The sequence below is a fragment of the Novosphingobium sp. BL-52-GroH genome (genome assembly GCF_044813085.1).
Taxonomy (GTDB): Bacteria; Pseudomonadota; Alphaproteobacteria; order Sphingomonadales; family Sphingomonadaceae; genus Novosphingobium.
In genome coordinates this window covers 2864199-2921869 of record NZ_CP171152.1, presented here as the reverse complement: position 1 = coordinate 2921869, position 57671 = coordinate 2864199, and the positions used below count along the sequence as shown (strand labels likewise).

Genomic DNA, 57671 nt, shown 5'->3' with positions numbered 1-57671 from the left:
CGCTCCCATCCTGCCCGCCGCTACCGTCGATGTCGGCCGGGTTGGCAAGGATCGCGCGCACGATGCGCACCATGGTCTCGGCGCGCTCGTTGTAGCGGCCGAACCAGAACAGGTTGTCCGCCGCCTGGCTGGCAAGGATGCCGCCCCCGCGCGAGATCGGCGGGTCTCCCGCGACCCGGCTGCCCAGGTGATGGCTGGTCGGCTTCTCGTCGACGATCCACAAGTCTGCCGAAAGGTCGCCCGCGCCCATCAGCGAGGTCGGCAGGGCATTGGTGGACGACAGGCGCGCGAAGCCGCCGGGCATCACGGTCCAGCCGCCGTCCCCCGTGCGCGCGACGAAGGCGCGCACGGTGAAGGGACGCGGCACGATCTTGCCGTCGATGATCGCCGGCGTGGTCGACAGGCGCACGATCTCCTGCCCGCAATAGTCCATCGGGCGGCGCCACAAGGCATCGATCAGCGCATTGCGCGCCTTGATGCCGAGCCCCGCGCCGGCCACCGGATCGCGGCTGTCCAGCCCGTCGATCGGCTGGCCGAAGGCGGGGAGCAGCGCCAGTTCGTCGAGCCGGGCGGCCACGGTCGAGCTTTCCACCGCCTGCCCGCACCACCAGGTCGCGACGTTGGGCAGGATCGGCGCCTCGCCCAGCAGGACCCGGCACAGGCGCGGCATGAAGGCGGCGAAGGCGGCGGATTCGAGCACTTCGACGCCCGGCCAGTTCATCATCTCCACCCCGCCGCCGGCCCAGGCGTCGAACAGGTTGGCGACGCCCAGCCGCGACTTGGCGTCGAACGAGAGCGGGTCGAGCGCGGTGGTGTCGATCCAGCGCCACACCGCGTCGACGCGCTTGGGCCCGGCGATGGTGCCGACGTAGAGCCGGTCGTCGAGCACGGTGAGGTCGCGCCCCTCGACCAGCGGCAGGCCGAGGTAGCGCGCGAGGTGCGCCTGCTCGGCATAGGTCTGGTTGAAGCGGCCCGGCGTCAGCAGGGCGATGCGCGGGTTCTCGCGGCGGCAGGCGGCGGCCATGCCCGCCTGCATCTGCGCGAAGAAGTCCGACAGCCGCCGCGCATGGGCATCGGCCAGCAGGTTGCCCACCGCGCGCGACATGGCGAGGCGGTTCTCCAGCGCATAGCCGACGCCGCCCGCCACGCGCACGCGGTCCTGCAGCACCCGCCACTGCCCGCCCGGCCCGCGCGCGAGGTCGGCGGCATAGACGTGCACGAAGCGCCCGCCGGGCGGCGTGCGACCGACCATCCGGCGCGCGAAGAACGGGCTGCCGGCGACCACCGCGGCCGGCAGGTGGCCGTCCTTCACCAGCGTCTGCGGGCCATAGATGTCGGCGGCGAGCTTCTCCAGCAGCCCCGCGCGCTGGATCAGCCCCCGCTCGACCTGAGCCCATTCGTCGGCGCCGACGATCAGCGGCATGGCGTTGAGCGGCCAGGAGCGTTCGTCCTCGTCGCCGGTGAGGCGGAACGCGAGGCCGAGGTCGGCGGCATGACGCGCGGTCGCGTCCTGCAGGGCCGAAGGGTCCGCGTCGGTCAGCCCGGCAAGGCCCCTGGCGACATTGCGCCAGCACTCGGCGACCGGGCGCGAGGCATCGCCGAACAGGTCGCCGCTGGAGGCGGAATAGCCGTCGAGCCAGTTGGGCGTCGGGGCGAGGTCGGGCTTCGTGCTCATCGCCCGGCGCCTCGGTCCGCGCTTGCACGTGACACGTCACCACCCCGCCTACGCCTCTCCCCCGCGCTGGGAACGAGAGCGTCTCCTGGGATGATGGGACATGCGAACATCCCTTATGTTAGCCGGGCGGGCCGCCTGAGGTCGAGAGTATAGGGAAATTCGCCGGCAAATTCCTCCACCGGACGCGGCAGGGGCCCCGGCGAATGGCCGTGCTCCTGGAAGCGCGCCTTGCGCCGGGCCTCGGCCTCGTAGCCGTTGACCGGCATCGTATCGTAGTTGCGCCCGCCCGGATGCGCGACGTGATAGACGCACCCGCCCAGCGAGCGGCCGTTCCACAAGTCGAAGATGTCGAACGTGAGCGGCGGATGCGCGGGGACCATCGGATGCAGGCACTCTGCCGGGAACCACGCCTTGTAGCGCACCCCGCCGACGCCTTCTCCCGGCGCGATGGCGGTGAGCGGCACGCGGCGGCCGTTGCAGGTGATGACGTGGCGCCCTTCGACGAGGCCGGTCGCCTTGACCTGCAACCGCTCGGTCGAACTGTCGACGTACCGTACGGTGCCACCGATCGCGCCGGTCTCGCCCAGCACGTTCCACGGTTCGAGCGCGTGGCTGATCTCGAGGCTCACGCCGCCGCCCTCAACCTCGCCGTGCACCGGGAAGCGGAACATGCGCTGCGCCTCGAACCACCGGGGGTCGAAATCGTAGCCCGCCCGGCGCAGGTCATCGAGAACGTCGAGGAAGTCGGCCCAGACGAACTGGCCGAGCATGAAGCGGTCGTGCAATTGCGTGCCCCAGCGCACCAGCGGCCCTTCGACCGGCTCGCGCCAGAACCACGCGGCCAGCGCGCGGATCAGCAGTTGCTGGGCACAGGACATGCGCGGTTCGGGCGGCATCTCGAAGCCGCGGAACTCGACGAGGCCGAGGCGGCCGGTGGGACCGTCGGGGCTGAACATCTTGTCTATGCAGATTTCGGTGCGGTGGGTGTTGCCCGTCACGTCGACCAGCAGGTTGCGGAACAGGCGATCGACCACCCACGGCGCGGGCTGCGGCTCATGGGGGCCGGGCACCTGCGCGAGCGCGATCTCCAGTTCGTAGAGCGAATCGTGACGCGCCTCGTCGATGCGCGGGGCCTGGCTGGTCGGGCCGATGAACAGGCCGGAGAACAAGTAGCTGAGCGAGGGATGCCGCTGCCAGTACGTGACGAAGCTCTTGAGCATGTCCGGGCGGCGGATGAACGGGCTGTCGAGCAGCGTCGGCCCGCCCAGCACGATGTGATTGCCGCCGCCGGTGCCGATCGAGCGGCCGTCGACCATGAACTTGTCGGCAGTGAGGCCGATCTCGCGCGCGCAGTCGTAGAGCGTCTCGGTGATCTCCACCGTCTCGCGCCAGGTGGCCGAGGGGTGGATGTTGACCTCGATGACGCCCGGATCGGGGGTGATCTTGAGCACCATCAGGCGCGGGTCGGGCGGCGGGCCGTAGCCTTCGACGCGCACCGGCAGCCCCAGTTCCTCGGCCACGACCTCGATCGAGGCGACAAGTTCGAGATAGTCCTCCAGCGCCTCGGTCGGCGGGATGAACACCGCGATGTAGTCGCCGCGCGGCTCGACGGTGACGGCAGTGCGCACCGCGCCCTGGATGATGTCGGCCTCGACCGCCGGTTCGGCGAAGGACTTGGGCTCGGGCACCGCACGGAAACGCTGGGGGCCGCGCTCCTGCGTCTGGTTTGCCTGCTCCGTCACCTGCACGCGGTAATCGGCCAAAGGCTCGCGCGCCTCGGCGGTGTCGCGCGGGTGGATATAGGGGAAGTCCTTCGGCGCCACGTAGGGCAGCGAGCCCAGGGGCAGGCGATAGCCGATCGCGCTGTCGCCCGGCACCGCCGTCAGCAGCCCCTTGCGCACGCGCCAGTATTCCGAGCGCCAGCGCGGCAGCGACTTGTCCTTGGCGTTCCAGCGCTGCACCGGCAGCACGAAGCCCACCGGCTTGTCGAGCCCGCGCCGGTAGGTGCGGCGGAAGCGGCGCGCCAGTTCTTCGTCCTCGATGCTGGGATCGAGCGGAGTGACGTTCACCGCCAGTTCGTCCTCGCGCAGCATCCACACGCCGCGATCCTCGTAGACCGGCTGGACGAAATCGGCGTCGATCCCGAGCCCTTCGGCGGCGGCGGCAAGCAGGTTGGCGGCCGAGAGGATGTCGATGGTGGGCACCGGATCGGGGTCGCCGCCCTTCTCCAGCGGCTTTTCGCCGGCGATCAGGCTGTCGTCCTGCCAGATCGGCACGCCGTCCTTGCGCCAGTAGATCGAATAGCCCCAGCGCGGCAGCGTCTCGCCCGGATACCACTTGCCCTGCCCGTGGTGGAGCAGTGATCCGGGCGCGAACTTGGTGCGCAGCAGGCGGATCAGCTTGTCGGCATAGGCGGCCTTGGTCGGGCCGACGGCGCCCGAGTTCCACTCGTCCGCCTCGAAGTCGGTCGCGGCGATGAAGGTCGGCTCGCCACCCATCGTCAGGTTGACGCCGCCCGCCACCAGGTCCTCGTCCACCTTGTCGCCCAGCGCCAGCAGCGCTTCCCAGCGATCGTCGGTGAAGGGCTTGGTGATGCGCACCGCCTCGGCGATGCGGCTGACTTTCATGGAGAAGTCGAAATCGACTTCGGCCGGTTCGGCCATGCCCTCGATCGGGGTGGCGGAGCGGTAGTGCGGAGTAGCGCAGAGCGGAATGTGCCCCTCGCCCGCGAACATGCCGGACGTCGCGTCGAGCGCGATCCAGCCGGCGCCGGGCACATAGGCCTCGGCCCAGGCATGGAGGTCGGTCACGTCCTCCAGCACGCCGACGGGGCCTTCCTTGGGCAGCACGTCGGCGACGAGCTGGATCGAATAGCCCGACACGAACCGCGCGGCGAAACCGAGGCGACGCAGGAGCTGCACCAGCAGCCAGGCCGAATCGCGGCACGAGCCGATGCCGACGCCAAGGGTCTCCTCGGGCTCCATCACGCCCGATTCCATCCGGATGACGTAGCCGATGCGCTGTTGCAGCCTGGAGTTGATGTCGACGAGGAAGTCGACGGTGCGGCCTTCGTAGCCGGCATGTTCGGCGACCAGCGCCTCGAACAGCGGGCCTTGTTCCTCGACCTCGAAATAGGCGGAGAGGTCGCCCTTCAGCGTCTCGTCATACGTGAAGGGATATTCCTCCGCTTCGGGTTCCACGAAGAAATCGAAGGGGTTGATGACCGCCAGCTCGGCCAGGAGGTCCACCTCGATCGAGAAGTGGTCGACCGGCTCGGGGAAAACCACCCGCGCCAGCCAGTTGCCGTGCGGGTCCTGCTGCCAGTTCAGGAAATGCTCGGGCGGGCTGATCGTGAGCGAGTAGTTGGGCACCTCGGTCCGGCTGTGCGGCGCCGGGCGAAGCCGGATCACCTGGGGGCCGAGACGGATGCGCCGCGAATAGCGGTAGCGGGTGAGGTGGTGCAGGGCGGCCTTGATCATCGCCGGGGAGTGTGCGGCAAAGAATGTTGCACTGCAACGATGTTCACTTGTGCCGGTTGCTTAATTTGCACGGAGCGCCGTCCCGGACCTGATCCGGCACCGTGGGGCAGCTTGAGGCGATGGCTTTTTCCATGGGCCCCTGCTGCGTCGCGCGCACTCAAGCTCGCGTGGCCTTGCCCGCGGTCCCGGATGGAGCCCGAAACGACGACGGCAACAATTCGTCGCAGCTTCCCATGATTGCCGCAAATGTGTCATCGTGCCATGCAAGAGCCGTCACGTGAAAATGAGAGACATGCTGGACGTTCGCGACGAATCGGAAGCAGCCGGCGAAAGCGCCGAGACTGCCGAACTGGGCACTTCGCCCGCGCGCTACTTCAACCGCGAACTGAGCTGGCTCGCCTTCAACGAGCGGGTGCTGGCCGAAGCCTGCAACCCGAACTACCCGGTGATCGAGCGGCTGCGCTTCCTGTCGATCTCGGGGAGCAACATCGACGAGTTCCTGATGGTGCGCGTCGCCGGCCTCGCCGGGCAGGTGCGCCGCCAGATCGAGGAACTCTCGATCGACGGGCTCACCCCCTCGCAGGCGCTGGCCGTCACCCACGAGAAGGTGCTGGAACTCGAGGACATCCAGCAGAAGGTCTGGACCACGCTCAAGGTCCAGCTCGCCGATGCCGGGATCGCCGTGGTCGGCGACGAGAAGCTCGACCGCGAGCGCGAGCGCTGGCTGCGCGAATATTTCATCACCCACGTCATGCCGGTCATCACCCCGCAGGCGATCGACCCGGCGCACCCCTTCCCCTTCGTCGCCAACCAGGGCATCGGCGTGCTGTTCTCGCTGACCCGCACCGCCGACGAGGCGCCGGTGATGGAGATGGTGCTGATCCCCGCCCCGCTCCCGCGCTTCGTGCGCATCCCGGGCGAGCAGGCGGCGTGGATCTCGATCGAGGACCTGATCTGCCGGAACACCGCCGAGCTGTTCCCCGGCTTCCGCCTCAACGGCCACGGCGTCTTCCGCATCCTGCGCGACAGCGACATCGAGATCGAGGAGGACGCCGAGGATCTGGTGCGCTACTACCGCACCGCGATCCAGCGCCGCCGCCGCGGCCTCGTCATCGTGCTCCAGTTGCAGGGCAAGTTCGACCCGGCGGCAGAGGAGCTGCTGCGCACCCAGCTCGGCCTCGACAAGGCGCTCATCATGAAGACCGAGGGGATCATCGGCTTCTCGGGCCTCTCGGCGATCTGCGAGGAGGACCGCCCCGAACTGAAGTTCGAGCCCTATTCGCCCCGCTATCCCGAGCGCATCCTCGAGCACGACGGCGACATCTTCGCGGCGATCCGCGAGAAGGACATCGTCGTCCAGCACCCCTACGAGAGCTTCGAGGTGGTGATCGACTTCCTGCGCCAGGCCGCGCGCGACCCCGACGTGGTGGCGATCAAGCAGACTCTCTACCGCGCCGGCAAGCAGTCCTCGATCATCTCCGCGCTGATCTACGCCGCCGAGCAGGGCAAGTCCGTCACCGCCGTCGTCGAGCTGAAGGCCCGCTTCGACGAGGAGCAGAACCTGCTGTGGGCCAGCCAGCTCGAACGCGCCGGGGTCCAGGTGATCTACGGCTTCGTCGACTGGAAGACCCACGCCAAGGTTTCGATGGTGGTCCGCCGCGAGGGCGAGAACTATCGCACCTACTGCCACTTCGGCACCGGCAACTACCACCCGCTGACCGCGCGCATCTATACCGACGTGTCCTACTTCACCGCGGACCCTGCGGCGGGGCGCGACGTCGGCCGGCTGTTCAACTTCATCACCGGCTACGTCGAGCCCAAGAGCACGGAAATGCTCTCGATCTCGCCGATCTCGCTGCGCTCCACGCTCAACGAGTGCATCGATGCGGAAATCGCCAATGCCGAGGCCGGCAAGCCCGCGGCGATCTGGGCCAAGCTCAATTCGCTGACCGATCCCGGCATCATCGACCGGCTCTATGCCGCCAGCCGCGCGGGCGTCGACATCGATCTCGTGGTCCGCGGCATCTGCTGCCTGCGCCCCGGCATTCCCGGCCTGTCCGAGAACATCATGGTCAAGTCGATCATCGGACGCTTCCTCGAGCACGCGCGGATCTGGGCCTTCGCCAACGGCGCCCACCTGCCCAACCGCCGCGCCAAGCTGTTCATCACCTCGGCCGACGGCATGAGCCGCAACCTCGACCGCCGCGTCGAGGTGATGCTGCCGATCCGCAACAAGACGGTGCACGACCAGGTGCTCGACCAGGTCATGCTGGCGAACCTGATCGACACCGAACAAAGCTGGGTCTGCGCCCCCGACGGCACCTACGACCGCGTCGGGGAGGTGGAGAACCCGTTCAACCTGCACCGCTATTTCATGACCAATCCGTCGCTGTCCGGACGCGGCGCGTCACTCGACAGTGGACGAAAAGTGCCCAAGCTCTCGCTAAGGCGGGGCACTATCTGACATGAGCATTTTCAAGTCAGACCCCGTGGTCTGATGACTCGGAAAAATGCGGCAGCCATCGATGCTCGCCGGAACCTTCGGCGCTTGTGGTAAGTATTGACCAGAATGATCGGCATCAGCCAGTCCAGCGAAAAGCGTGCCATCATCGACATCGGGTCGAACACGGTACGCCTAGTCGTCTACAACGGGCCGCCGCGGGCGCCCGTCGTCGTGCTCAACGAAAAGGTCAACGCCAAGCTGGGCAAGGACCTCGGCCGGACCGGGGCGATTTCCGACAAGGCGATGCGCACCGCCCTGGCCGCGCTCGCCCGTTTCGCGGCGCTGCTGCGGCTGCTCGGGGTGGACGACGTCGATTGCGTGGCCACCGCCGCGGCGCGTGACGCCGCCAACGGACCGCAGTTCCTGGAGGCCGTGCGCGGCTTCGGCCTCTCGCCCCGCCTGCTCTCGGGCGAGGAGGAGGCCCGCGCCAGCGCCACCGGCGTGATCGCTGCCTTCCCCGGCGCGCGCGGCATCGCGGCGGACCTGGGCGGCGGCAGCCTCGAACTGGTCGAAATCGACGACGGAGCCATCTGCCCCGGCGGCATCACCCTGCCCTTCGGCACCCTGCGCCTGCCCGACATGCGCTCGCTCGGTCCCCAGCGGTTCGGCGCCGCCATCCGCTCGGGCCTCGATTCGCGTGGCTGGGACAAGGGCCGCGGCCTGCCGCTCTACATCGTCGGCGGATCCTGGCGCGCGCTCGCGCTGCAGGCGATGCGCGTGCTCGACTGGCCGGTGGACGATCCGCACGGCTTCGAACTCTCCTCCTCGGAGGCCATGCGACTGGCGCGCATCGTCGCCAAGGGCAAGGTCGAGAACCCGGACCCGCGCATCTCCTCCTCGCGCCTCGCCACCCTGCCCGATGCCGCCGCGCTGATGGCGCAACTGGTGGGCACGCTGCATCCCTCCCGGCTCATCTTCTCCTCGTGGGGCCTGCGCGAAGGGCTGCTGCACATGCAGCTTGCGCCCGAGATCCAGGCCGAAAGTCCGATGCTCGCCAGCGTAGCCGCCTTCGCGCAGAGCGCACGGGTCAGCGCCGACGACGCGGTGCGCGTGGGCGAATGGACCGCGCCGGCCTGCCGCGACGCGCAAGGCGAGGGAGACTTGCGCAAGGCCGCCAGCCTGCTCGCGCTCGCCGCCATGCGCACCGAGCCGAACATGCGCACCGAGGAAGCGCTTACCTGGGCCTTGCGCAAGCGCTGGATCGGCCTCGACATGCGCGGCCGCGGGATGATGGCGATGACCGTCTTCGCCAATTCCGGCCTGACCCAGGCCCCGCCCGCCTTCACCCGCCTGGCCGACAAAGCCGACCTCGACCGCGCCGTCGGCTGGGGTCTCGCGGTCCGCCTGTGCCGCCGCCTGACCGGCGGCACCGCACGCGGCATGGCGGCCTCCGGGCTGTCGGTGGCGAACGGCGTGCTGGTGCTGACGCTCCAGGAGCCGGCACTGCCCCTCTACGGCGCCGGCAACGGCAAGGACGTCAAGGCCCTGGCCGACTGGCTCGGGCTGGGTTGGCGCGTGGAAACCGGCGAAGGCGTGCTGATCGAGGACGCGTCGACCAAGGCCTGACCCATGCGCCGTCCCGGCTCGCCCGGGCCGACGATCGCTCTCAAACCAGCATCGCGCTTTGTGCGATCGCGGAGATGCCCCGCTTGCCGCCGCTACGGTCGAGCTGCACCACGATGTCGATCACCGAGGCGGCATATTCGAGCGTCTCGGCCCGGGTCAGGCCGATGCCGGTCTGCATCGACATCAGCGCGATCTGCTCGAGCGCACCGCGCGGGGAATTGGCGTGGACGGTCGAGAACGAGCCGGGATGGCCGGTGTTGATCGCGCGCAGGAAGCTGACCGTCTCGGTGCCGCGCAGCTCGCCCAGCACGATGCGGTCGGGGCGCAGGCGCAGCGCCGCCTGCAGCAGGTCGTTGGCCGAGACCTTGGCCTCGCCCAGTTCGCCCTTCACCGCGATCAGGCCGACGCCGTTGGCGCCCGGCAGGCGCAGTTCGGCAGTATCCTCCACCAGCACCACGCGCTCGTGCTGCGGGATCTCGGAGAGCATCGCGTTGAGGAACGTGGTCTTGCCGGTCGAGGTGCCGCCCGAGATCAGGATCGTGCGGCGACGGCGGATCGCATCGCGCAGGAAGGCGATCGGCTCGGCCATGGGATCGGGCGTCGGCGCTTCCACCGGCGGCACGATCGGCCCGCGATCGTAGGCGTCGAGCGGCAGGTCGAGCAGGCGATGGCGCCGGATCGCCAGCGCCCAGTGGCTGCGCGTCGCCGGCGGGCCGACGAGCTGGATACGCGCACCGCTCTGGCCACCATAGGCCGGCAGCGTGGCCGACAGCAGCGGATGCTCGCGGTTGATGCCCTGGTGGCTGATCCGCGCGACCTGCTCGGCAAGGCGCTGGAGCAGGCGGTCGTCCATCTGCGGAAGCTCGACGCGGGTCATGCCGGCATGGTCGGCGTCTTCCACCCAGATCTCGCCGGGGCGATTGACGAGGATTTCCGTCACCGTCTCGCGCTCGAGCCAGGGCCGCAGCGGCGCCAGGTACGCATCGAGGTAGACGCTGCGCGCGGCGCCGGGCTCCACGGGCACGTCAGCCATGGAAGCGTGTGCCGCATGGGGCTGCAGGGTGAGAACGTCCGCCATCTCGCGTCACTGGACCTTGCTGAAGTCCAGGTCCTTGGCGGTGAACACGCGGATCGGCTCGCCCTGGCGCACGCGGATGGTCGGGCCGATCTGCGAGCCGTTCTGCACCGCCTGCGAGGCCGCCGAGCTGCCGCCCGCGACGACCACGCTGGACCCGCTCGAGGCGAGCGTCGTCAGCCCGCCGACCACCGAGAGCAGCATGGCCGAGCCGAAGCGCTCGAAGAAGTGGCTGTTGACCTTGCCCGGAAGGCCGGTCTCGCCGCCGAAGGAGACGGCCGGCGAGCCCAGGTTCACCGAGACGCCGTCCGGGCGGATCAGGCGCGACCAGATCACGTAGGCGCGCTTCTGGCCCGCCGTCAGCCCGCTCTTGTACTGGCCGATCAGGCGCGAGGAGCGCGGGACCAGCACGCGCTTGCCGTCGAAGCTGCGCACGTCGGTCGAGACGATCGCGCGCACGTAGCCGGGGACGTCGGTGTCGATCGCGGTTTCCAGCACGGCGGGGATCAGCGTGCCCTGGGTGACGGTGGTGGCCGGGTCGAACGAATGGGTGGCCGAGGCGGTGCCGCCGGTGCCGCCGACGCGTGCGGCGAAATCGTCGTTGGGGGTGCCGCCCTTGGCCGCTTCGCCGGCCGGGCCGGTGAGCGGGACGGCGGCGCCGGTGCCGACGTCGAACACGACGGTCGGGCTGGCGTAGCGGCTGGCCTGCGGGCCGGCGGCGGGATTGGTCACGGGCGGCGCGGCGAGGACCGGGGCGGGCGCGGGAGCCGGCAGCGGCGCCGGCGCGGCGGCCGGGACGACGGCGGGCGCGGGAACGACGGCGGCGGGCACGGCGGGCTGCGGCACGGGCGCCGAGGGCTTGGCGCCGGCCGGGCCATTGCGCGCCGTATCCATCGACCACAGCGTCAACCCGCCGAGCGCGGCGACGATCAGCACGCCTGCGGCCAGGCCCAGGCCGTCGGCCTTCTTGCGCTGCGAGACGCGAGGCAGGACGTTGCGGGTGGCAAGGTCGATGATCTGCGCGCCTTCGCCGTCACGCGGATCGGTGGCGGCTTCCGGAGCGAGGCGTTCGCGCAGCGAGGAGTTGGGCGCCATGGATCAGTTCCCCGAGGAGTTTGGTGCCGCGACCGCGACGGAGGTGGCGGGAGACGGTGCGGTTTCGGCGGCCACGACCACCGGCTTCGCGGCCGGGGTCTGGGTCTGGGTCTCGGCCCGGGCCTGCCGGGCCGGCGCGACGGGCGCAGCGCGCGCGGCGAGCGGGCGCTCGTTGACGAGTTCGGCCTTCGACTTGCCCGAGCGCAGGACGATCGTGCCCGGCACGTCCTCCAGCACGATCGTGGCGCCGCGCACGGCATAGTTGACCGGGCCTTCGTCGCCCTTCTCGTTGGTGACGAGGATCGCCGGCACCGGCGTCTTGTCGGGCCAGAGCAGGTAGGTGGACACGCCGTCGTCGTAGATGCGCGCAGGCATCAGCTTCTCCACGCCGACGCGCTTCCAGGCGAAGTTCAGCGCGGCGGGATCGGCGGGGATCGCGGCCGGGTCGCCCGCGGCCAGTGCCAGTTCCGCCGGGTCGAGCGAGGCGACCGCAGCGCCGCCGCCCGTGCCCGTTCCCGTGCCCACCGGACCCTGCTTGGGCTCGTCCTTGTAGGTGAAGCGCAGCATGTAGAGCGGCCGCGCCTTGGCGGAGGCGACGAGGTCGAAGAAATAGGTGTGGCGGTTGGTCACCACCGTCATGTTGGTGCGGGCCGTGGCCTCCAGCGGCTTTACGAAGAGCAGGTCGGCGCGCTTGTTGGGCGTGATCTGCCAGGCCTGCGAATCCCCGACCGCGACGTTCTCGATCGCCTCGTTCTGTCCGAAGGCGATGGTCGCCTGGACGCCGGCCTTGCCGTCGATGCGCACGACCTCGTTGTCGCTGAAGGCATGGGCGACGAGGCGCGGGTCGGACGGGACGCTGGCCCGGGCCTGGGCGGCCAGCGCCAGGGTGGCAAGGCTCGCCGTCAGAGCGAGGGTGCGCAGGGGTGCGCGGATCATCGTGTCTTCTCCTTCGCCGGCAGTCTGCCGGAGTCGTTCGAGGCGCGGAAGCGGCTGCCGATGCCCCGGGCGCGCGGGACCGATTCGCCCTGCCGGAGCGGTTCGAGCCCCCCGCCCGCGACTTGCGTGATGACGGTCCGGCGTTCACCGGAACGGGTCGTGCCGGCGCCGCCCTGCGATGGCGGCTCGCCCATCGCGGCGGCACCTGCGGTCGAGATCACCGAGGCGCGACCCTGGTAGGCCGACGCGGCGGGCGGCGCGGCGCTTGCCGGAGCCGGCGCGGCGCCTTGCGACGAGTCCGCCCGGCCCTGCCCGCGCTCGCTGGCGCCGAGGCCGAAGACCTGCCAGCCCGCGACCATCGTGCTCGCGACCTTGACCACCATGACCATCAGCGCGACGTGGACCGCGGCGACGAGGAAGAACGCCATCGCCCCGCGCCCGTCGATCTCTCCCGCATTGGCGCCCTGCACCAGTCCCGAGATGATCGGCACCAGCAGTTCGAGCGTGATCCCGCCGCCCAGCACCACGAACAGCGGCGTCACGGCGGTCAGCACGACCCCGCGCAGCCAGCCGGCGGTGAGGCCGCGGGTGCCGCCGAACAGCGCCATGATGACGAAGATCGGGCCGAGCGCGAGCAGCACGGCCAGCGCGATGCGCGCGGTCAGCAGCACGCCCACGGTGCCCAGCAACAGCAGCAGCGCGCCCATCCACATGACGCTGTCGGGCGTGAACAGCCCGCCCGCGCCCTTGGCGGCGATCGCGGCGCCGGCGGCGGTCGCGCCGCCTTCGGGCGCGGCGGCGCCGGCTTGCGAGGTGGCTTCAGAAATGTCGTTGATGGCACCGAAGACGATGTCGATCCGATCGCCGAAGAGCTGGGTCGCCGAGCCCTTGGCGCCCATCAGCACGCCCGCGATCCAGTCCGGCCCGCCCACCGCGAGGTTCCAGACGACGCCCTGGTAGGCGATCCAGCTCGTCGCGAAAGTCAGCACCACGCCCAGCCGCAGCATGCGCGGGGTCAGCGCCGAGACGCCCAGGCTGGACCGCCCGGTCAGCAGCGAGAAGGCGAAGAAGGCGATGTAGAGCGTGAGCAGGATGGTGAGCACCGGAGCCATCGCCCCGCCCGCCCCGAACAGCCGCCCGAAGGCGGAAGCCGCCATCTCGTTGGCCACGCAATCGACCGCGCGCAGCGCCGGAGCGACACCGGCGGAGGCGACTTCGGTGAGCTGATCGCAGGCCACGCTCATGGCCTTACTCGGCCGCCTCGGTCCAGAGCGCGTCGTCGTCGGCCTCGCCCGGCCAGGGCATGCCGGTGAGCACCGGATACCAGTCCTGCGGCGCGTCGCCGTAGCGTTCGCGCAGGCCGTCGAGCTTGCGCACCGTGCTCTCGCGGCCCGAAAGGACCGTCAGCACCTCGGGCATGCCCGACAAGTCGAGGCGCACCACCACCGAGGCGTCCGACTGGCGGATCAGGAAGCAGCGCGAGTGCGCGGGCAGCGTGCGGATGACGTCGAGTTCGTGGTGGGACAGGCCGAAGCCCTCGCAGTAGTCCTCTGCCCGTGCGCGCGAGTTGGGCATGAACACCATCGTCGCGGTCTGCTCGACCAGCGCGGTGGCGATCTTGGAGTCGAGCGCGTCGCGCGCCGACTGCGTCGCGAAACCGACCAGCGCGTTGCGCTTGCGCAGGGTCTTGAGCCAGTCGCGGATGCGGGCGGCGAAGACCTCGTCGTCGAGCGCCTTCCAGCCCTCGTCGATCAGGATCATCGTCGGCTCGCCGTCGAGGCGTTCCTCGATGCGATGGAACAGGTACATCATGACCGGCGTGCGCAGGCGCGGGCTTTCCAGCAGCGCGGTCATGTCGAAGCCGAGCACGCGCTGGCTCAGGTCGAGCCGGTCGTGCTGGTTGTCGAACAGCCAGCCGTTCTCGCCGCCCTGCAGCCATGCATCGAGGCGCGAGGCGAGGTCTCCGGGCTGCGGCCGACGCGCGCCGGCCAGCAGTTCGCGAAAGTGCGACAGGCGGCGCAGCGACGGGTCGTTGTGATAGGCCGCATCCACCGCGCCGGCGATCGTCGACAGCTCCTCGGGCCCCTTGGCGGCGAGCAGGACACCCAGCCAGTCGCGCAGGAAAGCGCGGTTGCCGGCAGTGTCGGGAAGCGAAAGCGGGTTGAACCCGGTCGGATGGCCGGCGGCGATGCGGCTGTAGGTGCCGCCGATGCCGCGCAGGAACACTTCGGCGCCGCGGTCCTTGTCGAACAGAATGGTGCGGGGCGCGAACTTCTGCGCCTGGGCGGCGAGGAAGTTCATGACCACGGTCTTACCCGAACCCGACGGACCGATGACGGTGAAGTTGCCGAGATCGCCCTGATGGAAGTTGAAGAAGAACGGAGTGGAGCTGGTGGTCGACAGCAGCGTCACCGCATCGCCCCAGTGATTGCCGCTCGCCTGGCCCATCGCGAAGCCGTGCAAGCTGCCGAAGCAGGCCATGTTGGCACTGGAGATCAGCGCGCGGCGCACGATGAAGCTCTCGTTGCCGGGAAGCTGGCCCCAGAACGCGGGCTCCAGGTTGACGTCCTCGCGCACCGCGACGGCGCCGGCATCGGCCAGCGCCGCGGCGCAGGCGGCCGTGACGTCGTCGAGCTGGTCCAGCGAATCGGCGCGCACGAGGACCGTGAGGTGGTGGTCGCCGAAACCGACCGAGCCGGTGCCCAGCGCATCGCGCGCGGCGGACATCTCGCGGCGCTCGGCCACGGCTTCCTCGTCGGCGCTGCGCAGGCGGCGGATCGACAGGTCGATGCGTTCGCGGGCGATCTGGCGGTCGGCCGGGGCATACGTCTCGGTCAGCACCAGTTCGCAGGGCATCCGCAGCAGCGCGTCGGTGAGGCCCGGCGCGGTCGAATCGGGGTAGTCCTTCAACGACACGATCGAGCCGAAGCCGCCGCCGGTGGCGCCGCGCAGTTCCAGCGCGTCCATGCCGAAGCTGGCGCGGCGGTAAGGCAGCATGTGGCCGACGTCGGTCTCGTCGGACGGGCGGCGCACGGGCCGCATCTCGCCATTGTAGAGCGCGCTGAGCAGTTCGAGCACTTCCGAGCACTGCCCGGCCGCGCCCTCGTAGTCGCCCAGCAGCCGTGCGCCATAAGCGCCGAGCGAGGCGACCATCGCCGAGGCGGCGGCGCGCAGCGCGCGCACGTCGCCGGGATCGGCCTCGACCGCTTCGGCTTTCGACTTCATCATCCGCGACAGCTTGTCCGCCCAGCCCGCCTTGCCGCGCGCGGGGCGGCGCACCAGGGTGACGAACTGGTCGTTGACGAACAGCGCGCCCGAGGAGGTGCGCGAACGCCAGCGCGCATCGATGTGGGCGGCCAGCGGATCGTCGAACTGGCCGTCCATCTCGATCTCGACACGGCGGCGGATGACGTGATGGTACAGCACGAAGCGCGCGTCGAGCGCCGAGCGCAGCAGCACTTCGCGGGTGGCGACGTGGGCGTTGAGTTCGTCGCTGTCGGCGGTCTCGAAGGCGAAGCCGGGGACCATCAGCGAAAGCATGACCGACCCGTCGCGCAGGCGCACGACGTTCTCGTCCACCAGCCCCGCATAAGGCAGCCGGTCGCCGGCAAGGACTTCCTTGCTGCCCCAGCCCTTCAGCGGCGATTTGAAGCTCTTGCCCATACCTGTAGTCCCCCCGCGCCCGTGTCGCTTACGGCGCGTAGCTGTTGCAGCCCCAGCGCTGCCAGTTGGCGACGCGCGGGCATTTGCTGACTTTGGCGATCCACAGGTCGAACACCCGCGGTTCGCGAAGACAGGCGAGGTATCCGGCGGTGTGGATCGCGAGCGCCGCGGGCAGCGCCCAGAAGCTCTTGGTGATGAGGAAGATTTCCGTCGTCACCGCGGCATTGATGATGAAGAAGCTGTAGGTCACGCCCGCGAACATCTGCGGCCGCGTGAGCGCGCGATGCACGGGATACCGGGCGAGCGAACTCATCGCTTCAGCCCACCGCCGCCGACTGGATGCCGGTGACGATCGCGCCGGCGCCGAACAGGATGAACACGCCGATGATGACGGTCGCTCCGAAGCGCCAGTTCATCCGGCCCGTCAGCATCATGAAGCCGACCGCGGCAACCGCCATGACCGCAACCGCAGTGGCGACGTTGCCCAGCAGCGTCCCTTGCAGCCAGCCGAGCGCGGCAACGATCGGGCCCGACCCGGCGGGGTCGGTGGCGACGGCCTGGGCCTGTGCGAGAGTGGGGACGAAAAGGCCCAGGGCCGCGCCCAGGACCGGAAGAAAACCGCGCCGCAGGCGGCCGTCAGACTTTACGTATCGAATCACCATGTCCTCCGTATGACGGCCAAGTGCGCCACCTCGATGACAGGTGTGTGACGATGGCGCGGCAAACCGTCATGGTGACCGCCCTCTATCACAGGAGAGTTTCGTGAATTGTTGCGCTTCAGGCGACCTCGAAGCGCTCGGCTCTTTCCAAATCCGTAGTTCGGCGCTGATATTCCAGCGCAATATGGATTTTGCCTAGGAAGAAACCTGTGCAAATCCGGCCCGGTTTTGCGACATCCCGGGCCCGGATTGCGACGGTCAGCGCACTGCGACCGCGCGCGCGGCCGTCATTCCCTTGAGCGCCCGCCGCGCCGCGACGCGCGAATCGACCCAGCTGCCGTCGGCCAGTTGCAGGTCGTATCGCTCGGGGCTGGCCACGGCGGCGCGATAGGCGACGAGCGCCTTGTCTGCCATGCCTGCCCCCGCATAGGCCGCTCCCAGGTTGATGAGGGTCGCCGGGTCGCTGGAACGGGCCGCGCCGCCCGCTTCGAGCTTCTGCACCGCGGCCTGCGGCTGGCCTGCCGCCAGTTCGGTGTAGGCGACGTCCGCCACGTCCGGCGCGGGCTTGTCCACCGCGAGCGAGAAGGCGGCCTGGCCCAGCAGCGCGGCGGTGACGAGGACTGAAAGCGACATGGCGACTCTCCCGTTGGATGCATTCGATAGCGCCATCGTCTGCCCGAATGCGGCCTTCATCAAGAAAATGACGGAAGTGTCATAAAACTGCAATCGAGCTGTGATTCGGCCGGTTTCATGCGAGTCGCCGGTCTCGACGAGGCTTTGCCGCCGTGATCGTCACATCATGGTCGTATTACTGAAGATTAGTGTCATCGTAGCGCCAACAAAGCGTCATGCCCCCGGACTAGACGCCCCGATGCAACGAAGGCGGAATCGCCGCCTCGTTCCGTCCTGAAAACGGGGGTTCCATCGTGAAGAAAATTTCTGGTCTGCTGCTCGTGGGCTGCAGCGCACTCGCTCTCTCCGGCTGCGGCGCCGACGACGTAGCCTCGCCCGGCAACGGTGGCATCGTCATCAACAACCCGACGCCCACTCCCACCCCGACCCCGACACCCGGCACCGGCCTCGTCGTCGCTCCCGACGCCTGCCCGACCTTCGCGGCCACCGGCGGCCTTACCAACGACGGCACGATCACCGGCCCCGAGGGCACCTGGCGCGTCTGCACGCTGCCGGCCCTGGTCGACAAGAACGCCAGCCTGCCCAAGGTCGCGGGCGTCGTCTACCGCATCAACGGCCGCGTCGACGTCGGCTGCGACGGCGGTTTCGCCGCGCCCACGTCCAGTGCGACCTTCACCACCACGACCGCGAGCTGCGCCAGCAAGGTCCTCAGCGCCGACACCAACGTGACGCTGACGATCGATCCGGGCGCGATCCTGTTCGGCGAGAACACCTCGGAAGCCGGCTGGCTCGTCGTCAACCGCGGCAACAAGATCAACGCCGAAGGCACCGCCGCCAAGCCGATCATCTTCACCAGCCGCCAGAACATCAGCGGCGCGGCCACCGAAGCGTCGAACGGCCAGTGGGGCGGGGTCGTGCTGCTCGGCCGCGGCATCGTGACCGACTGCAACTACGGCTCGACCGCCGCCAGCACCTGCGAGCGCGACACCGAGGGCGCCGTCAACAAGGCCGTCTTCGGCGGCCGCGACAACGCCTACAACGCCGGCATCATGAAGTACGTGCAGATCCGCTACTCGGGCTACCTGCTCAGCGAAGGCAAGGAACTGCAGGCGCTGACCACCGGCGGCGTCGGCAGCGGCACCACCCTGGAGTACATCCAGTCGGTGAACAGCTCGGACGACGGCGCCGAATTCTTCGGCGGCAAGGTCCAGATGAAGCATTACATCGCGGTCAACGCCGATGACGACAGCCTCGACATCGACACCGGCCTGGAGGGCTACTTCCAGTACCTGCTCCTGCTCCAGAAGAGCGGCAGTGGCGACGCGCTGATGGAAATCGACTCCAACGGCCTCGAGGAACAGCTCCCGCGCCAGAAGACCGTCATCGCCAACTTCACCGCGATCCAGCCCGCGTCCAGCTCGAACAACGAATCGAACGACCAGGCATCGGTGCTGGTCCGTGGCAACTCGGACGTCACCTGGGTCAACGGCGTGCTGGTCTCGCCGAACAACGAATGCCTTCGCGTGAACGGCACCGGCACTGTCCCGGCGACGATCAAGGCCTACTCCACGGTCCTGAGCTGCAATGCGACGAAGTTCCTGAGCACCGGCAGCTACGCCACCGGCTCCACCACCGCCGCGTCGATGTTCGCCACCGGCACCAACCTGAACAACGACGCCTTCACCTCGACCCTGACGAGCACGTTCGTCAACGGCTCGGGCGAAAGCGGCGTCGCCGGTTACACCGGCATCAAGACCCTCTCGTCCTACTTCGACGCGACGACCTTCATCGGCGCCGTGAAGGACGCCTCGGACACCTGGTACAAGGGCTGGACCTGCGACACCACGACGGGAGCCTTCGGTTCGGGCCAGGCCTGCACCGCGCTGCCGACCACCTGATCCGGCCGCCCACTGCATAACGAAAAGGGGGGCGGTCGGTTCAGGCCGCTCCCCTTCTTACGCATCCAGATACTTGTTCCAGGGGGACATCCAATGACCAAGCCGCGGCTGATTTCGCTGCTGCTGCTCTCCACGTCGATGCTGGCGCCCGCGCTCGCATCCGCCCAGGACAGCGCGCCCACCACTACCGGCAACGCCAGCCCGGAAGCGCCCGCCATCGGCGAGGACCCGGCGGCGGAGGCCGAGGCACCCGACGTTTCGATCCCGGGCGGCGCGATCATCGTCACCGGCCAGCGCAACCGCAACATCGAGCGCACCGCGCCGCAGGTCGTCTCGGTCCTGTCGAGCGAGCAGATCGCCCGCACCGGCGAAGGCGACATCGCCGGCGCGCTTGGCCGCGTCACCGGCCTTTCGGTGGTCGGCAACGGCTACGTCTACGTCCGCGGCCTTGGCGACCGCTATTCGCTGGCGCTGCTCAACGGCTCCCCCCTGCCCAGCCCCGAGCCGCTCAAGCGCGTGGTTCCGCTCGACCTGTTCCCGACCAGCATCGTCGCCTCCTCGCTGGTGCAGAAGAGCTACTCGGTGAACTTCCCCGGCGAGTTCGGCGGCGGCGTCATCAACCTCACCACCAAGGCGATCCCGGAGGACACCTTCCTCCAGATCGGCGGCGGCGTGACCTGGGACACCGAGACCACCAACCGCCTGTCCTACGACTACTACGGCAGCAAGACCGACTGGACCGGGTTCGACAACGGCAACCGCTCGATCCCCTCGGCACTGCAGGAATACTTCAACAGCGGCGCCGTCATCAGCCCCAGCAGCGAGCAGGCCAAGGAACTGGGCAGCCTGCTGGTCAACGGCCGCAACTCGGTGGTCCAGAAGACCGACAAGACCCAGCCCAACTTCTCGGCGAGCCTCTCGGCGGGCACCTCGTTCGACCTGGGCGGCGCCACCCTGGGCGTGATCGCGACCGGTGGCTATTCGAACTCCACCCAGACCAAGGCCATCCTGCGCCAGCGCGCGCAGGGCAGCACCGCCGATCCCGAGCAGCTCTGGGAAAACGGCAACGCGGTCAACTCCGACCAGCGGATCGTCGCCAATGCGCTCGTCGGCATCGGCCTGGAATGGGGCGACAACCAGATCCGCTGGACCAACGTCTACATCCACGACACCGACAAGCACACCAGCCTGAGCATCGGCAAGCGGGCCAACAACCTCAACGCTGACTACATGGACCAGACCACCGCCTGGTACGAGCGCCAGCTCATCGACACCCAGGTGGCCGGCGAGTTCAAGCCGGACGACAAGACCAGCATCGACGTGCGCATCGGCTACGCGAATTCCAAGCGCCTCGCGCCCTACGAGATCGAGTCGCAGTACCTGCGCACCAACGTCGAGAGCGACGACTACGGCGCCTACTTCGTCAACCGTCTCGGCAACGGCAACCAGGACCCCACCACCGTCACCTTCTCGCGCCTGAACGAGAACGTGTGGTCGGCGGGCGTCGACGTCTCGCACCGCTTCTTCGAGGGCTGGACGGGTACGGTGGGCTATGCCTACCAGCTCAATTCGCGCACCAATTCGCGCCGCTCCTTCGCGATCTTCGCGAACGGCGATGCCGACCTGATCTCGGCGTTCGGCACCCTGCGGCTCGACAGCCTGCTCCAGCCGGGCACCTGGTATCTTTCCAACAACGGCGTCGACTACGGCCTGGAACTGCGCGAGCCGGGCGCCAACACCGCCCAGTTCGACTCGCGCCTGCTCAACCACGCCTATTACGGCAAGATCGACGGCCAGCTGACCGACAGCCTGTCCTTCGATGCCGGCCTGCGCTGGGAATACGCGGTGGAATCGACGACCCTGCGACCGATCGGCGCCCCGGCCAGCCAGCCCACCGCGCTCGAGAACGAGTATTTCCTGCCCGCCGCGACCCTCACCTACGAGGTCCAGCCCGGCATGCAGGTACGCCTCAACGCCTCGAAGACGATCGGCCGCCCGCAGTTCCGCGAGCTGCTGTACCAACCCTACTTCGATCCGGACACCAACCGCTCCTACCAGGGCAACCCGTTCCTGACCGACAGCAAGCTGACCAACATCGAGGGCCGCTTCGAGTGGTACTTCGGTCGTGACCAGCGCGTCTCGCTGGGTGCGTTCTACAAGAAGATCGACAACCCGATCGAGACCTTCCTGACGGGCAGCGAGGCGTTCATCACGTCCTACGCCAACGCCCCCCAGGCCGACCTCTACGGCGCCGAGTTCGAGGCGCAGAAGTACGTCGACCTCTATGGCATGGGCAAGGCCTTCGAGAACCGCCGCCTCGTGCTGATCGGCAACTACACCTACACGAAGTCGAAGCTGAAGGTCGCCGCCGACGACACCGTGCGGGTCTACGGCGCCGGCACCGGCACGTCGCTGGCGACCGACTACTTCCGCAACGGCGCGCCGATGACCGGCCAGTCGCAGCACATCGCCAACGTCCAGCTCGGCATGGAGGACACCGGCAACCTGTCGCAGCAGACCATCCTGCTGAACTACGCCAGCAAGCGTGCCGTCAGCCGCGGCCTCGCCAACTCCGGCCAGCCCGACATCTTCGAGTATCCCGGCCTCACCGTCGACGTGGTGATCCGCCAGGGCATCATGGTCTCGGGCAAGCAGATCGAGCTGAAGCTGGAAGGCCGCAACCTCACCGGCCGCGGCCACTTCGAGTACCAGAAGTTCGCCGACGGCAAGGTGAACTACAACACCTACGACCTGGGCCGGATGTTCTCGTTCTCGGCCTCGATCAACTTCTGATCCCGTTTTCTCGCGGAGGAGGTTCCTGCCCTCTCCGACGGCACCTGGACGGCCCGGCCCGCACTCGATGCGGCCGGGCCTCTTTTTTGCGCTTCCCAGAATCCCCGCAGGCGCCTAAGGGGCGCGGGTCATCTGGGGAGTAGCCGCCCGCGTTTCCCCGCCTTGCGAAGGCGACCGCGCGGGACCTGCCGTCAACATACTTGGTCGAGAGGCCATGGCGCGCAGGAGGACGTCCAACCGTCCGGGCGAGACCAATGACGCTTGCGGTTCCGCTCGGCCGGGCGGGTTCCGCATGCGTCGTTGCGTCCGCTGTTTCGCCCGGCCCCGGAGTACCTGCCTTGGAAGCCCTGCTCACATCCACCGCCGTCGTCGCGCTCGCCGAGATCGGCGACAAGACGCAGCTTCTCGCGATCGTCCTGGCCACGCGCTTCAAGAAGCCCTGGCCGATCGTGGGCGGCATCTTCGCCGCCACCATCGCCAACCACTTCCTCGCCGCCCTCGTGGGCGAACAGGCGGCGTCGCTGCTCGACGGCCTGTGGTTCCGCTACCTCGTCGCCGCCAGCTTCATCCTGATGGCCGCCTGGACCCTCATCCCCGACAAGTTCGACGAGGACGAAGAGGCCAGGCCCAGCCGCTTCGGCCCGTTCCTGGCGACCGCCGTGGCGTTCTTCATCGTCGAGATGGGCGACAAGACGCAGATCGCCACGATCGCGCTCGGCGCGCGGTTCCAGAGCGTGATCCCGGTGATGATGGGCACCACCATCGGCATGATGATCGCCAACGTGCCCGCGGTGTTCCTGGGCAACGAGATCATCAAGCGCGTGCCGCTGGGCGTCGTGCGCACGGTGGCGGCGCTGCTGTTCCTGGTGATCGGCCTGTGGCTGCTGGCCCAGACCGCCGGCTGGCTGGGGTAGTCCCGTCGTCAACCCTGGGGCGACGGTTCAGACCGTGTCGAAGACATACCCCAGCGAGCGCACCGTGCGCAGCGGGTTGCCCGCGCCGACGCCCTTGAGCGCCCGGCGCAGGCGGCCGATCCACACGTCCACGGTGCGCTCGTCCACCGGCGGCTCCTGCTTGCCGAGCGCCGAGATGAGCTGCGTGCGGCTGAACACACGGCCCGGATGCTCGATGAAATAGCGCAGCAGGCGCAGTTCGTTGGGCATGAGTGCGATCGGCTTGCCCTGGAAACGCGCCTGGAAGGCCGCCACGTCGACCATCAGTTCGCCTTGCGTGACCACGCGGATACCCGCGCCGTCCTGCTCGCCCAGGTTGGCGCCGAGCACGCGGTCGAGCAGCGCGTTGCGTGCCAGCGGGCCGACCATGTAGTCGTCCGCGCCCATGCGCAGCGCGCGCTTGCGGTCCTCCTGGTTGTCTTCCTCGAGCACCATCGTCACATGCGCATGCGCGGTCAGCGCGTCGGCGCGCAAGCGGCGGCACAGTTCCAGCCCCGACATCTGGGGCAGCACCCAGTCGATGAAGATCCACAGTGCGCCCTCGATCAGGGGCAGCTCGGCAAAGTCCGTCCAGCGGTGGAGCACCACGTCGAACTGGTCGTGCCGGAAAGGCGCCAGCGCGCCCGCCGCGCCGCCGGAAAGCTCGCTCGCCAGCAATATGTCGATCCGCCGCATCGCCCCTTTGACCGCCCTTCGTCCGGCTGATTGCCCCCTTGTGGAGCGTCGCAAGGCGGGCTTTTGCATCCCCAGTGTGACGAACGGGTGACATATCGGTGACAGGGCAATGAAAGCGGGATTCCTCCCTGTTGCGGGGAGGAGGTCGACCCGCCGTGTGGTGGGGGACTCTCGCAATGCGAAAGGTCGCGGACTACGCCTGCGCCCCTCGAGAATGCCTCGCATGGTCCGCGCCCCCCGGTGGAGGAGGAACCGAGGGCCTGTCATCGAACCGACCCGCAACCGTCACGCTCGTGCAACGCCCTGATGCCAAAGCGACTTCAGCAGGCAGCCGGAGCGACCCGACCATGCGCGATCATGTGGACACCCTTCTCGAACGCGAAATCCAGCGTCGGGCCGAACACCGCAGCAGCATCCCCGCCTGGCTCGACATCCCCGAGCCCAAGGGCTTCCGCCCCAAACGCAAGTATCGCACGATCTGGATTTCCGACATCCACCTGGGCACGCGCGGCTGCAACGCCGCCATGCTGGTGGACTTCCTCAGCGCGGTCGAGTGCGAGACGCTCTACCTCGTGGGCGACATCGTCGACGGCTGGCGCCTGCGCAAGGGCTGGTACTGGCCCGACGCGCACAACGAAGTCGTCCGCCGCATCCTCAAGATGGCGCATCGCGGCACTCGCGTCATCTTCATCGCCGGCAACCACGACGAGATGCTGCGCGACTACGCCGGCCTCAGCTTCGGCGGCGTCGAACTGGCGCTCGAAGCGGTGCACACCACGCTCGACGGGCGCCGCCTGCTGGTGACGCACGGCGACGCCTTCGACGGCGTCGTCCTCTACGCCCGCTGGCTCGCCTTCCTGGGCGACAAGGCCTACGGGCTGCTGCTACGCGCCAACATCGTGTTCAACGCGGTGCGCCGTCGCTTCCACCTGCCGTACTGGTCGCTTTCGGCCTACATGAAGAAGAAGGTCAAGAACGCCGTCCAGTACATCGGCAGCTACGAGGAAGCGGTCGCCAACGAGGCGATCGGCCGGGGCTTCGACGGCGTCGTGTGCGGTCACATCCACTGCGCCGAGATCCGCGAATTCGGCGGCATCACCTACTACAACGACGGCGACTGGGTCGAAAGCTGCACCGCGCTCGCCGAGGACCTCACCGGCCAGCTCGCGATCGTCGACTGGATCGCGGAGACCGGCGGCCATACCGTGAAGGCGGACACCCTCGCGGAGGCTTCCGCGTGAAGCTGGCACTGGCGACCGACGCCTGGTTGCCGCAGGTCAACGGGGTGGTGCGGTCGCTGACCGCCACCGTCGACCACCTGACCCGGCGCGGCCACGCGGTCGAGACGATCACCCCTGACCGCTTCCGGACGATGCCGATGCCGGGCTATGCCTCGATCCGGCTGGCGATGGCGCCCCGCTTCGGCCTGCGCCGGATGCTGGACGAGGCCGCGCCCGACATCGTCCACATCGCCACCGAAGGCCCGATCGGCTGGGCCGCGCGCGGCTGGTGCCTGTCGCGACGGGTGCCGTTCACGTCCGCCTTCCACACCCGCTTTCCCGAGTATGCGGCAGTGCGCACCGGGCTTTCGGCCGAATGCTTCTGGCCGATCCTCCAGCGCTTCCACGCCCAGAGCCGCGCCGTGATGGTCTCCACCCGCAGCCTCGCGAGCGAGTTGGAAGGCCGCGGCATCGGCCCGGCCCGCGCCTGGAGCCGGGGCATCGACCATGCGCTGTTCCGTCCCGACGGCCCCCGCCACCCGGCGATGACCGCCCTGCCCGGCCCGGTGCTGCTCAACGTCGGCCGCGTCGCGCCCGAAAAGAACCTCGAGGCCTTCCTGAGCCTCGACACGCCCGGCAGCAAAGTGGTGGTCGGCGACGGCCCCGCACTGGAGACCCTGCGCCGCCGCTATCCGCACGTACTGTTCCTGGGCGCGCTCTCGGGCGCCGAGCTGGCCGGCGCCTACCGCGCCGCCGACTGCTTCGTCTTCCCCAGCCTGACCGACACCTTCGGCCTCGTCCTCATCGAGGCGCTGGCCTGCGGTACGCCGGTCGCGGCGTTCCCGGTGACCGGCCCGATCGACATCGTCGGCCTCGACGGCCGCGGCGTCGACCACCGCGTCGGCTGGCCCGCCGGCGCGCTCGATCCCTCGCTCGCCCGCGCCATCGACGGCGCGCTCACGGCCGAGCGCAACGATGCCGCGGCGCTGGGCGCCCTCTATTCGTGGGACCGTGCTACGGACCAGTTCCTCGCCGCCATCGAAGGCGCCCTCTGCGGCTACGAAAAGGCACTGCGCTCGGCGGCGTGAATGCCGCCGCGTCGTCCCGGACATGATCCGGGACGACGGGGACGTCAGCGGAACCCCAGGCTGCGCGAGATGGCCGCGGCTTCGTCCAGCACCAGCCGCGCGAGTTCGTCGAGGCGATCCTGCGAGCGGGCGCTCGGCGCCGCGATCACCAGTGCACCGACGACGCGGCCCGAGGCGTCGCGGACGATCCCGGCAGTGCCGGTGACGCCTTCCGCGGCCTGGTCCACCGTCTGCGCATAGCCCTGCGCCCGCGCCAGGTCGACCGCCCCGGCCAGCGCCTTGCGGTCGATTTCGGTGGCGTGCGCCAGCCGCTGCGGGACGATGCGCTTGAGGTAGGCCTCGACCGCGGCCGGCGAACAGGTCGACAGCAGGGCGCGCCCCCCGGCAGTGGCGTAGAACGGGCGCCGGTCCCCGATCGTCACCGAATAGCGCACCACGTTGCGGCTCTCGACGAGATCGACGTACGTGACCCAGTCGCCCTCGTGGTCGCCCACCGCCAGCAGCACGGTCTCGCCGCTGCGATCGGACAGCCGGCGCATCCCTTCGCGCACGAGGTCGGAGCTGTGCAGCCGCCGGCGCGCCTCGGTGAGCGCACTGCCGAGGCCGAAAGCGCCCGGGCCAAGGCGCCAGGCGCCTTCGGTCGCGGTCACCAGGTCCTCGTCGGCAAGGCCGCGCAGCAGCGCCGCCAGGCTGCTCTTGGGCGTGGCGAGACGGCGGCTTAGATCGGCGAGGGAGACCGGCTCGGTGCTGGCGCAGAGCACCTCGAGCAGGCGGATGACGCGGGTGACCGACTGCGGCGATCCGCCGCGCCGTTCCTCGCCCCTGTGCGCTTCGTCCCTCAAACAGCCCTCACTCGAATGCCGGGAGCACGTCCCTCGCGAAGATGCCCGCATATGCGAGGAAGCGCTCCGCCGGAAGCCCGGCCGGCATCATCATGGTGAAATGTTCGACCGGGGCCTGGTCCTGCAGCCCGCGGAAATGGGCGATGGCCTCGTCCGGGGTTAGGATCTGGAGGATACCGCTGGCCTTGAAGGCGTCGAGGTCCATCGGCTTGAGCGCCGCGTCTTCGAGGCCGATCGCGCCCTTGCCTTCGACGACGTCCTCGCCCATCCAGGCGCCGTAGCTGTTGTTGACGTGGTGGAAGTGGGGCGCCAGTTCTTCCATCGCCGCCGCCTTGTCGTGCGCGACGACCAGCATCAGGCCTTGCAGCCACATCCTCGCGGTCGCCGGGTCCTTGCCCTGCTCCTCGAGCGTCCGGCGGTAGAGCGGCCAGATTTCGGCGTTGCCGAAGTAGCCGTCGCCGTACCGGGCGACGCGCTCCATCGCCTTGGGCGCGAAACCGCCGATGTAGAGCGGTATCTGCCCGCGGCTGGAGAGCGGCCGCACTTGCGCGCCCGCCAGGGTGAAGAACTTGCCCGCGAAGTCCACCTTTTCACCATCCCACAGGCGGCGGACGAGGTGCAGGAACTCGTCGAAGCGGGCACCACGCCTGGTGAAGTCGAGGCCGTGGGCGGCATATTCGCGCGCGCGGTAGCCGATCGCAAGGCCCAGTTGCATGCGTCCGGCCGACAGGATGTCGAGCACCGCGCAGTCCTCGGCGAAACGCAGCGGCTCGTACAGCGGACCCAGCGCGATGCCGGTGCCCAGCTTCATGCGCTTCGTGCGCGCGGCCACGGCGGCCAGAGTCACCAGCGGCGACGGCATGTAGCCGTCCTCGGCGAGGTGGTGTTCGGGGACCCAGGCACCTGCGAAGCCCAGCGCCTCGGTCTCGGCGATGACGTCGAGGGTTTCGGCGTAGAGCGCCTCGCCAGGCCGGTGCCAGGGCGCGGGGTTCCGGAAGTCGTAGAGGTAGCCGAAGCTCAGTCTGCCGGTCATGTGCGCCTTTCCCCGTTGCTTTTGGGGAAGAGGTTTAGGCGCCGGCACGAAGGCGGCAAGGCGCGGGGGCGATCATTGCGGGGGCCCCACACGTCGTACCGGACTCGTCCAGGAACAAGTCCGGACCGACGTGTTTTCGCGCGTATCCGTTCTTGCGGCTATGCTTACGCCACGTCCATCGCATAGCCCGCCGCGCGCACGGTGCGGATCGGGTCGGTGTCGCCGTCGCGGTTGATCGCCTTGCGCAGGCGGCGGATGTGGACGTCCACGGTGCGCTCGTCGATGTCGGAGTCCATGCCCCACACGCCGTCGAGGATCTGCTGGCGCGAGACCACGCGGTTGGGGCGCTCCATGAAGTAGCGCAGCAGGCGAAACTCGGTGGGGCCCAGGTGCAGCGCCTCGCCGGCGCGGCGGACGCGATGGCTGGTGGCGTCCAGTTCCAGGTCGCCCCACGACAGCACGTTGCCCGCCAGCGACGGCCGCGCGCGGCGCAGCAGTGCCTCGATCCGGGCCATCAGTTCCTTGGGCGAGAACGGCTTGGTGACATAGTCGTCCGCGCCGGTCTTGAGGCCGCGGATCATGTCCTCCTCCTCGCCGCGCGCGGTGACCATGATGATCGGGATCTGCGCGGTTTCCTTGTCCTTGCGCAACTGGCGGCAGACCTCGATGCCGGGCACCTGCTCGATCATCCAGTCGAGCACGATGGCGTCGGGCGCCTGCTCGCGCACCATGACCAGCGCTTCCTCGCCGTCGCCGGTGGAGCGCACGTCGTAGCCCTCGGCGCTGAGGTTCCAGGTGAGCAGTTCGCACAAGGCGACGTCGTCCTCGACGACGAGGACCGAAGCGTTGGCGCTCATGCGAGGGGGCCCGAGGTGTCGTCGGTGAGCGAATCGCGCTCGGTGCAGTACTCGCCGGTGGCGGCGTAGTAGACCATCTCGGCGACGTTGGTGGCGTGGTCGCCGATGCGCTCCAGGTTGCGCGCGATGAACAGCAGTTGCGCGGCGCTGGTGATCGTCGCCGGGTTCTCCATCATGTGCGTCAGCAGCGACCGGAACAGCGTGTTGTAGAACTGGTCCAGCTTCTGGTCGCGGCGGATCACCTCGACCGCCAGGGCCGCATCGCGCGAGCCGTAGGCGTTGAGGACGTCGCGCACCATGCTCTCGGCGATCTCCGCCATCGTCGGCACGAGCGTGACCGGCTCGATCTTGGTGCGGCCTTCCAGCGCGTTGACGCGCTTGGCGATGTTCTTGGCGTAGTCGCCGATGCGCTCGATGACGCCGGAGATCTTCAGCGCGGCGATGACGTCGCGCAGGTCGTCGGCCATCGGCGCCCGCAGCGCGATGGTGCGGACGGCAAGGCGGTCCACTTCCGCCTCCAGCGCATCGAGCCGGGCGTCGGCGGCGACGACTTGTGCGGCCAGCACCTCGTCGTGCTGGACGAGCGCGGTGATGGCGTCGCGGATGGCGACTTCGGCGAGCCCGCCCATTTCGGCGACGAGGCCGCGAAGCTGCCCGATCTCGGAGTCAAAGGCCTTGACGGTATGGTCGACCATGGCGTGTTCCTGCTTAGCCCATCACTCAGCCGTAGCGGCCGGTGATGTAGTCCTTGGTGCGCACTTCGCGCGGATTGGTGAAGATCTGGTCGGTCTCGCCATATTCGACGAGGCTGCCCAGATGGAAGAAGGCGGTGCGCTGCGAGACGCGCGCGGCCTGCTGCATCGAGTGGGTGACGATGACGATCGCGAAGCTTTCCTTCAGTTCGTCGATCAGTTCCTCGATGCGCGCGGTGGCGATCGGGTCGAGCGCGGAGCACGGCTCGTCCATCAGGATGACCTCGGGGCTGACGGCGATGGCGCGCGCGATGCACAGGCGCTGCTGCTGGCCGCCCGAAAGCGCGGTGCCGGCGTCGGTCAGGCGATCCTTGACCTCTTCCCACAGCCCGGCCTTGGTCAGGGCGCGCTCGACGATGACGTCCATGTCCGCCTTCGACGTGCCGAGCCCGTGGATGCGCGGGCCGTAGGCGACGTTCTCGAAGATCGACTTGGGGAACGGGTTGGGCTTCTGGAACACCATGCCGACGCGGGCGCGCAGCGCGACCGGGTCCATGTCCGCCGCGTAGATATCCTCGCCGTCGAGCAGGATCTCGCCGGTCACGCGGGCGCCGGCGATGGTGTCGTTCATCCGGTTGAGCGTGCGCAGGAACGTCGACTTGCCGCAGCCCGAAGGGCCAATGAAAGCCGTGACGATGCCGTTGTCGATGTCGATGGAAACGTCGTTGATCGCCTTCTTCTGTCCGTAGAAGACGTCGACGTTGCGAGCTGTGAGCTTTGGTTCTGTCATGTCCCTACCAGCGGACTTCGAATTTGTTGCGAAGGTATATCGCAATACCATTCATCGCGAGCAGGAAGACCAGCAGGACGATGATGGCGGCGGAGGTGTTCTGGACGAAAGCCTTGTCGATCTCGTCGGACCACAGGAAGATCTGCATCGGCAACACGCTCGAAGGGGCGGTGAGCCCGTCGGGCGGCGTGGCCACGAAGGCGCGCATGCCGATCATGAGCAGCGGCGCGGTTTCGCCAAGGGCGCGGGCCATGCCGATGATGGTGCCGGTCAGGATGCCCGGCAGCGCCAGCGGCAGGACGTGGTGGAAGGTGGTCTGCACCTTGCTCGCGCCGATGCCGTAGGCGGCCTCGCGGATGGAAGGGGGCACCGCCTTGATGGCGTTGCGGCCCGAGATCACGATCACCGGCATCGTCATCAGCGCCAGCGTCAGGCCGCCGACCAGCGGCGAGCTTCGCGGCATGCCCATCGTGTTGATGAACACCGCCAGGCCCAGCAGGCCGAAGATGATCGAGGGCACTGCGGCGAGGTTGTTGATCGACACCTCGATCCACTCGATCCAGCGTTTGCGCGGCGCGAACTCCTCGAGGTAGATCGCGGCCAGCACGCCCATCGGGAAGCTGAGCAGCAGCGTGACGAGCATCGTCAGCAGCGAGCCCTTGGTCGCCCCCCACACGCCCGCCACGGTGGCGTCGGTGGAGTCCGAACCCGACAGGAAGCTCCAGTCGAGCCCGCCAAGGCCGTTCTTGAGCATGATGACCAGCAGCAACGCGAGAAACGAGAGGCTGAGGACGATCGCGCCGAGGCCGATCATCTTGAAGCGGCGCTCGGCGGCGTTGCGGCGCGCGATGCGCCGGGCCGCCTCGGGCGAATTCCAGTCTGACTTACTCATAGGCTTCGCGGAACCGCTTCACGACGCGCAGGGCGACGATGTTGAGGATGAGAGTGACCACGAACAGCACGAGGCCCAGCGCGAAGGCCGACAGCGTCTTGGGGCTGTTGAACTCCTGGTCGCCGGTCAGCATCTGGACGATCTGGTAGGTGACCGTGGTCATCGAGGCGAACGGGTTGGCCGACAGGTTGGCGGCGGCGCCGGCGGCCATGACGACGATCATCGTCTCGCCGATGGCACGGCTGATCGCCAGCATCACGCCCGCGACGATGCCGGGGAGCGCGGCGGGGAGCAGCACCTTCTTGATCGTCTCCGAGCGGGTGGCGCCCAGCGCCAGCGACCCGTCGCTCATCGCGCGGGGCACGGCGGCGAGCGCGTCGTCGGCCATCGAGGAGACGAAGGGGATGATCATCACGCCCATCACGAGGCCGGCGGCCAGGGCGCTCTCGGTCGAAGGGTTGGCCATGCCGAGCGAGGCGGCGAAGTCGCGGATCATCGGCGCCACGGTCAGCGCGGCGAAGTAGCCGTAGACCACGGTGGGGATGCCGGCGAGGATCTCCAGCAGCGGCTTGACCCACTTGCGCACGTCGCGCGTGGCGTATTGCGTGAGGTAGATCGCGCTCATCAGGCCGAGCGGGATGGCGACCACCATGGCGATGATCGCGCCGATGTAGATCGTGCCCCAGAACAGCGGCACCGCACCGAAGTTGTCGTTGATGTTCGCGCCCGCCGTACTTGCCGGCGACCAGTGGGTGCCGGTGAGGAAGGCGATCGGCGACACGTCCTTGAAGAACAGCCCGGCCTCGAACACCAGCGAGGCGACGATGCCGAAGGTGGTCAACACCGCCATCAGCGAGGCGACCAGCAGCAGCGCCAGCACCGCGCGCTCGACCTGGGTGCGGGCGCGGAAGTCGGGGCGGATGCGGGTGAAGCCGAAGGCGCCGCCGGCGAAGGCGACGATCAGCACGATCAGCCCGCCGATCAGGCCGAACCGGGTCGTCGCGGCGCGGATCGGCTCGACGAGGGCCTGCGCCTCGGGATTGAAGGCGGTCGCGGAGGGATCGGCGGCAAGGTTGTGCGCCTCGGAAACGATCGAGCCCAGCGTCATCGGATCGGTCGGCAGGCCGGCGGCGGCGGGGTCGGCGAACAGCGCGCCTTCGACAAGGCCCGGCATGATCGCCGACCACACGCCCCAGGCCAGCAGGGCGGGAACCAGGATCCACAGCGCCATGTGCCAGCCGTGGTAGGCGGGCATCGAATGCATCGACCCCCGCCCCTTGTAGAGCAGCCGCGCCCGGCCCCGGGCGGCGAACCAGCCGACCAGGCCCAGACCGAAGACGGCCAGGAGAACACCCGTGAGTATCATGACTGGCCGCCCGGCCCTTTCTGTGCTTGGCTTACTTCAGCTCGGAAGGATCGAGCGGGGTCATCTTGGCGACGATGTCGGCGTTCTTTTTGCGGACGTCCTCGGGCGCGATGACCATGCCCTTCTTCTGGGCGAGGCCCTCGGGACCCCACGACTTGACCCATTCGGCCACGTAGCCCTGCAGGCCCTTGATCGGTGCGAGGTGCTGCTTCTTGACGTAAATGTAGAGCGGGCGCGCACCCGGATAGCTGTAGTCCGAGATCGTCGCATAAGTCGGGGTCACGCCCGACATCGGGATGCCCTTGAGGCTGTCGGGGTTCTCTTCGAGGAACGAATAGCCGAAGATGCCGATGGCCTTGGAGTTCTGCGAGATCTTCTGGACGATCAGGTTGTCGTTCTCGCCGGCGTCCACGTAGGGACCGTCCTCGCGGATGTCGTGGCAGGTCGCCTCGTACTTGTCCTTATCGCTGTCCTTGAGCGCCTTGGTGGCGGCGTCGGTCTTGCAACCGGCCTCGAGGATCAGCTCCTTGAGCGCGTCACGCGTGCCCGAGGTCGAGGGCGGGCCGTAGACCAGGATCGGCTCGGCCGGAAGCGACGGGTTGACGTCCTTCCAGGTCTTGGCGGTATTCGGCTTGCCGAACGGGTTGGCGGCGAGCGCCTTGTAGATGTCGAGCGGGGTGAGCTGGAAGCCGGGGCCGGTCTTCGATTCGGCGAAGGCGATTCCGTCGATGCCGACCTGGACCTCGACGATCTCCTTGACGCCGTTCTTCTGGCACTCCTCGTATTCGGACTTCTTGATCCGGCGCGAGGCGTCCTCGATGTCGGGGTGCTGCGCGCCGACGCCGGCGCAGAACAGCTTCATGCCAGCGCCCGTGCCGGTCGATTCGATGACCGGCGACTTGCCGCCGCTGGACTTTGCGAAGGCTTCGGCAACCGCCGTCGCGAACGGATAGACGGTGGACGAACCGACGCCGCGCACGAAATCGCGCGAGGCGGAGCCGGAACCGCCCGAACCGCCGCAGGCGCTGAGCGCGGCCAAGGAAACGGCAGCGAAGATGATGGTCTTGGTCGAACGCATTTTTGGATACCCCTCGGGCTCTACTGTGGGATGCCCCTATTGGGCTTCGATGACACTTCCATGACGATGAAGTGACATCGACGGGTCATCCCCGCAATTAATCCGGGAAAAGCGTGTTTCGCCTCTATCCCGTCATGTCGTCGCGGCAGGTTCCGTCCGGACCTGCAGACACATGCGCTGGAGCGGGGTCTAGGAGAGCACGCTAGCGATGGCAAGCAACGGCATCCGGTCCTTCGCCCGATTCGCGTGCCCGCCCGCAAGCAAGGGGCCTGGCCGCGGCGCGGGGAAATATTGCTCGATCGCTTCCGCCGTGTTTCTCCTGCGGCGCCTGCTTTGGGCGAAAGCGGCCGATCCCGGTCGGGCGCCGTTCGGGCGGAGTGTCCCGGAAGTGTCATTCATCCGTCATATTCAAGTCATACTGGCCGATCGCGACACGGAAGACCCCTTGCGAAAGACACCCGAGACGATGCGTACTTTTGTTGCTGGCACCGCTACCCTCGTGGCCATGACCACGACGGCCCTGCCCGCCGCGGCGCAATCGGCGCCGGGCCGGGCCGCCGAAACGCAGGAGACGGAAGCGCTGCGCGCCGAAGTCCGCGAACTGCGCGCCCGCCTCGAAGCGCTGGAAAGCCGTCTCGCCACAGCCGCGCCGGCCGCCGCGCCGACGCAGCCGCAGGAAGGCCAGCCGGCCGCCCTTGCCGCGGCTGCCCCTGCCACGACGGCGCCTGCCACCGCCGCCGCGCCCGCCGCGAAGGCCTCCGCCGACGAGGCCCAGATCAAGTGGAAGGGCAGCCCGCAGATCGTCCAGGGCGACCAGTCGTTCAAGGTCAAGGGCCGCATCCAGGCCGACGCCGCCTACGTCTCCGCGCCCAAGGGCCTCGCCGACCAGGGCCTCGGCTTCGCGAGCGAGATGCGCCGCATCCGCCTCGGCGGCGAAGGGTCCTTCAACAGCCACTTCTCGTACAAGCTGGAACTGGAACTGTCGGACAACGCGGTCGACCTCGTCGACACCTTCGTCACTTTCAAGGACGGTCCGTGGCAGGTGCAGCTTGGCAACCAGAACCCCTTCTGGTCGCTCGACGAACTGACCGGCGACACGGCCGGCAGCGTGATGGAGCGCGCCGCCTTCACCGACGCCTTCAACTTCGAGCGCCGCCTCGGCATCGGCGCGCAGTACGCCAAGGGCCCGCTGACCGCCCAGCTCGGCGTCTTCACCGACGATCCCACCGCGCTCGCCAACAGCAGCGACGGCGCCAGCGGCGGCGACGAGAACAACAGCTACAGCGTCGACGGGCGCCTGGTCTACGCGCCGAAGCTGGGCGACGTGCAACTGCACCTGGCCGCCTCGGGCCACTGGCGCCGGCTGGGACGGCTCGCCGATGCCAGCACCCGCTATCGCCAGCGCCCCTTCGCCCACACCACCAACACCCGCCTGATCGGCACGCCGGCGATGAACGTCGATACCGAGACGATGTACGGGGCGGAAGCCGCGGCGATTTCCGGCCGCTGGCACGGCGTGGCGGAATACTACCGCCTCGACGCCAACCGCGTCGACCTCTCCTCGGTCGCCTTCCAGGGCGCCTATGGCGAGGTGGGCTACTTCCTGACCGAGGGCGACACGCGCGGTTACAAGGGCGGCATCTTCGTCAACAACCCGCCCGCCCATCCGCTCGGCGACGGCGGCATCGGCTCGGTGCAGGTCAACTTGCGCTACGACTGGCTCGACCTCAACGACCGCGACATCCGCGGCGGCACCCAGAACGGCTACATCGTCGGCCTGGTCTGGTCGCCGATCCAGTACTTCCGCTTCAACGTGAACTACGCCCTGATGCAGTACACCGGCGCTACCGCCCTGCCCAACGGCGACCGCAACTACGACGCCAACGTCTTCGCCACGCGCTTCGAATTCGACTTCTGAGGACGCAGGCCGGTGCAGGACGATAAGAAACGACAGTTTCTGATCTGACACCCGGGGTGCCGGAAAGCGAAAGCGTCAGGGGGCGTGCGGTTCGATCAGGTCGCAGATCGAGCCGGGACCACCGGGATCCCGCCGTCATTCCCCCCGCAGCGGCAGCATCAGCGAGGCGGTGGTGCCCAGCCCGGGCCGGCTCTCGATGTCGAAGCGGCCGCGGTGGCGCTCGACGATGTGCTTGACGATCGAGAGGCCCAGCCCCGTACCCCCCGCCGCCCGGCTGCGGCTGGTGTCGGCGCGGTAGAAACGCTCCGTCACGCGCGGCAGGTGCTCGGGCGGGATGCCCTCGCCTTCGTCGCGCACGGTGACCAGGACCCAGCCCGTGCTCGCCGCCTCGACCGAGACCTCGACCGCGCCATCGGCCTTGGCGTACTTGCGCGAATTGTCGATGAGATTGCGCAGGACCTGCGATAGCTGCCCGCGATCGCCAGCGATCACCGCCTCGGCGCCATTGGCGTGGACCGCGACTTCGGCGGTGCCCCGGAACTCGCCCGCGACCTCGTGCGCCAGAGCGACCATGTCGATGCTGTCGAGCGGCGCCTCGTGCTTCACCGCCTCGATGCGCGAGAGCGACATGAGGTCCGAGATCAGCGCCTGCATCCGCTGCGCCTCGTGGCGGATGGTGCCCAGGAACCGTCCCCGCAGGGCCTCGTCGTTGCCCGCCTTGGGGTTCATCAGCGTCTCGCAGTAGCCGATCACGTTGGCGAGCGGGGTACGCAGCTCGTGGCTGGCATTGGCGACGAAGTCCGCGTGGGCCTTGGCCACGCTGACCCGCTCCGACAGGTCGTAGAGGCTGACGATCTTCTCGTTGGGTCCGGCGACCTTGCAGTCCACCTCCCACATCGAGCCGCCGGTGGACAGGCCCTTGATCCGCGCCGAGCCGCCGTTCTCGCTCAGGATCGCCGCGACCGCGCGCGGTTCGCGGATCGCGATGCGCACGTCCTGGCCGACGATGTGCGCGCCCAGCAGCGCCTTGGCCGCGCTGTTGGCGAAGCGCACCTGTCCGCGCGACACCATCAGTGCCGGGGTCTGCAGGTGTTCGAGGAGGTGGACGCCCTCGATGGTCATGCGCGTATCGCTCCTGTGCTCGCCCGGTCCGGGCTTCGGCCATGCGTCGGATCGGCGGCCCGATCCAGCGCGCGTGCCATGGTTTCACTACATTCTTGTTGCAACATTCGTATTCAGGCGCCGGGAAAATGACATTTCCATGTCCGTTCGACAGTCGACGACGTCTGAAAACATGCTTGCATCGCTCCATGCGACCTAGCGCTCCGGGAACTCGGTTGCTATGCTGCATCTGCGTGGCCATTCGTCGATGAACGGACGGGGGTCGGGCAGCCAGACAATGGTACATCACGGCAGCGAGGAGGAGCGCGGCCGTTCGGTGGAAAGGTATCCGTGACGCAATTCACTTCCGATCGCCTGCTCCTCTTCGGCGCTACAGGCGATCTCTCCCGCAGAATGCTGCTCCCTTCGCTTTGCGCGCTCGACGCGGAAGGCTTGCTGGACCCGCGCATTCAGATCATCGGCACCGCCCGGTCCGACATGGACGACCAGGGCTTTCGCAACTTCGCGCGCGAAGCGCTGGAGCAGTTCCTGCCCGCGCAACGGCGCGGCGGCATGGCGCAGTTCCTCAACCGGCTGAGCTACCAGCCACTCGACGCCAACGACATCGACCATTTCCAGGCGCTGGCCGAGAAGGTCGGGACGCCGGCGGAAGGCCTGTCGATCTTCCTGTCGACCGCGCCCAGCCTGTTCGAGGCGACCATCCACGGCCTCGAAAAGAGCGGCCTGGCCGGCCCCAAGGTGCGCATCGGCCTGGAAAAGCCGCTCGGCATCGACCTCGCCTCGAGCAAGGTCATCAACGACGCCGTCGCCCACGCCTTCCCGGAAGACCGAATCTACCGGATCGACCATTACCTCGGCAAGGAGACGGTGCAGAACCTGCTGGCGCTGCGCTTCGCCAACCTGATGTTCGAGCCGCTGTGGAACGCCGCGCACATCGACCACGTACAGATCACCGTGGCCGAGACCGTGGGCCTGGAATCGCGCGTCGCCTACTACGACGATTCGGGCGCGCTGCGCGACATGGTGCAGAACCACATGCTCCAGCTCCTCGCGCTGCTGGCGATGGAGCCGCCGGTCTCCTACGACGCCACCAACGTGCGCGACGAAAAGGTCAAGGTCCTGCGATCGCTGCGCAAGGTAAGTGCGGGCCAGACCGTCACCGGCCAGTACCGGGCGGGCGCCATCGGCGGCAAGGCCGTGCCCGGATACGACGACGAACTCGGCAAGGATTCGGACACCGAGACGTTCGTCGCGATCAAGGCGCACATCGACAACTGGCGCTGGCAGGGCGTGCCCTTCTACCTGCGCACCGGCAAGCGCCTGCCCAAGCGCACGACCGAGATCGTCGTCCAGTTCCGCGACGTGCCGCACTCGATCTTCCACGGCCGCGGAGCAAAGACGGTGCCCAACCGGCTCGTCATCGGCATCCAGCCGGAAGAGAACATCACGCTCTCGCTCATGGCCAAGGTGCCCGGGCTGGACCGCAACGGCTACGGGCTGCGCTCGGTGCCGCTGGCGATCACCACGCCCGATGCCTTCGCCGGCCCGCAACGGCGCATCGCCTACGAGCGCCTGCTCCTCGACCTGATCGAGGGCGACCAGACGCTGTTCGTCCGCCGCGACGAAGTGGAGGCCCAGTGGGACTGGATCGACGCGATCCGTGCCGGCTGGGAGGAACAGCAGCAGACGCCCAAGACTTACACTTCCGGAAGCTGGGGGCCATCCGCCGCCATCGCGCTCGCCGAGCGCGACGGCGTCACCTGGCACGAATAAGCCCCGTCAGGGCCCGACGCTTTCGACACAGATCGGCCGCCCGGGTTCGGGTCGCCTGCGCCGGCAAGGTGCGTGGGCGTCCGCTGACCGGGTGGGCCGCGGAAAAAGACCAGGAGTAACACCCATGAGCAACCTCAACCCGGCCGGCATCAACCCGGTGGTCGAGCGCGTGACCCAGCGCGTGATCGAGCGTTCGCGGCCGAGCCGCCAGCGCTACCTCGATCTCGTGGCGTTCGAGGCCGATCGACATTCCGACCGCAGCTTCCTGTCGTGCTCCAACCTTGCGCACGGCTTCGCCGCCTCGGGCGAGGACAAGGCGACGATCGCGGCCGGCAAGTCGATCAACCTCGGTCTCGTCACCGCCTACAACGACATGCTCAGCGCCCATCAGCCCTATGGCCGCTACCCCGACCAGATGAAGCTCTACGCCCGCGAGATCGGCGCGACGGCTCAGGTCGCCGGTGGCGTGCCGGCGATGTGCGACGGCATCACTCAAGGGTTCGACGGCATGGAACTGTCGCTGTTCAGCCGCGACGCCATCGCCCTGTCGACCGCGGTGGCACTCAGCCACGCGATGTTCGACGGCACCGCACTGCTGGGCATCTGCGACAAGATCGTCCCCGGCCTCGTCATCGGGGCGCTGCGCTTCGGCCACCTGCCGGCGATCTTCGTGCCATCGGGGCCGATGCCGAGCGGCATCTCCAACAAGCAGAAGCAGCAGGTCCGCCAGCTTTACGCGGAAGGCAAGGCCGGCCGCGAGGAACTGCTCGAAAGCGAAAGCGCCAGCTACCACGCGCCGGGCACCTGTACCTTCTACGGCACCGCCAACTCCAACCAGATGATGATGGAGATGATGGGCCTGCACGTTCCGGGCTCGGCTTTCGTGCCGCCCAACACACCGCTGCGCCAGGCGCTGACCCGTGCCGCCACCCACCGCCTCGCCGCGATCACCCGCAAGGGCGAGGACTATCGCCCGATGGCCAAGGTCGTCGATGAGAAGGCCATCATCAACGCGATGGCCGGCCTGCTGGCGACCGGCGGCTCGACCAACCACGCGATCCACCTGCCGGCCATGGCCCGCGCCGCGGGCATCCTGATCGACTGGGAGGACTTCGACGAGCTGTCCTCCGTCGTTCCGCTCATCACCCGCGTCTATCCCAACGGCTCGGGCGACGTGAACCACTTCCACCAGGCGGGCGGCATGGCGTGGGTCGTGCGCGAACTGCTCGGCGCCGGGCTTGCCCACGCCGACGTGCTGACCGTGGCCGAGGGCGGCATGGCCGCCTACGCCGACGAGCCGGTGCTGGTGGACAATACCCTCGCCTGGACTCCGGCGCCCGCTACCAGCGGCGACGACACCATGCTGCGCACCGTTGCCACGCCGTTCCTCCCCGACGGCGGCATGCGCCTCGTCCAGGGCAACCTGGGACGCGGCACGTTCAAGACCAGCGCCGTCGACCAGCAGCGCTGGACGATCGAGGCCCCGTGCCGGGTGTTCGACACGCAGGAAGCCGTGTCGCAGGCGTTCAAGGCCGGTGAACTCGACCGCGACGTCGTCGTCGTCGTGCGCTTCCAGGGCCCGCGCGCCAACGGCATGCCCGAACTGCACAAGCTGACCCCGCCGCTGGGCGTGCTCCAGGACAAGGGCTTCAAGGTCGCGCTGGTGACCGACGGGCGCATGTCGGGCGCCTCGGGCAAGGTCCCGGCGGCGATCCACGTCACCCCCGAAGCGCTGGGCGGCGGCCCGCTGGCCCACTTGCGCGACGGCGATATCGTGCGCCTCTCGGCCGAGGACGGCACGCTCTCGACCACCGCCGACCTCGCTTCGCGCGAGGCCGCGCCCACTCCGGTCGCGCCGATGGGCATGGGCCGCGAACTCTTCGCGATGTTCCGCCTGAACGCGGGCGGCGCCGAACAGGGTGGCTCCTCGATGCTGGAGCTGGCGGGGCTGTGACCGTGGATACGCGAAGGGACCCGACCGACCTCGTCGCCGTCGACATCGGCGGCACCCACGCGCGCTTCGCGCTCGCGACCATCGCCGACGACGGGACCATCACCCTGGGCGAGCCGGCGACGCTGCACACCAAGGACCACGGCAGCTTCCAGCTCGCCTGGCAGGCCTTCCGCGACATGAACGGCGGAACCCTGCCCGATGCCGTGGCGATGTCCGTCGCCGGCCCGGTCGGCGGCGACGTCATCAAGTTCACCAACAACCCCTGGATCCTGCGCCCCGCGCGGATCGAGGAGATGCTGGGCCCCAGGCGCCAGACCATCGTCAACGACTTCGCCGCCGTCGCCCACGCGGTGGCGCGCGCCGATGCCGGCGAGTTCCTGCACCTTGCAGGGCCCGAAGACGCCCCGCTGCCCGAAGTCGGCACCATCAGCGTGATCGGACCGGGCACGGGCCTGGGCGTCGCCTACCTTCGGCGCGACGCCGCCACCTACCACGTCCAGGCGACCGAAGGCGGCCATATCGACTACGCCCCGCTCGACCTGATCGAGGACGCGATCCTCGCCCGGCTGCGCAAGCGCCACAACCGCGTCTCGGTGGAACGCGTCGTCTCGGGCCCGGCCATCGTCGACATCTACCAGGCGCTTGCGGCGATGGAGCACAAGGCCGTCCACGATAAGACCGACGTGGAAATCTGGACCGCCGCCGCCAGCGGCGAGGACAGCCTCGCCGTCGCCGCGGTCGACAGGTTCTGCCTTGCGCTCGGCGCGGCGGCGGGCGACTATGCCCTCGCGCACGGCGCCGGCGGCGTCGTCATCGCAGGGGGCCTGGGATACCGTATCCGCGACACCATCCAGTCGTCCGGCTTCGCCGAACGCTTCCGCGCCAAGGGCCGCTTCGCCGGCCTGATGGCCACCCTGCCCGTCAAGCTCATCACGCACCCGCAGCCCGGCCTGTTCGGCGCGGCCGCCGCCTTCGCAAGGGAACACCTTCAATGACCACACTTTCCGCAGCCGTCGAGAAGGTCATGCGCCTCGCCCCCGTCATCCCGGTCCTGGTGATCGAGGACATCGAGCATGCCCTGCCGATCGCCGAGGCGCTCGTCGCCGGCGGCTTGCCGGCGCTCGAAGTGACCCTGCGCACCGAATGCGCGATCGAGGCGATCAAGGTGATGAAGCAGGTCCCCGGCGCCGTCGTCGGCGCCGGCACCGTGCTCACGCCCGACGACCTTTCCCGCTCGATCGACGCCGGCGCCGAGTTCATCGTCTCGCCCGGCCTCACCCCGACGCTCGGCGAAGCCGCGCTCAAGAGCGGCATCCCGTTCCTCCCCGGCACCGCCAACGCCAGCGACGTGATGCTGGCGCTGGAGATGGGCTTCGATCGCCTGAAGTTCTTCCCCGCCATGGCAGCCGGCGGCCCGCCCGCACTCAAGGCGATCTCCGCCCCGCTGCTGGCCGCACGATTCTGCCCGACCGGCGGCGTCACCCCGGAGAACGCGGCCGAGTGGCTGGCGCTCGACGCGGTGCTCTGCGTCGGCGGGAGCTGGATGGTCCCCAAGGGCAAGCCCGATCCGGTAAAGATCGAGGCTGCCGCCCGCATCGCCGCGGGGCTCGGCCGATGAGCGCGGGTCTGCGCACGGTCGACGCGCTCGACGCCCGTCTCCAGGAGCTGCACAAGCTCACTGCGCAGACCCCCATTTTCAACCCGGTCTTCCAGCTCGGCCTCGAACTTTCGCGGGCGCTGGAGATCGGCGAGATGTCGCTCGACGACATCGAGGCGCTCGTCGCCGAGATGGACTGCGAGGGCCTGCGTGCCCGCGCTGCCCGCCTCGACCGCATCCTCGAAACCGTGCCGACCGCGAAGAACGACGCCCTGATCGACGAAGCGGCCGCGAAGACCGTCGGCGACGACGACTTCACCGCCTTCGCGGTCCGCTGGCAGCGCCCGGCCGCGCACGTCGTCTTCACCGCGCACCCGACCTTCCTGCTCACCGCCGCCCAGACCGAGGCGGTCGCCGCCTCCGCAGCGGCCGGCGATTTCAGCGAGGCCTCGGTCTGCGTCGCCTCGCCCGAGCGCGACACCATCACCCTCGACTACGAACACGAGGCCGCGATGACCGCGATCGCGCGCGGGCAGAAGGCCCGCGACCGCATCGTCGCGCGCCTGTTCGACGCCGCCGCCGCCCGCTGGCCCAAGCGCTGGCGCGCGCTGAACCCGATGCCGGTGCGCTTCGCCCACTGGGTCGGCTACGACATGGACGGGCGCACCGACATCTCGTGGTCCACCTCGATCCGTTACCGGCTCGAGGAAAAGGCCCAGCGCCTTGCCTCCTATGCCGAGAGCCTGGAGACGGCGGCGCCCGAAATCGCCGCCCAGCTTTCCCGCGCCCACGCGCACACCGCCGAATTCGCCAGCGCCTTCAGGCAGGACCTCAAGGACCCCGAGGCGCTGTCCGCCGCCGCCAACGGCCTCACCGCCGAGCATCCCGACAAGATCGTCAGCCTCGAGGGCATCATCGCCCGGCTCGAGGAAGACGCCCGCCACGCCGACCAGGACCAGGCCCGCGCGCTCCTCGTCACCGCCGCGGCGATGCGCGCCGATGGCCTGGGCATGGGCTGGATCCACTTCCGCGTGAACGCCTCGCAGTTGCAGAACGCGATCCGCCGCCGCATCGACCCCGACGGCAAGCTCAGCCTCGCCAGCCAGGCGGCGCTGGTCCGCATGCGCGAGCTGCTCGCCGAAGTGAAGCCGCTGCGCTCCAACTTCGCGGCGCTGGCGATCGAGAACTCGACCGCGGTGCGCCAGTTCCTGGCGATGGCGCAGATCCTGAACCACATCGACGCCGATTCCCCGATCCGCATGCTCGTCGCCGAGTGCGAGGAGCCGACCACGGTGCTCGCCGCGCTCTACTTCGCGCGGATGTTCGGGATCGACGACAAGGTCGACGTCTCGCCGCTGTTCGAGACCGAGAACGCGCTGGAGCACGGCGGCCGCTTCCTCGACGCGGTGCTCGCCGAGCCCGCCTATCGCGACTATGCCAAGAAGCGCGGGCGCGTCTCGATCCAGACCGGCTTCTCCGACGCCGGCCGCTTCGTCGGCCAGGTGCCCGCAGCCCTCGCCATCGAGCGCCTGCAGGGCCGCATGGCCGAGGCGATGGCCGCCAACGGCCTGTCCGACGTCGCCGCGCTGGTGTTCAATACCGGCGGCGAATCGATGGGTCGCGGCTGCCACCCGTCCAGCATCGACGACCGCTTCGACTGGCAGATGTCCCCCTGGGCCCGCCGCCGCTTCCTGCGCGCAAGCATTCGGCTGGAGCCCGAAGTCTCGTTCCAGGGCGGCGACGGCTATCTCTGGTTCGGCTCGGACGAACTGGCGCTCGCCACGCTCACCCGCATGATCGAGCGGCCCTTGTGGCAGGCCGACGTCAACGCGCCGACCGACCCGTTCTACCGTCGCACCGACCTCAGCCTCGATTTCTACCGCGCGATCCGCAGCGTCCAGCACGGACACCTGGAATCGACCACTTACAGCCGCGCGATCACCGCGTTCGGGCTCGGCCTCCTCAACGACACCGGCAGCCGCAAGGCGCGCCGCCAGTCGGACCTCGCCTCCGACCGCACGATGAGCCTGCGCCAGATCCGGGCGATCCCGCATAACGCGATCCTGCAGCAGCTCGGCTATCCGGTGAACGTGATCGCCGGCATCGGCACCGCGTCGGACGGCAACCGCGAGGAAATCGCCGGACTCCTGCGCGAATCGGCGCGTGGCCGGCAGATCGTGCGCCTCGCTCGCGCCGCCAACGCGCTCGCCTCGATCAAGACGGTGATGGCCTATGGCGAGCTGTTCAACTCCGCCTACTGGGCCAGCCGCCCTTATCGCGGCGACGAGCAGCAGATTTCCGACGCCTGCCTCAAGCTCGCCGAATATCTCACCAAGGACGATCGCGCCGGTGTCTACCGTCGCCTCTCGTCGCGCCTGCGCGTCGATGCGCTCAAGCTGCACCGCCTGCTCGACCTGATTCCCGACGAGGCCCCGCTCAAGGACCGCGAGCACACCCGCCGCTCGCTGGGCGTGCTGCACTCCCTGCGGATCGCGCTGTTCCAGCACATGTTCCTGCGCTCGGTGATGGTCCCGCAGTTCAGCCGCGCCAACGACATCAGCCGCGACGACGTGCTGGAGATGTTCTTCACCCTGCGCGTCGAGGACGGCCTCGCCCAGCTCCGCCGCGCGTTCCCCATACACTTCCCCTCGATCGACGACTTCGCGGTGGACGCCCCCAGCGACTACCCGGATTCGAGCGCGACCGGCTATGCCGGCATCCACAAGGACTACATCGACCCGATCGCGCGGTCCTATGCGCTGTCCTTGCGGATCACCACCGCGCTGGCGAACGAGTTCGGGGCACACGGGTAAAGCAACGTCGTCCCGGGCTCGACCCGGGACCGCTGGCAAGGCCGCGTCCACGTCGCGCACGGCCGCAGGGGCCAACGGCGCCCTATCGCGTCAAGAGTCCCCCGCGGTCCCGGGTCGAGCCAGGGATGACGGCCGCGCTGCCTGCAACTCCGCCCGCAGCACTTCGACCAGCCGCGCTGCCGGCAGCGCACGCGCGAGCGGGGCGCCCTGCCCGGCCCATTGCGCGCCGAACCCATGCTCGCCGCGCGCCTTGGCGGCGGCGTTGAGGGCCTTTCCGGCGTCGTAGGCGACGGGATAGTCCGGCACCTGCCGATCCCCCAGTTGCGCGGCAAGCGCCGTGAAGCGATTGGCCAGCGCCCGCGCCGGGCGGCCCGAGATCAGCGGCGTCAGCGTCGTATGCCAGGCTCCCGGTCCCGCGAGCGCGGCGCGATAGGCTTCGTCGGCGGCGGATTCCGGGCAGCCGACGAAGGCCGTGCCGAGCTGCGCCGCCACCGCGCCCAGGTCCAGCGCGGCGGCGATCCCGGCGCCGTCCATGATGCCGCCCGCCGCGATCACCGGGAGCGGTCCCTTGCCTGCCAGCAGCCGGGTCAGCGCCATGGTGCCCAGCCCATCATCGGGCGCGGCGGGGTCGAACATGCCACGATGACCGCCCGCCTCGATGCCCTGCGCGACGATGCCATCGATCCCTGCCGCCGCGATCGCGCGGGCCTCGTCGATGCTGGTGGCGGTCGCCAGCAGCAGGACGCCGCGTTCGCGCAAGGCACGGATGGCCTCGGAGGGCGGCAGGCCGAAGTGGAAGCTGACCACCGGCGGCGCCTGTTCGACCAGCAGCGCGAGCATTGCGGCATCGTCGGCGAAGCTGGCGTAGACGGGTCGCAGCGCCGCGGGCGGCTCGGCGTCGAACTCGGCGAAGAGGGGGCGCAAGGCATCGATCCAGCCGGCCTCGCGCCCGGCATCGGCGACGGGCGCGGCGTGGACGAACAGGTTGACGTTGAAGGCGCGCGCGCTGCGGGCGCGGAAGTCGGCGATCATCGCCCGCGCGCCGGCGACATCGGTGGCGCCGACCGCGATCGACCCGAGCGCACCGGCGTTCGACACTTCGGCGGCGAGAAGCGGCGTGCCAGTCCCCGCCATCGGCGCCTGGACCAGCGGGATGTCCAGGCCCAGCCGTTCGAGCAATGTCATGTCCACTCCCGCTACCTGCGTCGCCGGCTCGACGCGGCTACTCCATCCGATCCAGCAGCGCGCGGATATCGCATGTCGCGAAGCCGACGGTGCTGTCCGAGATGCCGTAGGGAATCAGCAGCCGCTCGCCGACCTTGAGCGCCCCGCAGGTATAGACGACGTTGGGCACGTAACCCGAACGATCGGCGTTCTCCGCGGTCAGCACCGGCTCGGGCGTCCGGGCGAGGACCTTGCTCGGATCGTTGCGGTCGAGCAGCGCGCAGCCCAGGGCGTATTTGCGCATGGCGCCGACCCCGTGGGTGAACATCAGCCACCCCTCGTCGCAGGGGATCGGACTGCCGCAGTTGCCGATCTGGATGAACTCCCAGGGGTACTTGGGCTCCATCAGCAGGACGCCTTCATCCTCCCAATGGTCGATGGTGTCGGACTTGAGCAGGAACAGGTTCTTGCCGTCCTGGCGACCGACCATGGCGAAGCGTCCGTCGATCTTCTCGGGGAACAGCGCCATGCCCTTGTTGCGCCCGGCGGCGCCGCGGATCGGCTCGAGGTCGAAACTGCGAAAGTCACGCGTGCGCAGTAGTTCCGAGCGGATCGAGCTGCCCGAATAGGCGGTGTAGGTTCCAACCCATTCGAAATCGCCGCCACCATGGTCGAAGCGCACGAGCCGCAGGTCTTCCAGCCCGCCCCGCTGCTGCTCGGTGATCGGGAAGATCACGGTATTGGACAGGCTCGATTCGGCCTGGCGGTGGACCGAGACGCTGCAATCGGCGTCGAACTGATCCTCCTCGTCGAGTTCCACCGAGGTCGCGAAGGCGGCCTGGGGCCAGAGGCAGAACTCGCCGTCCGACTCGGCTATCCCTTCACGGAAGGCGATCGAGCTGATGTGCCCCTCGCCCACCGCGCGAAGGCTCATGATGAAGCGCACGCAGCCGTCCTGCAGCCCCGACTGGTCGGGCGACGGGACGATCGAAGGATTCATCAGCGCCGCCGCCGCGAACGTGTATTCGTGGCAGAAGTAGGAGCCGATCAGCCGCTGTTTGGTCTCGGAATAATCCTGGGGATCGAGACCCAGGTTCTCGGCCACTTCGTCGAAACGGGCGCCGAAGATGCGTTCGGTCTGCCAGTGGCGTTCCTTGAAGTCGCGCAACACCCGTTCGTATTCGGCCGCCGCCCGTTCCTCGTCGAGCGCCGCGACGTCCTCGACCAGCCGAAGGGCGCGCCCGCCGGGCGCGTTCTTCGATTGCCAGCCGAGGTGGAACGGACGCAATACCACGCGCGCCGGATCGGCGTGCAGGCGCGTCTCAAAGATACGAAGCGGATCAGACCAGGCGTTCTCGGGCCGGTTCAAGCAGATCTCCTTCCCGGGAGCGGGGGGCCGACGTCGACGGCTCGTGAGCCAGTTTCATAAGCGCATAATGCGACAACTGGAAGGCCAGGATCGATTCAGCGCCGCAATTTGCATTGACCCCGCGCGGCGTCACCCCGTCGCGGCAGCGGCCGGTGGCGACATCGGCGAGCACCGCGCCGCGATCGTTGTCGCCGAAGAACCAGCGCCAGGCGGTCATCGCATGCTCGCGCCAGAAGGCCCCGCTGGTGGCGTTCCAGGCCGACTGGGCAGCCTCGATGGCAGCCTGTGCCTCCAGCGGCTGCTGGTCGAAGGGCAGGTAGCTGTGATCGCGATGGAAGCTCTCCGAACCGATCGGGCGGAACTGGCCTTTCGCCGATATCTGCTGTTCGCAGATCCACCGCAGCGTCTCGAGGCCGGCGTCGGTCCAGTTCTCGCGGCCGAGCGCCATGCCCGCCTCGATCAGCGCCTGCGAGAGGCGCGGGTTGTCGTAGGCCAGCATCGCCTCGAACCATGCCCAGTCCGGCCGGCGTCCCTCGCCCAGCAGGCGCATGAGGAAGTCGCCGCCCCGCTCAACCAGGGCGCGCGACATCTCGTGCCCGGGATCGCGGCGCAGCACCGCACAGGCGCCGAGCATGGTGAAGGCGATGGCCCGCGGCGAGCCGAGCGGCGCGATGGATGTCAGCACTTCCTCGTAGAGCCCCAGGCCCCACTGAGAAAGCCCGTCGTCCGGCGCGCGCTCGAACGTCTGGCCGAGCGCCCAGACGGCGCGCCCGTTGGAATCCTCCGAGCCCTCGTCCTCACACCAGGAACGGTCGAAGCGCATGAAATTGCGGAAGCGGTTGAGATCGGGATTCCACGCAGACTGCACGAAGGCGGCGTAGACGAGGCTCCATTTCATCCGCTCAGCCGCAGACAGCCCCTGCGCGACGTTGGCCAGCATCAGGGCGCGGGCATTGTCGTCGAGGCAGTAGCCGTGGCGCCGGTCGGGCACGACGCCGATCGAGTGCTGGAACATCCCGGTGCCGTCGCTCATCGCGAGTACGGCGGAAAGGCCGGGCAGCACGGTCGAGCAAGGCAGCTCGGGCCGGGCGGCGAGTGCCGCCGCCGCCAGCCGCGCCGAAGCGTCGGCGAAGCGCGGCCAGATCGTCTCGCGGCCACGGGCATAGGCGCGGCGCTGCATCGAGGCCATGTCGTCGGGCGCATCGAGCAGGGCATTGACGGCGCGGGCGATCGCCTCGCTGGAATGCGGCTCGATCAACCGGCCGACGTCCTGCGCCAGCAATTCGCGCGCGTGGACGTAAGGCGTCGAGACCACCGCCTTGCCCATCGCCACGGCATAGCTCAGCGTTCCGGAGGTGGACTGCTGCAGGCCCGGATAAGGCGTGAGATAGATGTCGCAGGCTTCAAGCTGGTCGAGCAGTTCGGGCGTTTCGAGGAACCGGTTGTCCCAGGCGACATGCCGGGAGACGCCCAGCTCCTGCGCCAGGCTCGCCAGCTTTTCCCGGTAGGCCTCGCCCTCGCGCGCGACGAGGTTGGGATGGGTCGCGCCGACGATGCGGTACAGCGCGTCGGGATGGCGCGCGACGATCGCCGGGAGGGCGCGGATCGCGTGCTCCAGTCCCTTGCCCGGGCCCAGGAGGCCGAACGTCATAAGAACCTTGCGCCCGGCGAGGCCGAGGCGCGCCTTGAATTCCTCCTGCCGGCCGAACGGCCGATCGGGAGCGCCATGGTCGATCACTTCGACGATGTGCGCCGGAGCGCCGTATATCCGCCCGAGCAATTCGCGCGAATGGCGCGACATGACCATGATCCGCGAGGCGCGCGTGACCAGATGGCGCAGGATCGCCCGCTGGCGCTCCGACGGTTCGCTCAGTACCGTGTGCAGGGTCAGCACCAGCGGTGCCGCCAGCCGATCGACGAACGGGACGACCATCTCGCCGTCCGGCCCGCCGAAGATGCCGTATTCGTGCTGGAGCCAGATCGCATCGACACCGGACTCGTTGATCTGTCGGGCGGTCCGGATATAAGCCTCGGGATCGTCGCGCGTGACAATCCCGGCGACGCCCGGGTATTCGAGCGGGTCCCGGGGATCGTCGAGGGCATGGACCGCTACGTCGATCTCGGGGTGATGCTCCCGCAGCTTCTCGAAGATGTCGGTGGTGAATGTCGCGATGCCGCACTTGCGCGGAGCGAAGTTGCCGATGAGCGCGAGGCGCATCGGCTTGCTGGGAACCGGCGGGTTCGCCTCGAAGATGGAATGGATGCCCGCCAGCCGGGGCGTAGCTCCGCACCCGCCGTCGACATCCTGGGAAAGTGGCAGATGGGCCATGCGTACCCCGTGAACGAGTGATGAATTGTCACACGCTCAATTCCCCGCCGCCGTTTAAGTTTCACGCTGCACCGCAATAAACTGGCCGGGCGTTCGCGATATCGGACATGGCGAGGAAACAGCTGCCGCTACGCTCACTTTTGACCGTTTTCCGCGGATTTTTCGTTGCTCGTCGCTGCTTTGCGGGCGTCCGAGCAGACGCAGCAATCATCGCGCAACTGCCCTCGGAATGCGCCTTGAAGCGTGATCGTCAACGTTGAAGCATCAGTGCGAGCCGGGATCGCGATGACGAACGTGCATCAACATCCGTCCTGAGCCGTCGCCAGCCGCAGGAACGATCGCGCCGAGGTCTCCAGCAGTTCCGTGTCGGGCGAGCCCGGGAGGATCGCAGCGAGCAGGTCGGTGTCCTTCAACAGCATGCGGGCGCCATGTTCGAAGGCCCGCGGCTCGGGAATGCGGGCGTAGACCTCGAAGCCGAAGCTGCGCCCGGAACTGGCCTGGACGAGGTCGGCCAGCGCCTGTCGCTCGACGCCCAGCGCCTCGCCCGCCTGCAGCGCCGCCTGGGCGAGGCCCATGTTCGCGGCCATCAGCGCGTTGTTGACGATCTTGGCCTTCTGCCCCGCCCCTGCCGGGCCGAGCCGGACGATCAGCTTGCCGAAACTCTCGAACACCGGCCGCGCCTGCTCGAAGGCCGCTTGCGACCCGCCGCACATCACCGTCATCGTGCCCGCCTGCGCCCCGGGGGCGCCGCCGCTGACCGGGGCGTCGACCATCGCGACGCCGTGCCGCGCGCAGATCCGTTCCACCTCCTCGGCGGTCCCGGGCAGGACAGTCGAATGGAGCGCCAGCAGGCTGCCGGGTTTCATCGCCGGGACCAGCACGGCGCAGATGTCGAGCACGTCGGCATCGTTCACCACGCACAGGCCGACGTGGTCGCAGGCCGCACCCAGGTCCGCGATGCTCGCGGCGACGTTGGCGCCCTTCCCGGCGAACTCGGCCGCCGCCTCCGCCCGGCGCGCCCAGACCGTCAGCGCGAAGCGCTCGAGCATGCGATGCGCCATCGGGCCGCCCTGGCTACCGATGCCGATGAATCCGGTGGTCGTGGCGGTCATGGACGTCTCTCCTCTGCCCGCCATGAAAAGCGCCTGGCGCGGCGAGTGTCCAGCATCGCCCGGTGCATCATCGTCAGGGCGTTCGCCCGTCCGGCGCCGGCCGGCCGGCCCGCGTTCACTACGATGGACTTCCTTCCCCGGCTTTCCTATGTTTCGTCATCACGCAATAATTTTACAACGGGGATGATATGGCCTCGGCCTCGCGCAACGCTGCGGAAAGCCTTGAAACGCTTCACCACCTGCTATCGCCGCTGGTCGGCGAAGCGCGGGCCGGATGGGTGCTCGACACGCTGGCCATCGATTTCGCGCTGGCCGGCTCCGCCCGGCGCGCCAGCCGCGCGCAGGTGGCGATGGCGCTCAACGCCGCGCTGTTCCTCGACCTGCTGGACCGGGTGCCGACCGCGGCACGCTATGTGGGCGAGATGCGCGAAAAGGGAGAACCCATCGTCTTCGACCACGGCGCCCTGCGCACGATCGACGGGCCGACCGGCGCCCTGCCCCCGGGCCACGGCGCCTTCCTGCGCTTCCTCGCCCCGCTCGGCTACGAAGTGCGCGGGCTCTACCCGCTCCCCGCGCTGACGATGACCGGCCGGGCCTTCGTGCAAGTGGATCTGCCGGAGACCGTGCCGCAGTTCTTCGTCTCCGAACTGCACGTCGACCAGCTCGCCGCGCCCGCGCAGGACGCGGCGGCAAGGGTCTTCGGAACCTCGACCGATCCGCTGGGCGACGAGGAATGGCTCGCCCTCAACGCAATCGGACGGCATGGCGACTGCACCATCGAGGAGGGCGTGACGATCCTGAAAGGCGCCCTGCGCGCCTTCGACCGCCGGCACTCGGCACCCGCGCTCGCGGACTACGAGGTGCTGCTCGCGCACAGCAAGGAAGGCGCCTGGATCGCGACCGAGGGCAACGCGTTCAATCATGCGACCACCCGCGTCCCCGACGTGCAGGGCCATTCCGAGGACCTGAAAGCCGCCGGCTACCCGCTCAAGCCGGCCGTCGAAATCTCGCGCAACGGCCGCGTGCGCCAGACCGCGATCCTCGCCGACAAGGTGGCGCGCCCCTTCCGCCTGCCCGATGGCCGGGAGACCACGCTGGAGGTTCCGGGCTCGTTCTACGAATTCATCACCCGCGACATCGACCCGGACACCGGCAGGATCGACCTCACGTTCGACAGCGGGAACGCCACCGGCATCTTCGCCGTGACGCGCGGGGCATGACCATGCTCCGCTCCGTCGATCCCGCCAGCGGCGAAACCGTCTGGGAAGGCGCTGTCGCCGGGCCCGACGCCGTCGCCGCCGCGCTCCTGCGCGCCCGCAAGGCATTTCCCGCCTGGGCCGCGCTGCCGGTCGCGGTCCGCGTCGCGGTGGCCGAGCGCTACCGGGCGGCGCTCGAAACGCGCAAGGAAGCCATCGCCGCAATCATCGCGCGCGAAACCGGCAAGCCCTTGTGGGAGACGCGCGCGGAACTCGCCTCGATGATCGGCAAGGTCGGCCTCTCGATCGCCGCGCAGGCCGAGCGGGCAGGCGAGAAGCACACCGACATGCCGTTCGGCCAGGCCGTGCTGCGCCACCGTCCGCACGGGGTCATGGCCGTGCTCGGCCCCTTCAACTTCCCCGGCCACCTGCCCAACGGCCACATCGTCCCCGCCTTGATCGCGGGCAATACGGTCGTGTTCAAGCCCTCCGAGATGACACCCGCGACCGGTGCGGCGATGGCCGAATGCTGGGCCGAGGCGCTTGCCGAAACGCTGGGGGCCGACCATCCCCATGTCTTCCCCCATGTCTTCCAGTGCATCCAGGGCGCGCGCGAAACCGGCGAGGCACTGGTCGCAGGCCACATCGACGGGCTGCTGTTCACCGGATCGGCCGGCGCGGGGGCTCATTTCCGCCGTATCTTCGCCGACCGGCCGGACGTCATCCTCGCGCTCGAACTGGGCGGCAACAACCCGCTCGTCGCCTGGGACGCCGAGAATCTGGACGAGGCCGCGTCGGTCGTCGTCCAGTCCGCCTTCATCACCACCGGCCAGCGCTGCTCGTGCGCGCGGCGGCTGATCGTGCCCGACAACGCCTTCGGCACCGCCCTGGTCGATGCCGTCGCGCAAATGGCCGACCGCATCGTCATCGGCGCCTGGAACGCGACACCCGAACCGTGGATCGGCCCGCTGATCTCGGATGCCGCCGCCCGCAGTGCCAGAGCCAGTGTCGCCGGGCTCGCCGAGCGCGGTGCGAAAGTGATCCGTCCGCTCGGCCGCGTGCCGGGGCACCCGGAGGCTTTCGTGACCCCGGCGATGCTGGATGTGACCGGCGTGTTCGTGCCCGACGAGGAAATCTTCGCGCCTGTGCTCCAGGTCAGCCGCGTGCCCGATTTCGATGCCGCGATCGAAGCGGCGAACAACACCCGCTTCGGCCTGTCTGCCGGGCTCATCAGCGCCGACGACGTGCTGTGGCAGCGCTTCCTGGTCGAGGGCCGCGCCGGTGTCGTCAACCGCAACCGGCCAACCACGGGCGCGGCCGGGTCGATGCCGTTCGGCGGTCTTGGCGAAAGCGGCAACCACCGTCCCAGCGCCTATTACGCCGCCGACTATTGCGCCTATCCGGTCGCCAGCTTCGAGGCGGCCGACGCCGGCGGCAACAGCGGCGCTCTGACCGGCAGGCTCTGGCCATGACCGGGCTGACCGGCGACGAACGGGACCTGCTCGCCCCGGTCGAGCGCACGCCCATCCTCTCGCGCACGCTGGAGTGGGCGTCGATCAACAGCGGCACCGGCAATCTCGACGGCCTCGCCGCGATGGCGGGATACCTGGCCGACGCCTTCGCCCAGTTGCCCGGAGAGGTACGGCTGGTCGAGCCGGCACCGGTCGAGAAAGTCGACGCCCGGGGCGCCTTGCGCGAGGTCGGCCACGGCCGTCATCTCGTGCTCTCGGTGCGCCCCGAGGCGGAGCGCCGGGTTATCCTGACCGGGCACATGGACACCGTCTACGCCAGCGATCACCCCTTCCAGGCCTGCGCGTGGCTCGACGACGACACGCTCAACGGCCCCGGCACCGCCGACATGAAGGGCGGGCTTTCGCTGATGCTCGCCGGCCTCGCCGCCTACGAGCACAGAGCGCCGACGCTGGGCTACGACGTGCTCATCAACAGCGACGAGGAAACCGGCTCGCTATCCTCCGCCGCGCTGATCGAGGGGCTGGCGCAAGGCAAGCTGGCCGCGCTGACTTATGAACCCGGCCTGCCCGACGGCTCGATGGCCCGGGCGCGGCCCGGCTCGGGCAACTACGCCGCCGTCGTGACGGGCCGCTCCGCCCACGCCGGGCGCAACCCGCAGGACGGCCGCAATGCCCTCGTCGCGGCGAGCGACCTGGCCCTGCGGCTCGCCGCCGGCGTACGCGAGGGGCTGACGATCAACCCCGCGCGGATCGAAGGCGGGGCGCCGAACAACACCGTGCCCGACCTCGCGATCCTGCACTTCAACTTGCGCCCGCGTACACCGGACCTCGCGGAAGCGGCCCGCGCGCTGGTTTCTGCCGCGGTGGCCGAAGTCAGCGCCCTGCACGACGTCCACATCCACCTCCACGGCCACGTCTCGCGCCCACCCAAGCCGATCACGCCCGCCACCCAGGCGCTGTTCGGCCTCGTCTCGCAGGCCGCGGCCGATCTGGGCCAACCGATGCGCTGGCAAGACACCGGCGGCGTGTGCGACGGCAACAACATCGCCGCCTGCGGCGTCCCCGTGCTCGACACGATGGGCGCGCTGGGCGGCTCGATCCATTCACCGCAGGAGTTCATGATCGCCAGTTCGCTAGACGCCCGCGCCCGGCTCACCGCCCTCGTGCTGCACCGCCTCGACCGCCACGGCATCCAGGCGGGAGCGCCCACGGCATGACCTTCCTGCTGCGCACCGCGCGCGAAAAGGACCTCGAGGCGCTCTACCGCATGGCCAAGGGCACCGGCGGCGGCTTCACCAACCTGCCGCCCGATCGACCCACCCTGCAGGCCAAGCTCGAACGCGCCGCGAAAAGCTTCGCTCGCGACGACGGCCAGATCGCCAACGACCTGTTCGTCTTCATCCTCGAGGACACCACCGACGGCAAAGTCCGCGGCACCTGCCAGGCGTTCTCGCAAGTGGGCACCGAACTGCCGTTCTACTCCTACCGGATCGGCCGCATCACCCAGCATTCCAAGGAACTGGACCGGACCTTCCGCGCCGAGATGCTCACCCTTTGCACCGACCTCGACGGCGCCAGCGAAGTGGGCGGCCTCTACCTCGACGCCACCGAGCGTTCGGCCGGCGTCGGCAAGCTGCTGGCGCGCAGCCGCTACCTGTTCATCGCCTCCCACCGCGACCGCTTCGGCGACATGACGCTGGCCGAACTGCGCGGTGCCATCGACGATGCCGGCAACTCGCCGTTCTGGGACGGCCTCGCCGGCCGCTTCTTCGACATGAGCTTCCGCGATGCCGACGAGTTCAACGGGACCCACGGCAACCAGTTCATCGCCGACCTCATGCCCAAGCATCCCATCTACACCGCGTTGCTCTCCGAGGCCGCGCGGCAGGTGATGGGCCAGCCACACTACTCCGGCCGCCCGGCGATGCGCATGCTGGAAAGCGAGGGCTTCGCCTTCCAGAACTACGTCGACATCTTCGACGGCGGCCCGACCATGATCGCGCGCACCGACCAGATCCGCACCATCCAGCAGGCGCGGACCGTGACGGTGGGCGCCGTCGTGCCTTCACAGGGCGAGGCGACGCATTTGATCGCAACCGGGCGGCTGGCGGATTTCCGCGCGTGCCTCGGGCGGGTGGACGAGGACGGGTCGCTCGACGAAGCTGCTGCCGCGTTGCTGGGCGTCGGCGTGGGCGATGTGGTTACCTACGCGCCTGCCTGATGTTTCACCGGCAAAGGCGCCGGAGAAAGGCTTCGTGCGACCCCTTCCCCCTTTTCCTCTCGGCCTCCGCGCGCATCTTCATGAACCATGACAGCGCGCCACCGTCACGATAGGCTCCCACCATGCTCCAGGAAATCAACTTCGACGGCATCGTCGGCCCCAGCCACAACTACGCCGGGCTGAGCCTGGGCAACCTCGCCTCGGCGAAGAACTTCGGCAAAGTCTCGCACCCGCGCGCGGCGGCGTTGCAGGGCCTTGCCAAGATGCGCGCCAATCTGGAACGTGGACTGCCGCAGGGCCTGTTCCTGCCGCAGCGCCGCCCCGACACCGCGTGGCTGGGGCAGCTCGGTACCTCGGTCGAGGATGCCAGCCCCACCTTGCGCGCCAATGCGCTGTCGGCCTCCTCGATGTGGGCTGCCAATGCCGCGACGGTCTCGCCCGCGCCCGATACCGCCGACGGGCGCTGCCACCTGACTGTCGCCAATCTCGTGACGATGCCGCACCGCAGCCACGAATGGCGCGAGACGCTGGCGCAGTTGCAACTCGCCTTCGCGTCCGGGCACTTCGCGGTCCATGCGCCGGTGCCCGCCCCCTTCGGCGACGAGGGCGCGGCCAACCACATGCGCCTTTGCGCCGGCCACGACACCGCGGGCATCGAGGTCTTCGTCTACGGCGAGGCTGCAAATACGTCGGGCACCCCCTTCCCCGCCCGCCAGCACCGCGAGGCCAGCGAGGCGGTGGCCCGCATCCACGGTCTCGATCCGGCGCGCACCGTATTCGCCCGCCAGTCGGACGAGGCGATCGCGGCCGGGGCCTTCCACAACGACGTCGTCGCCGTCGCCAACGAACGGGTGCTGTTCACGCATGAACACGCCTTCGCCGACCGCGAGGGGTTCTACGCCGAGTTGCGCGCCAAGCTGCCCGAAGTCGAGATCGTCGAAGTCCCCGCCGCCGCCGTCAGCCTCGCCGATGCGATCGCATCCTATCTGTTCAACGCCCAGCTCGTCACCCTGCCCTCGGGCGAGATGGCGCTGGTGCTGCCCGGCGAGGCGCGCGAGACGCCCTCGGTATGGCAATGGCTCGAAGCGCATGTCGCGGGAAACGGCCCGATCCGGCACCTCTTCGTCCACGACTTGCGCGAGAGCATGGCCAATGGCGGCGGCCCCGCGTGCCTTCGCCTGCGCGTCGTCGCCGACCCTGCGACGATAGACCCGCGCTTCCTCGCGACGCCGGAGAAACTGGACCGGATCGAGGCGCTGGTCGCCCGCCTCTGGCCCGAGCAGATCGCGGTGGAGGACCTCTCCGACCCCGCCCTCTGGATCGCCTGCCTCGAGGCGAGAGCCGCGCTGTGCACCGAACTGGAGCTGCCGGAACTGGATCGCGACGTTTTTTGAGAGGCACGCGCTGAGGACACATGCGCCAAACCGGACCTTCGTGCACCTTTTTGCAATGGTTCCGGCCCGACCAATCTTCATATTGAGGCCATGGCCACTTTGTCCCGACCCGTTCGCTCGCCTGCCCTCCCCGACCCGATCCGCGCCGCCATCTTCGACATGGACGGCACGCTGCTCGATACCGAGGCCGCGCAGCACCGCGCCTTCGAGGAAACCGCGGCCGCGCTCGGCTGGCCGGTGCCGGCGGAAGTGCTCGAGGCCATGGTCGGCATCAATCGCGACGCCAACGAGATCATGCTGGCCGATCGGCTGGGCCCCGACTTCCCGCTCGCCCGGTTCTATGCCGATTCCGACATCCTGTTCGAAGCGGCGGTCGATGCCGGGCTGCCGCTGCGGCCCGGTGCCCGGCTGATCCTCGACCACTTCCGCGACGCCGGCGTACCCATCGCGCTGTGCACGTCCACGATCGGCGGGAAGGCGCAGGAGCGGCTGGCGAAAGTCGGCCTGCTCGACTATTTCGACCTAGTCGTCACCCGCAGCGACGTGGTGCAGGCCAAGCCTCACCCCGAACCCTACCTCCTCGCCGCCAGCCGCCTGGGCGTCGATCCGGCGGACTGCGTCGCCGTGGAGGACAGCTACGCGGGGGTCCGTTCGGCCACGGCGGCGGGCATCCCCACCGTCATGGTGCCCGACCTCCTGCCGGCGACCGAGGAGCAGACCACGGTGGTCGCAAGGGTGCTGCCCAGCCTGTCCGCCCTGCGCGACCTGCTGCTGGC

The 57671-nt window shown here is 68.9% G+C and carries 43 protein-coding genes (2 of these 43 cut by a window edge); 19 read left to right on the top strand and 24 right to left on the bottom strand.

The genetic code is table 11. From position 1 onward, the window contains the following. Nucleotides 1-1675, bottom strand: partial view of a circularly permuted type 2 ATP-grasp protein gene (locus tag ACFFDA_RS26730; protein WP_404480287.1) — the 5' portion only. 836 nt of this gene lie to the left of the window's left edge; only the first 1675 of its 2511 coding nucleotides appear in the window; the start codon lies at nt 1673-1675; the stop codon falls past the left edge of the window. A 113-nt stretch (nt 1676-1788) separates the two neighbouring features. After that, nucleotides 1789-5154, bottom strand: coding sequence for a DUF2126 domain-containing protein (locus ACFFDA_RS26725; protein WP_404480286.1), 3366 nt, complete (start codon nt 5152-5154; stop codon nt 1789-1791). A 292-nt stretch (nt 5155-5446) separates the two neighbouring features. On the opposite strand from ACFFDA_RS26725, the gene ACFFDA_RS26720 reads away from it, so the two are divergent. Together ACFFDA_RS26720 and ACFFDA_RS26715 are read left to right on the top strand one after the other, a co-directional pair. Further along, nucleotides 5447-7618: an RNA degradosome polyphosphate kinase gene (locus tag ACFFDA_RS26720; RefSeq protein ID WP_404482890.1), complete on the top strand. Its 2172-nt coding sequence runs from the start codon at nt 5447-5449 to the stop codon at nt 7616-7618. A gap of 105 nt (nt 7619-7723) precedes the next feature. Further along, the gene (locus ACFFDA_RS26715) at nt 7724-9223 is read left to right on the top strand and encodes a Ppx/GppA family phosphatase (protein WP_404480285.1); all 1500 of its coding nucleotides are present in this window, start codon (nt 7724-7726) and stop codon (nt 9221-9223) included. Between the two features lie 40 nt (nt 9224-9263). Here ACFFDA_RS26715 and virB11 read toward each other — a convergent pair whose 3' ends face one another. From virB11 to ACFFDA_RS26675, 8 genes are all read right to left on the bottom strand, one after another. Continuing rightward, nucleotides 9264-10301, bottom strand: coding sequence for a P-type DNA transfer ATPase VirB11 (virB11, locus tag ACFFDA_RS26710; protein WP_404480284.1), 1038 nt, complete (start codon nt 10299-10301; stop codon nt 9264-9266). 6 nt (nt 10302-10307) lie between these two features. After that, a complete protein-coding gene (locus ACFFDA_RS26705) occupies nt 10308-11393 on the bottom strand; it encodes a TrbI/VirB10 family protein (RefSeq protein ID WP_404480283.1) in 1086 nt (361 codons plus the stop codon). 3 nt (nt 11394-11396) lie between these two features. Continuing rightward, complete coding sequence (locus ACFFDA_RS26700; RefSeq protein WP_404480282.1) at nt 11397-12329, bottom strand: TrbG/VirB9 family P-type conjugative transfer protein; 933 nt, start codon at nt 12327-12329, stop codon at nt 11397-11399. Continuing rightward, complete coding sequence (locus tag ACFFDA_RS26695) at nt 12326-13573, bottom strand: type IV secretion system protein (protein ID WP_404480281.1); 1248 nt, start codon at nt 13571-13573, stop codon at nt 12326-12328. The genes ACFFDA_RS26700 and ACFFDA_RS26695 overlap by 4 nt, the downstream gene beginning before the upstream one ends. Nucleotides 13574-13577: 4 nt before the next feature. Further along, nucleotides 13578-15992, bottom strand: coding sequence for a VirB4 family type IV secretion/conjugal transfer ATPase (locus tag ACFFDA_RS26690; protein WP_404480193.1), 2415 nt, complete (start codon nt 15990-15992; stop codon nt 13578-13580). Nucleotides 15993-16020: 28 nt separating this feature from the next. Continuing rightward, on the bottom strand, nt 16021-16305 hold the full coding sequence (locus ACFFDA_RS26685) for a type IV secretion system protein VirB3 (RefSeq protein WP_404480194.1): 285 nt from the start codon (nt 16303-16305) through the stop codon (nt 16021-16023). 4 nt (nt 16306-16309) lie between these two features. Beyond that, the gene (locus ACFFDA_RS26680; RefSeq protein WP_404480280.1) at nt 16310-16654 is read right to left on the bottom strand and encodes a TrbC/VirB2 family protein; all 345 of its coding nucleotides are present in this window, start codon (nt 16652-16654) and stop codon (nt 16310-16312) included. Nucleotides 16655-16909: 255 nt separating this feature from the next. Next, nucleotides 16910-17284 (bottom strand): hypothetical protein, encoded by a 375-nt coding sequence (locus tag ACFFDA_RS26675; protein WP_404480279.1) that lies wholly within the window; start codon nt 17282-17284, stop codon nt 16910-16912. Between the two features lie 293 nt (nt 17285-17577). Here ACFFDA_RS26675 and ACFFDA_RS26670 point away from each other — a divergent pair, with 293 nt between their 5' ends. From ACFFDA_RS26670 to ACFFDA_RS26660, 3 genes are all read left to right on the top strand, one after another. Further along, the gene (locus ACFFDA_RS26670) at nt 17578-19182 is read left to right on the top strand and encodes a hypothetical protein (RefSeq protein ID WP_404480278.1); all 1605 of its coding nucleotides are present in this window, start codon (nt 17578-17580) and stop codon (nt 19180-19182) included. 93 nt (nt 19183-19275) lie between these two features. Continuing rightward, nucleotides 19276-21975: a TonB-dependent receptor domain-containing protein gene (locus tag ACFFDA_RS26665; protein ID WP_404480277.1), complete on the top strand. Its 2700-nt coding sequence runs from the start codon at nt 19276-19278 to the stop codon at nt 21973-21975. Between the two features lie 338 nt (nt 21976-22313). Continuing rightward, nucleotides 22314-22889 (top strand): TMEM165/GDT1 family protein, encoded by a 576-nt coding sequence (locus ACFFDA_RS26660; RefSeq protein WP_404480276.1) that lies wholly within the window; start codon nt 22314-22316, stop codon nt 22887-22889. A 27-nt stretch (nt 22890-22916) separates the two neighbouring features. Here the strand turns inward: ACFFDA_RS26660 and ACFFDA_RS26655 are convergent, their stop codons facing one another. Then, the gene (locus ACFFDA_RS26655; RefSeq protein ID WP_404480275.1) at nt 22917-23603 is read right to left on the bottom strand and encodes a response regulator transcription factor; all 687 of its coding nucleotides are present in this window, start codon (nt 23601-23603) and stop codon (nt 22917-22919) included. Between the two features lie 347 nt (nt 23604-23950). On the opposite strand from ACFFDA_RS26655, the gene ACFFDA_RS26650 reads away from it, so the two are divergent. Both ACFFDA_RS26650 and ACFFDA_RS26645 read left to right on the top strand, forming a co-directional pair. Then, nucleotides 23951-24844 carry a UDP-2,3-diacylglucosamine diphosphatase gene (locus ACFFDA_RS26650; protein WP_404480274.1) on the top strand — a complete coding sequence of 298 codons (894 nt, stop codon included), beginning with the start codon at nt 23951-23953 and terminating at the stop codon, nt 24842-24844. Continuing rightward, nucleotides 24841-25911 carry a glycosyltransferase family 4 protein gene (locus ACFFDA_RS26645; protein ID WP_404480273.1) on the top strand — a complete coding sequence of 357 codons (1071 nt, stop codon included), beginning with the start codon at nt 24841-24843 and terminating at the stop codon, nt 25909-25911. Before ACFFDA_RS26650 ends, ACFFDA_RS26645 begins: the two co-directional genes overlap by 4 nt. 44 nt (nt 25912-25955) lie before the next feature. On the opposite strand, the gene ACFFDA_RS26640 is transcribed toward ACFFDA_RS26645, so the two are convergent. The 8 genes from ACFFDA_RS26640 to ACFFDA_RS26605 form a co-directional block, all read right to left on the bottom strand. Further along, a complete protein-coding gene (locus ACFFDA_RS26640) occupies nt 25956-26753 on the bottom strand; it encodes an IclR family transcriptional regulator (RefSeq protein ID WP_404480272.1) in 798 nt (265 codons plus the stop codon). Between the two features lie 7 nt (nt 26754-26760). Beyond that, the gene (locus ACFFDA_RS26635) at nt 26761-27786 is read right to left on the bottom strand and encodes an LLM class flavin-dependent oxidoreductase (protein WP_404480271.1); all 1026 of its coding nucleotides are present in this window, start codon (nt 27784-27786) and stop codon (nt 26761-26763) included. Between the two features lie 164 nt (nt 27787-27950). Next, on the bottom strand, nt 27951-28643 hold the full coding sequence (gene phoB / locus ACFFDA_RS26630; RefSeq protein WP_404480270.1) for a phosphate regulon transcriptional regulator PhoB: 693 nt from the start codon (nt 28641-28643) through the stop codon (nt 27951-27953). Continuing rightward, nucleotides 28640-29338 carry a phosphate signaling complex protein PhoU gene (gene phoU / locus ACFFDA_RS26625; RefSeq protein WP_404480269.1) on the bottom strand — a complete coding sequence of 233 codons (699 nt, stop codon included), beginning with the start codon at nt 29336-29338 and terminating at the stop codon, nt 28640-28642. Before phoU ends, phoB begins: the two co-directional genes overlap by 4 nt. Nucleotides 29339-29363: 25 nt before the next feature. Next, nucleotides 29364-30125 carry a phosphate ABC transporter ATP-binding protein PstB gene (pstB, locus tag ACFFDA_RS26620; protein ID WP_404480268.1) on the bottom strand — a complete coding sequence of 254 codons (762 nt, stop codon included), beginning with the start codon at nt 30123-30125 and terminating at the stop codon, nt 29364-29366. Nucleotides 30126-30129: 4 nt separating this feature from the next. After that, nucleotides 30130-31017, bottom strand: a complete 888-nt coding sequence (gene pstA, locus ACFFDA_RS26615; RefSeq protein WP_404480267.1) for a phosphate ABC transporter permease PstA — start codon at nt 31015-31017, stop codon at nt 30130-30132. Further along, nucleotides 31010-32383, bottom strand: coding sequence for a phosphate ABC transporter permease subunit PstC (gene pstC, locus ACFFDA_RS26610; RefSeq protein ID WP_404480266.1), 1374 nt, complete (start codon nt 32381-32383; stop codon nt 31010-31012). Before pstC ends, pstA begins: the two co-directional genes overlap by 8 nt. Before the next feature lie 31 nt (nt 32384-32414). After that, a complete protein-coding gene (locus ACFFDA_RS26605; protein ID WP_404480265.1) occupies nt 32415-33461 on the bottom strand; it encodes a substrate-binding domain-containing protein in 1047 nt (348 codons plus the stop codon). Nucleotides 33462-33927: 466 nt separating this feature from the next. Here ACFFDA_RS26605 and ACFFDA_RS26600 point away from each other — a divergent pair, with 466 nt between their 5' ends. Continuing rightward, nucleotides 33928-35379 carry a porin gene (locus tag ACFFDA_RS26600; RefSeq protein ID WP_404480264.1) on the top strand — a complete coding sequence of 484 codons (1452 nt, stop codon included), beginning with the start codon at nt 33928-33930 and terminating at the stop codon, nt 35377-35379. 135 nt (nt 35380-35514) lie between these two features. On the opposite strand, the gene ACFFDA_RS26595 is transcribed toward ACFFDA_RS26600, so the two are convergent. Beyond that, nucleotides 35515-36501, bottom strand: a complete 987-nt coding sequence (locus ACFFDA_RS26595) for a sensor histidine kinase (RefSeq protein WP_404480263.1) — start codon at nt 36499-36501, stop codon at nt 35515-35517. A 330-nt stretch (nt 36502-36831) separates the two neighbouring features. Here ACFFDA_RS26595 and zwf point away from each other — a divergent pair, with 330 nt between their 5' ends. The 5 genes from zwf (at nt 36832) to ACFFDA_RS26570 (ending at nt 44638) form a co-directional block, all read left to right on the top strand. Next, the gene (gene zwf / locus ACFFDA_RS26590; RefSeq protein WP_404480262.1) at nt 36832-38274 is read left to right on the top strand and encodes a glucose-6-phosphate dehydrogenase; all 1443 of its coding nucleotides are present in this window, start codon (nt 36832-36834) and stop codon (nt 38272-38274) included. A 124-nt stretch (nt 38275-38398) separates the two neighbouring features. Further along, complete coding sequence (gene edd, locus ACFFDA_RS26585) at nt 38399-40228, top strand: phosphogluconate dehydratase (RefSeq protein WP_404480261.1); 1830 nt, start codon at nt 38399-38401, stop codon at nt 40226-40228. A 2-nt stretch (nt 40229-40230) separates the two neighbouring features. Next, complete coding sequence (locus tag ACFFDA_RS26580) at nt 40231-41223, top strand: glucokinase (RefSeq protein WP_404480260.1); 993 nt, start codon at nt 40231-40233, stop codon at nt 41221-41223. Then, nucleotides 41220-41846, top strand: coding sequence for a bifunctional 4-hydroxy-2-oxoglutarate aldolase/2-dehydro-3-deoxy-phosphogluconate aldolase (gene eda / locus ACFFDA_RS26575; RefSeq protein ID WP_404480259.1), 627 nt, complete (start codon nt 41220-41222; stop codon nt 41844-41846). Before ACFFDA_RS26580 ends, eda begins: the two co-directional genes overlap by 4 nt. Then, nucleotides 41843-44638 carry a phosphoenolpyruvate carboxylase gene (locus ACFFDA_RS26570; RefSeq protein WP_404480258.1) on the top strand — a complete coding sequence of 932 codons (2796 nt, stop codon included), beginning with the start codon at nt 41843-41845 and terminating at the stop codon, nt 44636-44638. The genes eda and ACFFDA_RS26570 overlap by 4 nt, the downstream gene beginning before the upstream one ends. Nucleotides 44639-44728: 90 nt before the next feature. On the opposite strand, the gene ACFFDA_RS26565 is transcribed toward ACFFDA_RS26570, so the two are convergent. From ACFFDA_RS26565 to ACFFDA_RS26550, 4 genes are all read right to left on the bottom strand, one after another. Beyond that, nucleotides 44729-45823 carry an NAD(P)H-dependent flavin oxidoreductase gene (locus tag ACFFDA_RS26565; protein WP_404480257.1) on the bottom strand — a complete coding sequence of 365 codons (1095 nt, stop codon included), beginning with the start codon at nt 45821-45823 and terminating at the stop codon, nt 44729-44731. Between the two features lie 37 nt (nt 45824-45860). Beyond that, nucleotides 45861-47171: a glycoside hydrolase family 130 protein gene (locus ACFFDA_RS26560; RefSeq protein WP_404480256.1), complete on the bottom strand. Its 1311-nt coding sequence runs from the start codon at nt 47169-47171 to the stop codon at nt 45861-45863. After that, entirely contained in the window at nt 47143-49500 is a 2358-nt protein-coding gene (locus ACFFDA_RS26555; protein WP_404480255.1) for a glycosyltransferase family 4 protein, read from the bottom strand. The genes ACFFDA_RS26560 and ACFFDA_RS26555 overlap by 29 nt, the downstream gene beginning before the upstream one ends. Nucleotides 49501-49799: 299 nt before the next feature. After that, complete coding sequence (locus ACFFDA_RS26550) at nt 49800-50612, bottom strand: NAD(P)-dependent oxidoreductase (RefSeq protein ID WP_404480254.1); 813 nt, start codon at nt 50610-50612, stop codon at nt 49800-49802. A gap of 188 nt (nt 50613-50800) precedes the next feature. On the opposite strand from ACFFDA_RS26550, the gene ACFFDA_RS26545 reads away from it, so the two are divergent. From ACFFDA_RS26545 to ACFFDA_RS26520, 6 genes are all read left to right on the top strand, one after another. Then, nucleotides 50801-51832, top strand: a complete 1032-nt coding sequence (locus ACFFDA_RS26545) for a 2-oxoadipate dioxygenase/decarboxylase family protein (RefSeq protein ID WP_404480253.1) — start codon at nt 50801-50803, stop codon at nt 51830-51832. Between the two features lie 2 nt (nt 51833-51834). Further along, entirely contained in the window at nt 51835-53280 is a 1446-nt protein-coding gene (gene astD, locus ACFFDA_RS26540) for a succinylglutamate-semialdehyde dehydrogenase (RefSeq protein WP_404482889.1), read from the top strand. Next, the gene (locus tag ACFFDA_RS26535) at nt 53277-54497 is read left to right on the top strand and encodes a hydrolase (RefSeq protein ID WP_404480252.1); all 1221 of its coding nucleotides are present in this window, start codon (nt 53277-53279) and stop codon (nt 54495-54497) included. The genes astD and ACFFDA_RS26535 overlap by 4 nt, the downstream gene beginning before the upstream one ends. Continuing rightward, a complete protein-coding gene (locus ACFFDA_RS26530) occupies nt 54494-55501 on the top strand; it encodes an arginine N-succinyltransferase (protein ID WP_404480251.1) in 1008 nt (335 codons plus the stop codon). Before ACFFDA_RS26535 ends, ACFFDA_RS26530 begins: the two co-directional genes overlap by 4 nt. Before the next feature lie 122 nt (nt 55502-55623). Beyond that, nucleotides 55624-56895 carry an N-succinylarginine dihydrolase gene (locus ACFFDA_RS26525; RefSeq protein WP_404480250.1) on the top strand — a complete coding sequence of 424 codons (1272 nt, stop codon included), beginning with the start codon at nt 55624-55626 and terminating at the stop codon, nt 56893-56895. 90 nt (nt 56896-56985) lie between these two features. Continuing rightward, nucleotides 56986-57671: the 5' portion of an HAD family hydrolase gene (locus ACFFDA_RS26520; protein ID WP_404480249.1), read on the top strand. Its footprint extends 16 nt past the window's final position; the window shows 686 of its 702 coding nt (coding positions 1-686); its start codon is at nt 56986-56988; the stop codon falls past the right edge of the window.

What these genes read in the sequence shown, in the direction of transcription:
- ACFFDA_RS26570 (WP_404480258.1), top strand. Translation starts at nt 41,843, where the DNA reads ATGAGCGCGGGTCTGCGCACGGTCGACGCGCTCGACGCCCGTCTCCAG.
- virB11 (WP_404480284.1), bottom strand. Translation starts at nt 10,301, where the DNA reads ATGGCGGACGTTCTCACCCTGCAGCCCCATGCGGCACACGCTTCCATG.
- ACFFDA_RS26650 (WP_404480274.1), top strand. Translation starts at nt 23,951, where the DNA reads ATGCGCGATCATGTGGACACCCTTCTCGAACGCGAAATCCAGCGTCGG.
- ACFFDA_RS26605 (WP_404480265.1), bottom strand. Translation starts at nt 33,461, where the DNA reads ATGCGTTCGACCAAGACCATCATCTTCGCTGCCGTTTCCTTGGCCGCG.
- astD (WP_404482889.1), top strand. Translation starts at nt 51,835, where the DNA reads ATGCTCCGCTCCGTCGATCCCGCCAGCGGCGAAACCGTCTGGGAAGGC.
- ACFFDA_RS26555 (WP_404480255.1), bottom strand. Translation starts at nt 49,500, where the DNA reads ATGGCCCATCTGCCACTTTCCCAGGATGTCGACGGCGGGTGCGGAGCT.
- pstC (WP_404480266.1), bottom strand. Translation starts at nt 32,383, where the DNA reads ATGATACTCACGGGTGTTCTCCTGGCCGTCTTCGGTCTGGGCCTGGTC.
- ACFFDA_RS26535 (WP_404480252.1), top strand. Translation starts at nt 53,277, where the DNA reads ATGACCGGGCTGACCGGCGACGAACGGGACCTGCTCGCCCCGGTCGAG.
- ACFFDA_RS26595 (WP_404480263.1), bottom strand. Translation starts at nt 36,501, where the DNA reads ATGACCATCGAGGGCGTCCACCTCCTCGAACACCTGCAGACCCCGGCA.
- ACFFDA_RS26715 (WP_404480285.1), top strand. Translation starts at nt 7,724, where the DNA reads ATGATCGGCATCAGCCAGTCCAGCGAAAAGCGTGCCATCATCGACATC.
- ACFFDA_RS26655 (WP_404480275.1), bottom strand. Translation starts at nt 23,603, where the DNA reads ATGCGGCGGATCGACATATTGCTGGCGAGCGAGCTTTCCGGCGGCGCG.
- ACFFDA_RS26680 (WP_404480280.1), bottom strand. Translation starts at nt 16,654, where the DNA reads ATGGTGATTCGATACGTAAAGTCTGACGGCCGCCTGCGGCGCGGTTTT.
- ACFFDA_RS26700 (WP_404480282.1), bottom strand. Translation starts at nt 12,329, where the DNA reads ATGATCCGCGCACCCCTGCGCACCCTCGCTCTGACGGCGAGCCTTGCC.
- ACFFDA_RS26720 (WP_404482890.1), top strand. Translation starts at nt 5,447, where the DNA reads ATGCTGGACGTTCGCGACGAATCGGAAGCAGCCGGCGAAAGCGCCGAG.
- pstB (WP_404480268.1), bottom strand. Translation starts at nt 30,125, where the DNA reads ATGACAGAACCAAAGCTCACAGCTCGCAACGTCGACGTCTTCTACGGA.
- ACFFDA_RS26675 (WP_404480279.1), bottom strand. Translation starts at nt 17,284, where the DNA reads ATGTCGCTTTCAGTCCTCGTCACCGCCGCGCTGCTGGGCCAGGCCGCC.
- pstA (WP_404480267.1), bottom strand. Translation starts at nt 31,017, where the DNA reads ATGAGTAAGTCAGACTGGAATTCGCCCGAGGCGGCCCGGCGCATCGCG.
- ACFFDA_RS26525 (WP_404480250.1), top strand. Translation starts at nt 55,624, where the DNA reads ATGCTCCAGGAAATCAACTTCGACGGCATCGTCGGCCCCAGCCACAAC.
- edd (WP_404480261.1), top strand. Translation starts at nt 38,399, where the DNA reads ATGAGCAACCTCAACCCGGCCGGCATCAACCCGGTGGTCGAGCGCGTG.
- ACFFDA_RS26665 (WP_404480277.1), top strand. Translation starts at nt 19,276, where the DNA reads ATGACCAAGCCGCGGCTGATTTCGCTGCTGCTGCTCTCCACGTCGATG.
- ACFFDA_RS26695 (WP_404480281.1), bottom strand. Translation starts at nt 13,573, where the DNA reads ATGAGCGTGGCCTGCGATCAGCTCACCGAAGTCGCCTCCGCCGGTGTC.
- ACFFDA_RS26705 (WP_404480283.1), bottom strand. Translation starts at nt 11,393, where the DNA reads ATGGCGCCCAACTCCTCGCTGCGCGAACGCCTCGCTCCGGAAGCCGCC.
- ACFFDA_RS26600 (WP_404480264.1), top strand. Translation starts at nt 33,928, where the DNA reads ATGCGTACTTTTGTTGCTGGCACCGCTACCCTCGTGGCCATGACCACG.
- eda (WP_404480259.1), top strand. Translation starts at nt 41,220, where the DNA reads ATGACCACACTTTCCGCAGCCGTCGAGAAGGTCATGCGCCTCGCCCCC.
- ACFFDA_RS26545 (WP_404480253.1), top strand. Translation starts at nt 50,801, where the DNA reads ATGGCCTCGGCCTCGCGCAACGCTGCGGAAAGCCTTGAAACGCTTCAC.
- ACFFDA_RS26685 (WP_404480194.1), bottom strand. Translation starts at nt 16,305, where the DNA reads ATGAGTTCGCTCGCCCGGTATCCCGTGCATCGCGCGCTCACGCGGCCG.
- ACFFDA_RS26725 (WP_404480286.1), bottom strand. Translation starts at nt 5,154, where the DNA reads ATGATCAAGGCCGCCCTGCACCACCTCACCCGCTACCGCTATTCGCGG.
- ACFFDA_RS26635 (WP_404480271.1), bottom strand. Translation starts at nt 27,786, where the DNA reads ATGACCGGCAGACTGAGCTTCGGCTACCTCTACGACTTCCGGAACCCC.
- ACFFDA_RS26690 (WP_404480193.1), bottom strand. Translation starts at nt 15,992, where the DNA reads ATGGGCAAGAGCTTCAAATCGCCGCTGAAGGGCTGGGGCAGCAAGGAA.
- ACFFDA_RS26530 (WP_404480251.1), top strand. Translation starts at nt 54,494, where the DNA reads ATGACCTTCCTGCTGCGCACCGCGCGCGAAAAGGACCTCGAGGCGCTC.
- ACFFDA_RS26550 (WP_404480254.1), bottom strand. Translation starts at nt 50,612, where the DNA reads ATGACCGCCACGACCACCGGATTCATCGGCATCGGTAGCCAGGGCGGC.
- phoU (WP_404480269.1), bottom strand. Translation starts at nt 29,338, where the DNA reads ATGGTCGACCATACCGTCAAGGCCTTTGACTCCGAGATCGGGCAGCTT.
- phoB (WP_404480270.1), bottom strand. Translation starts at nt 28,643, where the DNA reads ATGAGCGCCAACGCTTCGGTCCTCGTCGTCGAGGACGACGTCGCCTTG.
- ACFFDA_RS26565 (WP_404480257.1), bottom strand. Translation starts at nt 45,823, where the DNA reads ATGACATTGCTCGAACGGCTGGGCCTGGACATCCCGCTGGTCCAGGCG.